The following is a 57,671-nucleotide window of genomic DNA, read 5'->3' as shown; positions in this document are numbered from 1 at the left end:
GAAAGTCAGCAACCGCTCCGGGAAAATTTCCCAGACTTCGCTTAGTATTACCTCGATGATAAAAAGCTTCTGCATTTTTGGGTTGAAGTTGTACTGCACAGTTTAGGTCTTCTAGGGCGCCACGATGTTCTCCAAGATCGAAACGAACTATACCTCGTTTGATATAAGCATCTACATAGTTAGGATTAATTTGTATAACTTGGTTAAAATCTTCTAGGGAGCCATTGTTATCTCGCATCAAACGACGGACTACAGCTCGGTTGTAAATGGCTTCAGGATGTTTAGGATTAAGTTTAATTGCTTCGTTGAAGTCGGCGATCGCTCCTTTTATATCTTTCATGTCAAACTTAACAGCACCTCGTTGGGTATAAGCATCTACAACTTGAGGATTGAGTTTTAATAATGTGGTGAAGTCATCAATTGCACCTTGCCTATCTCCCAGGGAACGACGGGCAATACCTCGATTATAGTAAGCTTCTATTTTTGTGGGATTAAATTTTATTGCTCGATCATAATCTGCGATGGCTCCTTGTGGGTCTCCTGCTTTAAAATGAACTACTCCTAAGTTATGGTAAATTTGAGAGTCTTGAGGATTAAATTTCAGAGCTTGAGAAAAAAGATTTATGGCTTGATTTAATTTGCCTAATTCTGCATAAGTTGCCCCTAAATTATGATAATTTTGGAGGTCTTTTGGTTCAAGTTTTAATGCTTTGTGAAAATTTGCTATTGCTGCCTTTAAGTTTCCCAATTGAGCCATTGCAATACCTTTGTTTTTGTAACATTGATGATTATTTGGGTCTAGTATTATTGCTCGGTTATAGTTTTCTATAGCGCCAGTATTATCTCTTTTTTGTAGTTTAATTAGTCCTTGTTTATGTAGTTCGTTTACTCCTCGAAGGCGGCATTTTTTTGCTTTTTCTTCCATTCCTGCTATTTGATATTGAGTAATAGCTTTTTCCCATTGTTTTTTGTTTTCAAATTCTTTGGCTCTACACAATGCTGCTTTCTGAGGTATTTTGGCTAAGTCATATTCATAAGCAGCTTTAAGCCATTGTTTTTTCTCTTCAAATTCAATAGCTTGATATTCTGCTTTTTTTTCGGGAATATTCATCTTGCAGCGTTTAGAATTAGCAAAATTTTCGAGTTCTTCCCATTTTTTTGCTGCTGCTAACCATTTTAAGTTTACTTCCAAGTTGTAAGCTTCACAAATTTTTTGCCTCTGGTTTTCTCCAATTTTCACCCAACATTTTGCTGCTTCTTGCCATTTTTTTAATTTCTCAAATAGTAGTGCTGCTTCTTGCCATTCTCTTAACTCAACAAAAATTTTTGCTGCTTCATCATAAGCTTGTTTTTGAATTAATAATTTGGCTTGAGCTTGTTTTTCTAAAGTTAGATCGCCGGATTTAGTAAAGCATTCTTTTGCTTGTTGATAGAATCCTGCTTTTAAATAATATTCCCCTTGTTTATGCCATGTTTCTGAACTAGGATTTACGCGGTCGCTTCTTACTAATTCGGGAATTATTGACTGAAATAAACCTTGAAATTCTGGTTCTTGCCAGAGGGCACTAAGCTGTGATTCCCAAATATTTAATATTCTACTAGCGCGGGTAATTGCTACATAAAGTAAGTTTAATTCTAGTTGAAATGCTGGTTTTTCTTTTTCTTTTAGTAAGCCACCTCGTATGACTTTACCCCAAAGTTTTTTTGTGGGCTGAAAAAATTCTACGAGAAAAACGGTATCAAATTCTAATCCTTTTATTTCTTCAATTGTAAAAACAAAACTAGAATTTAGTTCAGCTCTAATTTTTTCTTTTTCTGATTCTTGTCTGACTAAAATAGCATCACCAGGATATAAAGATGTTTCTTTTAATGTTTTTATTAATGTTTGATCGTCTGCTGAAATTATCCTAGCTAATTGACCCTTACTACTGTTTGTAATAGAATAACTTCCTGTAGGTTCTGCTAAGTATCGAGAACGTAATTTTAGTAGTTGATTCGCTAAATTTACTAAGCTTCCTACACTACGAAAATTAAACTTTAAAGTTTGTCTATCTACTTTTCTGTGAGGATAAAATTTATGTTTTAGTTTTTCCCATTGAAAACCACTAGGACTAATCATCTGATAAGAGTCTCCAGCAAAAAATAAATTTCCATTGGGATTAACTAACTTAAATAATAACTCTAATTGTATTTCTGTTAAATCTTGTACCTCATCACAAACAATCAGATCGTATTTTTCACTATAATTATTTTCAATCAATCTCAACACTTTTCTGACTAAATCTATTTCATCATATAATTTTTCTTTTTGAAGTTTTTTTTGATACCATGTTGCAATTTTATAGATTTCTCTACGATGTCTTTCCTCCAGACAAGTCATACTATTTTTACTGATTTCTTCGTAAGCTTTTTCAGACAAAAGATATTCTGTTATAGATAGTTGTTTTCCTTTAATAGCACTTCTAATTTCTTCCCACACTAAAGACGTTGGATATTGTTTTTTTCGAGGATGTGCCTTGTACATTTCCGAAAAAACTTGATAGTTTACTTCATTTTGATGATGATATTCTTGATGATAAGTACTCAGAACTTCCAAACATAGTTTATGGAGATTTTTAAATTCAAAAATTGTTTGATTTATTTGATTACTTTCTGCTTTTTCTAATTCACTATCTGCAACTATTTTATAAAATTGTTCTTCTGCATTATTAACTAGCAAATGATTATAGGCTATATATAAACGTTTCCCTGAATTGTTATACTCTCTTTTTTGCAGCATTCTATATAATGCCACTGTGGTTTTGCCTGTACCAGCACTACCATTTAATAAAAGATTTCCTGAAAGTCTAGCAAGTTCATATTCTTCTGCTGTCAACTTTAAAGGTAAATCTGTATTTTGCTCAATAATTGCTTTTTGCCATTCCGTTTCTGACTCTAATACTCGCCACTGAATATTTCCTAGCAATTCATCATCTGTCAAATCTGAATTAAGTTCTAACTCTAGAGCTTCTACTATGTCAATCTTTGTTTTTTCTGCTGCTGAATATTGATTATTTCCATCTGCGTAATTATCTAAATTTTTAAAGTCGCTAGTTTCTAAAACCACTTCTATTTCTTCTGTTTCTAACCATTCTGAATCAGGACTTTTATTTCTCGCTTTAGCACGTCGTGATACATCATCATGGTCTACACAAATATCTTGAATTACCAGATAAACTTGCATTTTTCCTGTTTCTGGTTGCGATGACTTATTGTAGGTAAAAATTAAGCGACTAGCACTGTTAATTCTAGCTTCCCATACTCTTTTATTGATTCCCTTCAGCTTTTTAACCCGCAATCCACCATCAAATTTTTGCTGCTTCAGTTTTTTAATACATTCCCATACTTTTTTTTGTAAATTACTTTCCACATCTTTTCGGAGAAATTCAACTATATCAGGATGTAAAACAGCAGGCAGTAACATACATTGACTTTATTACTCTTTGATTTTTATAGTAATAAATAGTTTAACACAGTACTATTTTTCATGTAATCTACGAAAGTAGAAGAAGGAAGAAGCAAAAAGGAAGAAGGAAGAAGGAAGAAGCAAAAAGTGGATTGGGACTCAAACCCCAACCAATTGTTAACACCCTCAGACGGTGGGGTATTAAACCCAAAATCAAAAGATCAATTACTATCTCTATTTGTTCATTTTCTACTGAGCGGAGAAGAGTAAAATTCTAATCTTATAGCGATCGACTCAATAGACCTCTTTGGAAAAAAGGGAGTAGGGAGTAGAGAGTAGGGAGTAGGGGGAAAGAATTGATAATTTATACGGGATAATTGATTTGATTTTTTATTATTGGAGATGTTTAATAATCTCACAAATAATTGAACAATAAACAAAAAAAATAATCTGAAGTTCTTATCAGCTCAAGTTTTCAGACAATAAGTATTACTCAATAAATATTAGTTTTGACGATCGGATAAATGTATTAAATAGTACAGTAATATATATTTTTCTATGTTAAAGGCTGAAGAATTAAGAAAATGGTAAATAGCTAATTAGTCAAAGTGTTGGAATTCAATGAGCAAAGATAAGAAATTCAACTCAAAAATATCTTTAACTGGCAATGTTAAAATTATCAACTATAGCAATCCTAAATAAGTTGCGGGTAATCAAAAAGTAGATAAAAAAACTGAAACTCCCATCTGTTCCCTGTTCCCTAAAAGCGGTAAGATTTTTATACACAAATAAAATAGAATTGCTATAGCTAAACTCAAATTCTTAAAAAGTATGACCTTTATTCTCACCAACGATGATGGAATTAATGCTCCTGGCATTAAAGCACTTTGGGAAGCTGTCAATAATGTCAATTTACCTTTAGCATCTTCTAAAAAAAGTATAATTGTCGCTCCTCAAGAACAATTATCTGGCTGTGGACATCAAGTTACGACTCAAGAACCAATTAATATCCAAACTCTGTCTGAGGTTGAGTATGCGATCGCCGGTACACCAGCAGATTGTACTAGAATTGCCCTAACACACATCGACAATAATGTCAAATGGGTACTTTCAGGTATTAACTCAGGGGGTAACATGGGTGTAGATGTCTACATATCTGGTACAGTAGCAGCAGTAAGGGAAGCAGCATTTCACAGAATTCCAGGAATCGCCCTTTCTCAATATCGTCAAGGAAAAAAACCTGTGAATTGGGAAAGAGTAACTCGTTTAGCAGAAATAGTATTAGCAGATTTACTCAACCGCCCCCTTGAACCAGGAGCTTTTTGGAATGTAAACTTTCCTTATTTAGAACCCGAAGCACCAGATCCAAAAATGGTATTTTGCACACCATCAACCCAACCATTACCAGTAGCTTATCAAATGGAAGGAGAAGATTTTTATTATACCGGAAAATATGGAGAACGCGACCGCACTCCTGGTACGGATGTAGATGTTTGCTTTGCTGGTAATATTGCGATTACCAAGATTCAACTTTAATCAACTATTAAGCATTTATATTATGTCCGGTTGAATAGTTATAAATAACTAGAGAGAAGTCAGAAGTCAGTCCTCAGGAGTCAGTAGGGAAAAAGAAGGAAGGAGAAGAAATGAAGGGTAAATAAGAAAGAAGAAGAGGAGAAAATTTTTTCATCACTAATTATCCGGATATAATATTTATGGCTTGCTGATTAATTCTCAAAGGATTGATAGATAAAGGTAAGTGCCTTTTTAGAACAAAAAAAAGTGCAACAATATTTAAGCTGGAGCGACCAAAAAGTTAGCATTTTGAGCAGACAAGGGTAGAAAAATTCAAGGACAAAATATTCGACCACATCCTTTGTAATTTCCGTTTCTCCTGTCTCCTGTCTCCTGTCTCCTGACTCCTACCCTAACCCATAAGACTTCCATAAGCAAACCCTAGTTAGACTATATCTCCCAATTTTTGGAATAGGGAACAGTGGTGCGACCCAAGGGAGTAGGGGAGTAGGGGAGTAGGGGAGATGGAAGCATTTTTCTACCTTTTTGCGATTCTATTTTTGAATCTCCTGACTTCACCAGGACTTAGTTCTGACCGAAAAATCAGGAGGAAATGGAAACCACCAAAAAGAATTTAAGGCGTTGGTAAATTAGGGTATGATATCAGTCTTAATTACTTAGGAGTCAACCCACCCGCGCGCCCCTCCCAAGAGGGGGAAGACCGATTCAGGAGGGAAGAAAGAAAAAGAAATAAGGAATAGAAGGAGAAAGTTTTTTGTTTGCACTCTTATCCGAACAATATATCATACCTCTTTTCACCAACACCGAATTTAATTTTGACTTTGCACAGACCTGATATCAGAAGGAGGAATTTGCTCAATATTAATCAAAGACTTAATGACCGACTTAACAATAGGAGCTGCCACCTTTCCCCCACTACCCTTAATAGGTTCATCAATAACCGCCAAAACCACATAACGGGGAGACTCCATTGGTAAAATACCAACAAAACTCGTAATCTTAGCCTTCTTAGAATAACCCCCAGTCTCAGAAGCTTTTTGAGCCGTACCAGTTTTACCCGCAATTCGATATCCACGAATTTTGGCTCTTTTACCAGTACCACTTTCAACCACCCTTTCCATCATTGCCAATACTTTTGTCGTAGTGTCAGAAGAAAACACCTGTCTAGGACTTGGCAAAGACAACTGCCAATATGGTTGTCCTTTACTATCAAACAAACCACGCATCACATGAGGCGTCACTAACTTACCCCCATTTGCTAAAGCTGCATTAAGCTGTGCTAGTTGTAGAGGAGTAAGAGAAAATCCCTGACCAAAAGCAGTAGTAGCAGCTTCCACTGGTACCATTAAAAACTGGTTGCGCTCCTTTAAAATACTCGGTGCTTCAAAGGGAAGGTCTGCACCAGTAGTATCTCCTAATCCCAAGCGTTTAAGGCCATCATAGAAAACAGCTCGAGGCATTTGTTCAACAATTTTCACCATACCTACATTACTGGAGTGTTGAATAATCTCAGTCACAGTGCGTGCCCCACCGCTACCATCAGAGTTAAATATAGGCCAATTTCCGATAACTATTCTACCTGTATCGTAAAATACACTATCTCCCTCAATTGCTCCTACTTCTAAAGCTAAGGCCACATTTACTGGTTTAAAAGTAGAACCTGGCTCATAAACATCTGTTACAGCCCAATTTTTGAATAGTGTTACGTCATAGTTATAGTATTGATTGGGGTCATAAGAAGGTTCTGATACTAGAGAGAGTATAGAACCATCATTAGCGTCCATCACTATGACAGTACCTCGTTTGGCCTCATACTCTTCTAATTGTTCTTTTAGGATAGTTCGTGTTGCTCGTTGCAAGCGAGAGTCAATAGTTAGATGCAAAGAAAGGTCATCTAATTGTAGAAAACCTGTTGTTAGTCTGTCTGGAACAAGAACACCTTTGATTAAGCGCCGGAATTGGATTTTTGGTACAGAGCGCTCTAAGAGATTTTGTTGGCTATATTCAATCCCAGCTTGACCTATACTTTCTCCATCTACATATCCTACTACTTCAGCAGCTAGTTCTTTTTGAGGATAAACACGTTGTGGATGTTGAATTAATTCTAAGCCATCAACAAATAAATTAGTAATTTTATCCGTAGTTTCTTGAGGTATGAAGTCGGCAACTTTTATACCTGTCTCTCTTTCATTGAACATTTGGAGTAGGTCATTTGAAGTTAGGGTTTTATCCAAATTTGCTCCTTCTAAAATAGTTGATAATTGATAAGCAACTTCTTGTTTTGAACGATTAAAAATTTTGGGGTGAGCATAGAGGGTATAGGCTATTTTATCAATTGCTAAAGTATTGCCATTTCTATCAACTATTGGGCGTCTGGGAACGAAAGGAATTGATTCTTTAGTTTGCTGGTGTTTTGCTTGTTCTTGTAATGCTTTACCTCGCAACACTTGTAAATAGAATAGGTTAATTATTAATCCTAATAAGCCAAGTATTAAAAGTACCCAGACCTGGTAAAGTCTAGATTTTTGACATTTTTCTGGTTTTTGGCGAGAGGGCATTGATAATAATTTTTGATGAGTATTTTTGACAGAATATGTTTCACTTTGAGACTTTTGATTTTTGAGTTTAGAACTAGATTGTTCTGTTTGTTTGTTTTTGAAATACTTACGACGAAGTTGAGTATTTGAAGTATAGTTATAACCAGACATTTGAGTTATTTATTAATAATAATTAATCAGGAAAGAAGAAGCATTAATTTGTGGTTAAATCTCTAATTTAATGTAAGCAACTTTAAGAAGTGGGAGATTTAAACCCTTGCCTTCTTTAATTTTCTTCCTTTGAGTTAAATATTAACTAATTTAGTTGTTTGCTTGTTTGTGAAGCCATCAATGGTCAAAAAAATCTACAGATAGAGCGAAGAAGACTTATCCGTGGAGAAGACAAATGCTTTCAGTCTTCCAAGAATATTGATTAATTAATGGGGTAAAAGTATGGGTTCCACGAAACTTTTGATTTTCAAGTAATATTATGTCCGGTAATACCAATTATTAATACTAATGATCTGTTTAATTAGACTCTCAAACAAATGTCTATCACTAATACTAATACTCCGAAATGATGGATGATGTACTCCTACTTAGGAATAGAGTTATTCTGTATTTTCCAGAGTGCTCTGTATTCAACGGCCATGATACAAGGAAGCATTTATCAGTAAGCAAAGTATTGTTTGATTAAGTGCTTGAAGAAGTAGTAAGTAGTTGATAGTTGGTAGAGCTGAGAATGGGGTCAATGGTAATTCTCACCTCATCAACCCTATTGAAACTGCAGGTGATGGTGGGTTATTAAACCAATAAGGGAAAAGATCGAGCTTAGGTTTAAATCCTCACTGTCTACACAGCTCATAGTTTCAGGCAAGATTCAAATCCCCAAAAAGCATTCCGTAAGAAATGCTATTTAATATCCCACTGGTGTTTTGAGCAGATATTTATGACCAGAAGTAGATTCTAGATAAGGTTTAGGAGCATTAGGAGCAGGACGTGGAGGTGCTGGGTCTAAAAATATCCGCTTTACAGAATTTTGTGAAACTAAACCATTATCAGAATTTGAAGCTTGTTCAGCTATTTGATTTTTCAATAACTCATTAGCCACACTTATCTGTTGTTCTTTTTGTCTAAGTTTTTGTAATTGTTGATATTCTGTCGTCCATTTCGACTGACCATAAATTGTCCAGCCATAAATTGCTACACTGGTACTTGCTAATAATACTGTGACCATGGATGAAGTTAGTTGTGTCGCCATCAAAGATTTTAACCAGAGTGGTTTGGACTTAGGTAAGGATATGACTTGAGCCAAATTCTGTTCTTGAATTATTTGTGAGTCCCTACTATTTTCTGAAGCATAGCTACTATGAGATAAATTTTCTTCATACGTTAGTTTTTGTCGGCGAGCTGATTTTTTTGAGACGACAGACAAATTTGTTTTTGGGGACTTATTGTTTGGGGCCAAAAATGTACTTCTAACTGCAACCATATAATTTACCTATACTGACATCTAATTTATAAGCATACAAAATATAACAGTATCTAATTTTGAGTATATGTTTTAATTTCCCATTCAAATTTTAATTTGAATTTTTATATCTATCAGCTTCTAAGTTATTTGATTGATAGTTTTAGTTGTATTTCCTACATTGACAATTGTTGTAAAAAATTACCTATTATATCAGATTACTTTAATTATATATGAAAAACTTTGAAGCTAAAACTTTTAAATAGCAATGTTAATATACCAGTTTAGTTCTTATTTAATCGATCGTAATTTATTTTGAATAGCTATACAACATTTAGTAGTACAAATTAATATTAATCTTAGTTAATATTTTCCCAATTGTAATTAAACTGCAAAGTATCTATGCTGATTTAGATACGATTTCCCATCAAGTTTAATTTTTTAATAGTCGATCGCATTTGTCATAAAATCCATTTAAATGTCCCAATAGTCACCGATTAAATAGACAAAAATTTAATTTAAAGGAAGAATAGATAAATAAAGACAAAACACATAGAGGTATATAGAAAATAGAATTATATAAGCTTCTTTTAGGGATAATTTTCTCTTTAATGTCGAGAGAATATCTGCACCATAAGGTACATTTTCCTGACACAAAGCTGACGCTTTTTCCTACAGAATGCTGCCTCTTAGATCAAATCTTACGCATTTTTGCTACACCTTATTGAGAACAGGGAGTAGCAGTGCGACCCCGCGACGACGACAGTCGCAAGTAGTCCAAACCCGACGTTCCCCTTCCGGGACCATAGGGAACAGTCTCCTCACCATGGGAATACCGACCAAGAGAGGGAAAGTGCACCAAGATAGGGAGTAAGTGAATAACGAATTTGTATTCATAATTTGTATACTTAACATTAATTGTGTAAAACAAAAAATCCTTTTATAACTATTGAGCGTGTCAGAAGCACTTGTCATGGTAAAAAGGTGAAAGTTGAATTATTGTTTAACCCTTAGACATTAGCTGTGTATGCCCAATATTTGGAGAATCTGTGCTAATCAAGCATCGACTAGCATATCTTTTCCCATTCTGGAGCCTTCCTAATTAATTGTTAACAAAATTATATTGACAAACATGACGATTTCTGCAGACCAAGTTAACCAAATAGTTTGGAACCATCACCATGACCCTTTTCAAGTCCTTGGTGTCCATCAGATAGAACAAGATGGCAAAACTGTGACAGTAATCCGAGCCTACCAACCAAGTGCTGAAGCTGTCTCGGTCATTTCACCGGTAGATCGGAAAGAATACCCAATGCAGTCAGTCCATAATCCACATTTCTTTGAATGTGTAATAGACGTTCCAGAACTGGCCAACTATCAACTCAAAATCAAAGAAGGAGAACACGAACGAGTCATCAACGACCCCTACGCCTTTCGTTCTCCAAAACTCACAGACTTTGACCTTCAACTATTTGGAGAAGGAAATCATCATCGTATCTACGAAAAATTAGGGGCACATCTCACAGAAATTAACGGAGTCAAAGGAGTCTATTTTGCTGTTTGGGCACCCAATGCTCGTAACGTTTCAATTTTAGGAAACTTCAACTATTGGGATGGTCGTAAACATCAAATGCGGAAAGGCCACACAGGTATCTGGGAATTATTCATTCCTGATATTGGCCCTGGAGAACATTATAAATATGAGGTTAAAAACTGGGAAGGACACATCTATGAAAAAAGTGACCCTTATGGATATCAACAGGAAGTAAGGCCCAAAACAGCTTCTATTGTTGTTGACCTAGACTCATATACTTGGAATGACCAAGAATGGATGGAAAAACGTCGCCACACTGACCCCCTCACCAAGCCTATTTCTGTCTATGAATGCCACCTGGGTTCTTGGATTCATGCCTCTGCTGCTGAACCTGCTAAACTGCCTGATGGGAAAACTGAGGCTGTAGTTCAAGTCTCGGAACTCAGACCTGATGCTCGTTTTCTTACCTACCGAGAATTAGCAGATCGTTTGGTTGCCTACGTCAAGGATTTAGGTTACACCCACATTGAAATGTTACCTGTTGCAGAACATCCTTTTGATGGTTCTTGGGGTTATCAGGTTACAGGATTTTTTGCCCCTACATCTCGCTACGGTAATGCTGAAGATTTCATGTACTTTGTGGACAAATGCCATGAAAATGGTATTGGCGTAATTGTAGACTGGGTACCGGGACATTTTCCAAAAGATGGACATGGTTTAGCGTTCTTTGATGGTACTCATCTCTATGAACATCCAGACCCCCGCAAAGGTGAACATAAGCAATGGGGTACTTTAGTATTTGACTATGGTCGTAATGAAGTCCGTAACTTTTTAGTTTCAAATGCCCTTTTCTGGTTTGAAAAGTATCATATTGATGGTTTTAGGGTAGATGCGGTTGCTTCTATGGTCTATCTCAACTATTTGAGACCCGACGGTGAATGGGTTGCGAATCAATATGGAGGCGTAGAATATATCGAAGCTGCTGATTTCCTCCGTCAGGTTAATCATTTGATTTTTGGTTACTATCCTGGTACTCTCTGCATTGCAGAAGAATCTACTGCCTGGCCAATGGTAACTTGGCCTACTTATGTTGGTGGTTTGGGCTTCAACCTCAAGTGGAACATGGGTTGGATGCACGATATGCTGGACTATTTTGAAATGGACCCTTGGTTCCGACAGTTCCACCAGAATAATGTTACTTTCAGTATTTGGTATCACCACAGTGAGAACTATATGTTAGCTCTGTCTCACGATGAGGTGGTACATTGCAAGAGTAATATGTTGGGTAAAATGCCAGGGGATGATTGGCAGAAGTTTGCTAATGTCCGGGCGTTGTTTGCATATATGTTTACTCACCCTGGTAAGAAAACTATGTTTATGGGGATGGAGTTTCCTCAGTGGGGTGAATGGGATGTTTGGGGCGATTTAGAATGGCATTTGCTCCAATTTGATGCTCACCAAGGAATGAAGCGATTTTTCCGGGATGTGAATCAGCTCTATCGTTCTGAACCTGCTTTGTATGAACAAGATTGTACTGAGGAAGGTTTCCAGTGGATAGATTGTAGTGATAATAATCATAGTGTGGTGTCGTTTATTCGTCGCGCTAAAGATGGGAAAGAGTTTGTGGTAGCGGTTTGTAATTTTACTCCTCAACCCCATAGTCATTATCGTATCGGTGTACCTGAACCAGGATTCTATACTGAAATATTTAATAGTGACGCTGGTAATTATGGTGGTAGTAACATGGGTAATTTAGGTGGTAAGTGGACTGATGAGTGGTACTTCCATAACCACCCACAGTCATTGGACTTATGTCTGCCTCCTTTGGGTGTTTTAGTCTTGAAGTTAGACCGGGAGAAAACGTTAGCAGTGATGGACCAGTCTCAGGAGACAGAAACTGAAACTGAAACTGTTTCTGAAAGTTAAATGACTGAGAGCTATTACTGAAGCTGAAACTATTTCTGAAGGTTAAATGACTGAGAGCTATTAAAGCAAAATTGAAAAGATGGCATTGCATAAATGCGGGATGATTTTAATAGTTTTGTAGTCTTGTAATCTTGTAGTCTTGTAATCTTGTGGAATGGGCATCTTGCCCGTTCCTCTCCCCTAACTGAAAATAATATAACAGAGGAGAATATGCTTGGTTTATCACCAGTATTTAAGTGTGAAAATTCTCATCCCAGAGGTGATATTGTTTTTGTTCATGGTTTGGCTGGCCACCCCTGGGGTACATGGCATCCTCAAAGCAAAAGAGATAATCAAGATTTGGACTTTTGGCCGTTTTGGTTGGGGGAGGAATTACAAGCAAATGTCTGGACTTTTGGATATGATACGCCTCGCTTTGGATATGTTGGTCAGGGAATGCCCCGTTTTGACCTAGCAAGTAATTTACTGGAATATCTTGACGTTAATGATATAGGCGATCGCCCCCTGATATTTGTGACTCACAGTATGGGTGGGTTGGTTGTTAAAGATTTAATTCGTACAGCTCAAAATTTTGATGCTAAAAAAGCTATTATCAAACAGACTCAAGGGATTGTATTTTTATCCACTCCCCATCAAGGCTCAAACTTGGCTAATTTAATTGATAATATTAATCTTTTAACGAGAGCGACGGTGAATGTTCAGGAATTAAAAGCGCATTCGCCTCAGTTACGGCAACTTAACGAATGGTATCGACAAAATGTTGATAATTTGGAAATTAAAACTCATGTCCTCTATGAAACTCAACCCATGAGTGGGGTTTTGGTTGTGGATGAGGATAGTGCTAACCCAGGAATTAAGGATGTTAAACCTATTGCTATTCCAGCAGACCACAATTCTATTGCTAAACCTGGAAAAAATGATTTGGTTTATCTTTCCGTAAAAAAGTTTGTGGAAAAATATTTGGTGCCTCCACTGATACGAGAAAAGTTAGAATCAATGTATTCCAGGCGCCACCCCTCCCCAGATACTATGTAGATCGCCCGGAATACAGCGACAATTTAAAGGCTAACCTACTGACAAATTCACCGGATACCCAAGCTATTGTGGTGACTGCTATCCACGGTTTGGGTGCTGTGGGTAAATCTACTTTGGCAACGGCTTTAGCTTATGATGAGGAGGTACAATCTCGTTTTGCTGATGGTATTCTCTGGGTAACTTTGGGTCAAGAGCCTAATATTTTGCCCATGCTGAGTGTTTGGGTGCAGGCGTTGGGTGACTATAATTTCAAACCTACAAGTGTGGAGGCGACTGCTAATCATTTGCGGACTTTACTTTTTGACAAAGCTGTGCTATTGGTGGTGGATGATGCTTGGAGTCCAGACCATGCCCAAATATTTAATTTGGGAGGTCCGCGCTGTCAGGTTTTGGTGACTACTAGGGAAAAAGCGATCGCTGATGTTTTAGATGCTGAAATTTACAATCTGGATGTGATGACTTTATCCCAGTCAATGCAACTTCTCAGTCAAAGGTTAGGGCGTGAAATTAGGGGAGAGGAAGCAAAACAGGCGGAGGCTTTGGTTAAGGAACTGGGATATTTGCCTTTAGCTTTGGAGTTGGCAGCGGCTCAAGTTGCAGATGGTATGTCTTGGGGAGAGCTGTTAGTTGATATTCAAGGGGAAATTGCTCGGTTAAAAACGTTGGATATACTAGGTCCAGAGGATGTTGTTGATGAGGCTAGTTTAAAAAAGTTGAGTTTGACTGCTTCCTTGAATTTGAGTATCAAGCAACTGAAACACAAAAGGCGGGAAGATTTTATTTGGTTGGGAATATTGCCGGATGATGTGAATATTACTCCAGGGATGGCGGCTGTCCTCTGGGGTATGAATGATGAGAGGGATGCGAGGGATAAGTTGAAGGATTTGCGGAGGAAGGCGTTGTTGTTGGATGGTGTGGCTTTGGCAGATGGTAAGCCTACTTATCGTTTACATGATTTGTTTCACGATCTGGCTCGGAATTTGTTGACTGCACCATTACATCCAACAGAAGAAGGTGATTTGCCGGGGTTGGGTATTCGTCTAGCTAAGGCTCACAAAATATTTTTGAAGAAATATAGGAAGTTAACGGATAATCATCTTTGGCATACTTTACCTAATGATGGTTATATTCATCAGCATCTAGTCTGGCATTTGGAAAAGGCAGGGAAGATAGAGGAGATTCATGGGTTATTGGCAGAGGAGTCGCAAAGTGGGGCTAATGGTTGGTATGAAACGTGCGAACGTTTAGGGCAAATGGGGATTTTTATTACTGATGTGGCTCGTGCTTGGGAGTTAGCGGAGATTGACTGGGATGAAGGTAGGTTGCCTCAAGTTGTTGGTTGGCAGTGTCGTTATGCTTTGATAACTGCTTCTATTAATAGTCTGGCAGCAAATTTACCAGGAAATTTGTTGGTGGCTTTGGTTAAACATAATTTCTGGACTCCAGAGCAAGGGTTAGCCTACGTATTACAAAAGCCTGAGCCAAGGGATAAAGGAGACTCTATCAAAAAATTAGTTGATTATTTGCCAGACAACTTAAAAAAACTAGCTCTTTCAGAAGCTCTGGCTACAACTCGACAGATTCAGAATGAGGTATATCGCGCCGAAGTTCTCTGTTCTTTAGTTGATAAATTACCGGAATTATTACCAGAAGCACTGGCTGCTGCTCAACAGATTCAGTCTGAGGGATATCGCGCCGAAGTTCTCAGTGCTTTAGCTGATAAATTACCGGAATTATTACCAGAGGCATTGGCTGCTGCTCAACAGATTCAGTCTGAGAGATATCGCGCCAGAGTTCTCAGTGCTTTAGCTGATAAATTGACACCAGAATTATTACCAGAAGCACTGGCTGCTGCTCAACAGATTCAGTCTGGATATCGCGCTGAAGTTCTCAGTGCTTTGGCTGATAAATTACCAGAAATATTACCAGAAGCACTGGCTACTGCTCGACAGATTTCAGATGAGATACCCCGCGCCGAAGTTCTTAGTGCTTTAGCTGATAAATTACCAGAAATATTACCAGAAGCACTGGCTGCAACTCGACAGATTTCAGATGAAATATCTCGCGCCGGAGTTCTCAATGCTTTGGCTGATAAATTGACACCAGAATTATTACCAGAAGCACTGGATATAACTCGACAGATTCGGGATGATAGATTTCACGTCTCAGCTCTCAGATCTTTGGCTAATAAATTGACACCAGAATTATTACCAGAAGCACTGGATATAACTCGAAAGATTGAGTATGAGGGAGATCGCGCCCAAGTTTTCAGAGCTTTGGTTGATAAATTTCCCGAATTATTACGAGAAGCTCTTGCTACTGCTCGACAGATTCGGGATAAGATATATCGCGCCGAAGTTCTCAGTGCTTTGGCTGATAAATTCCCAGAAATATTACCAGAAATATTACCAGAAGCTCTGGCTGTGGCTCGACAGATTCAGGATGAGAGATATCGTGCCGAAGTTCTCAGTGCTTTGTCTGATAAATTCCCAGAAATATTACCAGAAGCTCTGGCTGTGGCTCGAAAGATTGAGTATGAGAAATATCGTGTCAAAGTTATCGGTGTTTTGGCTGATAAATTGACACCAGAAATATTACCAGAAGCTCTGGCTGTGGCTCGAAAGATTGAGTATGAGAGATATCGCGCCGAAGTTCTCAGTGCTTTGGCTGATAAATTCCCAGAAATATTACCAGAAGCTCTCACTGCTGCTCAACAGATTCCGAATGAGGTACATCGTGCCGAAGTTCTCAGTGCTTTGGCTGATAAATTCCCAGAAATATTACCAGAAGCTCTGGCTGCGGCTCGACAGATTCAGTCTGAGGTACATCGTGCCAAATTTATCGGTGTTTTGGCTGGTAAATTCCCAGAATTATTACCAGAAGCTCTAACTGTGGCTCAACAGATTCAGGACGAGAAATGTCGCACCCAACTTCTCAGTGCTTTGGCTGATAAGTTGACGCCCGAATTATTACCAGAAGCTATGACTGCAGCTCAACAGATTCAGTCTGAGAAATATCGCGCCGAAGTTCTCAGTTCTTTAGCTGGTAAATTACCAGAATTATTACCAGAAATACTGGCTACTGCTAGAAAACTTCAGTCTGAGTATGATCGCGCCCCACTTCTCGTAGCTTTAGCTGGTAAATTGACGCCCGAATTATTACCAGAAGCACTCGCTGCTGCTCGACAAATTCACTTTGAGATATCTCGCGCCGAAGTTTTCAGAGCTTTGGCTGATAAATTTCCCGAATTATTACCAGAAGCACTCGCTGCCGTTCGACAAATTCAGTCTGAGGGATATCGCGCCCCAATGCTCAGTGCTTTAGGTGATAAATTCCCAGAAATATTGCCAGAAGCACTGGCTACTGCTCGACAGATTCAGGATGAGTACCATCGCCCCAAAGTTCTCAGTGCTTTGGCTAATAAACTCTCACAAATGCAAAAAACTCAACTTTATACCCTCTGGCAAAATACCCTTCACACCCTATCCCTTCGCACTCGCCCCGACTTACTCTCAGACATAACAGCATTAACTACCGTCATCTTTTCTTTAGGAGGTGAAGAAGCAATAAAAAATATAGTCATTGCTATTCAAGACGTTTCTCGGTGGTGGCGGTGATTTCAGTTATCAGTTATCAGTTATCAGCTATTAGTTTCTCCAACTAAAGCTAGAGAATTAAAATACTAAAGTTGATTATTTTATGTCATAATCATTTCTAGATTAATATTTGAACAAAAAATAAATTATACCTATGTATCAACTAACTATTAATATACCAGAATAAACAGCCTTAGCTTTAAAATTAACCCCTGAAAAACTTAGTCAAGAAATGAAACTAATTTCTGCGATTAAACTTTATGAATTAGGTCGTCTTTCTTCCGGTGCTGCTGCAAATTTAGCAGGTATTCCCAAAGTCTTATTTTTGACAAAATTAGCTGATTATGGTGTAGATACTTTTCAACTTACTGAAGGTGAATTAGCAGAGGAACTAAAACGTGCCTAATTCAGTTATCAGTTATCAGTTATCAGTTATCAGTTGTTAGTTGTCAGAAGGGAAAAGAGTTAGGTTGAATGGTTATAATTACCCTCGTAGTTAGGCTTTAGTCCACCAATTACCTTTGTTCATAACCTATCACTTTCTTAAAATGTTTGTTAACAGAATAGTATCGGTTTATTTGCGCTTATTTTTTCTAGGTTTTGCTGTTTGGATGCTAGCCTTCTATTTTTTGATTTCAAATCCTAATGTAGAGGTTAATGCCCAAGATTTACCTACTCTAAAAACTCACCTCTTACCACCAACTTTGGCACAATGGAAAGACACCAGTAATAGCGGTGATTATTTCGATCGCATTGAAGTTCAGGATGTAGGTTATTTAATTTGGTCGCAGTTTCCTATTAAAGTTTATGTCGAATCTTCTCAAAACAGTAAGAAATCAGAAAATAACCTATTTTCTAGCTCAGTTAAATCAACTCCTGACTCCTTGCAAAACATATCTCGCTCTCGTCAATGGGCTAATATTGTAATAGATGCTATCTGGGAATGGAATACTTATTTACCCTTGCAAATAGTAGATAACCCAGAAATTGCCGATATCAAAATTTTTAACAAACGACCTCCTTTAACCCCCGGAAATTTAAGAGCGCGTTCTGCGGAGACTCGCTATCAGCTACATGAAGATGAGAACGGAACTTTATCTCAGAGTTTTGTAATTTGGTTGAGTCCGATGCAAGTAGGTAAATATCTTCCTGCTGCTGTTCGTCACGAGTTTGGTCATGCTTTGGGGATTTGGGGTCATAGTTCTGAGAAAACTGATGTTATGTATTATTCTCAGGTGGCAGAACCTCCTCCTATTTCAGCTAGGGATATTAATACTTTGAAGCGGATTTATTTGCAAGCAACTAGATTGGGGGTTCAATAATTAATAATTAATAATTAATAATTAATAATTAACAATTACCTCTTCTTTTCAAGGAGAGGATTTACTAAAAGGAAATTTTTTTCTTCTCTTGGTCGATTGGATATGGCGAGGAAACCCGTTCTTGCAGACCCGCTCCGAATGGCGCCATCCCACCCTTCGGGAAGCTCCGCTAACGACTGCTTTTTTCTCCTTTAAAGCAGAGGCTTTTTACCTTAATTATTCGGTAAGTTTCCTTTGCAATCAGATTTGGAATAGGCACTTAGTTTATTGCATGAAAGTGGCGATATAGGTTCTGCTAGACTCTGCTAAGGTAGCAAAACCTCTAAGTTTTCTCCAATTTTATAGCAGTCTAAGGAAAGGTTAGGATATATCAAAAGATTAAAACTCAGACAACCAAAGATTTTTCCTTCTTCCTTCTTCCTTCTTCCTTCTTCCTTCTTCCTTCTTCCTTCTTCCTTCTTCCTTCTTCCTTCTTCCTTCTTCCTTCTTCCTTCTTCCTTCTTCCTTCTGCTATAAATTCAAAACTTTCCTCGACCGGAAAATACTACTATCAAAAATGTTACTAACTGTACTAAAACAATACTAGGACCAGAAGGTAAATTAAAACTACCAGATACTATCATTCCTAACACCCCACTCATGGCACCAATTGTCGCAGAAACTCCTAAAAATGGTACAAATTGATGACAAATCAACTTAGCTGTTGCTGCTGGAATTACCAAAAAAGCATCCACCAATAGAATACCAACTGCTCTCATAGTCAGAGCGATCGCCAAGGATAAAATAATTATAAATATGTATTTATATCTTTGTACTGGTATCCCCTGAATTTGTGCTAAATCCGAATTTAAAGTTAATAATATTTGTTGTTGTAAAGTCAATCCTAACCAACCCAATGTTACGACTAACAAAATAACTAAAAAAAGTAAATCTAGATTACTAATTGCTAAAATATCACCAAATAATATAGATAATAAATTTCCTCGATACCCAGGTATAAAATTAAACCCAATAGTACCCAATGCAACCGAACCCGCAATTACAATACTTAAAATTGTATCTCCACCTAAATTAGTTTTTTCAATTAAATAATTTATTCCTAATCCAAAGAATACCAAAAAAACAGTTAAAGCGATCGTAAGTGGTAACTGTAATAAAGCAGCTAATACTACAGCTAAAAAAGCCGTATGGCCCAAGACATTTCCAAATAAAGATAATTGGCGCAAAATCACGAAACCACCAATAATTCCTCCTAAAATTCCTAATAGAATACCCCCTATAATTGCTCGCTGCATAAATGGTAGACTAAATAAATTAATCCATTCTGAAAAATCCATATTTATTAAATACAAGTCAAGTAAATTTATTTATAGAGAAGCTAAGGTTAATAATTATAAATACACAACAAAATATATACAGCATATTCCAAATATATGAAGTACAGATATTAATAATTAAATGTGTGTAGTGCAGGCATCTTGCCAGCAATAAGAATTTTATTACTTCGGTTCCCCATTCCCTATTTCCTATTACCGAATAATTAATAATTAATAATTAAATAATTCTGGTTTAAAGCCTCCCCTTTTAAGGGGAAAATAAAGAAATAATATTTCCTTATTTTCAATCAAGGACTGTTTTAACCAGAGGTAATTATCAATTATCCATTATCAATTATCCATTATCAATTATCAATTATCAATTATTGAACTATTCCCTATTACGGAATAATTAAAGCTTAAAGCCTCTCCTTTAAAGGAGAAACAAGAAAAAATTTTCCTTTGAGTTAATCCTCTTCTTTTCAAGGATAGGTAATTATTAATTAGGGTTTGCTGAAAAAGTCTAATAGTTATGGCAGGGAACACTTAACTGGGAACAGGGAACAGTTTAGACTATCTGTAATGACCACATTTTCTGATAGTTAGTGTCAAAACTTTACTATTTTGAGACGACAACAGCCAAAAACTAGGTATTTTTTCCAGACCTAAAAAGGCTCAAACCTTTATTTGTTAATACTTTTATATTTAATCAGCAAGCCCTAATTATTAATTATTAATTATTAATTATTCATTATTCATTATTTAACTATTCCCTATTAATGCTGATGAACATATCTAGTTAAACTATCCCCATAAACTTTACTCAAGTTATTTTCATCCAAAGCAACACTAGGTTTACCCTGACAACATAAACGACGATTCATACAAATAACTTGGTCACAATAACGACTCACCATATCTAAATCATGGGAAACTTGCAGAATAGAAAAACCCTCTTCTCGATGTAAATTTGCCAGTAATTCAGCAAACTGTATTTCTCCAGTTGGGTCTATACCAGCCATAACTTCATCTAATATTAATAATTGTCTATTTTGCACCAAACAATATCCCAATAAAACCCGTTTTAACTCCCCACCACTTAAACTTCCTATTCGCTGTTTTGCCTGATTTTCTAACTTAACTTGTACCAAAGCTTTTTCTATTGCTATATGCTTTTCCCGCGACCTCATCAAACCTTGCTCAGGGTAACCTAAACTGATTAATTCAGCTACACTTAAAGGGAAACTCCGGTCAAAGGGTAACTTTTGAGGAATATAAGCAATTTTTTGCCAATGTTTTCCTAAATCTTTTATTTGTTTACCTAGAACTTCTATATAGCCTGATTCATAAGGAATTAAACCTAATATTGCCTCAATTAATGTACTTTTTCCTGCACCATTCGGACCAATAATTGCTGTATTACTACCAGGAAATATTTGAAATGACACAGATTCTACTGCTTGATATTTTCCTCTAATTACTGTTAGATTTTGTACTTCTACTACTGGCAGATTTTTGTCAATTTCTGCTAATCTCACTGGCAAATTTCCTCTAAAGTTTTTATATTATTTCTCATAGCAGTAAAATAATATTCTGGGTCTAACGAACCGCTGATTACTGGGTCTAATTTTTTGACTGGTAATCTAATATCTTTAGCAATTTGTTGCATCCGATTATCATTAAATCCAGTTTCAGCAAGTAAACCTTTAACTTGATATTCTTGGGCTGCTTTTATTACTCTTTGAACATCTCTAGGCGTGATATTATCTTCTGGCAATTCCACCACTGCCATTTGTTGTAAATTGTACCGTTGAGCTAAGTAAGGATAAGCATCGTGAAAAGCAATAAATTTACATCCTTGAAAGGGTGATAAACGACTTTGAAATTCTTGGTGAAGCTCCTGTAATTTACGAATATAAATATCAGCATTGGCTCTATAAGTAGCTTCATTATTAGAGTCAGCTTGAATTAAACCATCGCGAATATTCTTAACTTGTTGTTGCGCTAAAACAGGGTCTAACCAAACATGAGGGTTTCCTTCTTCATGGTGATGACCGTGGTGATGACCGTGGTGGTGGTCGTGGTCGTCGTGGTGGTCGTGGTCCTTATCTTCTTCTTCTAGGGGTTCTATATTTTGACTAGCATCAATTTCTTGAAGTTGAGAATTACCTGTAGCATCAACTAATTTCTCTAAAAATTCTTCCAACCCCAACCCATTTTTTACTAATACATCTGCCTCTGCAATACTTCGTGCATTCTCTGGCGTTGCCTGATAATCGTGGGGGTCTGCTCCCGCAGGAATTAATAGTTCTACTTTTGCACTTTCTCCGGTAACTCCTTTGGTAAACATATATATAGGTAAGAAAGTTGCTACTATTTTAGTTTCATTTTGATTTTGGGCCACACTACTAACACTTCCGAGAGAAACAGCCGTGGCCAGTGCTGCTGTTCCTAAGAATAAACAGTGAATTCGTCTAATTGTCTTGAGCATTAGTATACAGGTTATTTTTGGGAATGATTATCATTTTCAAATTTATCATACCACAATGGGTAGTATCAAATCCGGTAGCATTGGTGTAATTAGATAAAAAGGATGGGGAGGTGTGGGGAGTGTGGCAATGGCGTTCAGATGGAACATTATCATTTTCTTTGTGGGTTTAATACCCCACCGTCAACGGGGGTGTTCACGCATTACTTGGGGGAGCGAATCCCCATGTAATTTTCCTCCTGTCTCCTGTCTCCTGTCTCCTGTCTCCTTCTTCAATAAGGGAATTTGATATGATATAATGTTAACTGGTATATTTGGTATAAAAGTTAGCGTACATATCTACAGGAAATTTACAGCAGATTCCTCCCATAAGGAGTATAGAGATTAACAACTAAATTTTTGTAGTGCGGGCATCTTGCCCGCGATGGGTGTATTTCACGCTTAGTGGAATCCGCTATAAGTTTTGTCCAGGTTTTAAGCCTTTTCCCTTTTGACTTATAACTTAGGACTTCTGACTTCTAATACTATTTAACTTAAAAAATGTCACAAATAGTTGGTAAGTGATGAAGTCAAATAATAAGCTGAAATTACTGTAGAGTAGAGTTTTTAAGTAATTAAAATATCACTTTCAACTTCTGACTTCCTTTCTCTCCCCAAGTCTGCAATAGCCATTTGTGCCCTAGCACTAACCGCTAAAGTTGTATCTGTATCAACAATCTCCTCAAACCTGGCCAAAATATCCTCAAGCCATTTTGGATAAGTAACTTCTACAGTTTTGGCCAAACCATACAAACCAACTACAGCAGCATAACGCACTATCCATTCTTGGTCTTGGGATACTTGCAAAAGAGTCTTCATCGTAGATAGTTGAGAATCAAAAATCTGCGATTCTGGCAACTTTTTCCAATCAATAAAACCTAAGCCTTTTGCAGCACCACGTCTCACACTAAATGAAAAGTCATTTATTGCAGCGTCTAATAATAAATCTAACCCACGCGGATCGCCAATACCTGCTAATGCTCTAATTGCCCAAGCTCTAGCACCATAGTTATAACCGTCAAGTTTTTCTAGTAGTGGAAGTACTGCCCTTACCCCAAGTAAAACTAACCCATCAACTGCTGCCACTGCTGCGCCAGGATTGTTGTACCCTAAAACTTTAATTAATATCGGGATAGCATCTTCTATCTGAGCTGCTGCTAAATCTTTAACTGCATCAATTAAACCTTGAGAAGAATCTGCTTCTTCAACTGCTTGGATGATTTGATTATTGATTGTCGAGGGTTGGTTATTCATTCTTAGAGATTAGGGAAATAGGGAAGTAGGAGAATAGTAAAAATATGAATAGTATAAACTAATTAATATTGGCGTTGGTTAAAAGAGGTATTATATCTTGTCCGGATAAGAGTGCAAACAAAAAACTTTTTTCCTCTACTACTCTTTCTTCTTCTTTCCTGACTCCTGACTCCTGACTCCTGACTCCTAGATAATTAAGATTAATATCATACATTAATTCACCAACGCCTTAATATTTTATAAAAGTGAGTCCATTAGAGTCATTACCTTAATAGCCTCATCTGATAATAATAGTTGAGATTCTACCTTTGACTTTTGACTCTCTTGGTGCGCATTCCCTCTCTTGGTCAGCATTCCCTCTCTTGGTCGGCATTCCCTTGCGTCTGACGCCGACGCGGGTTCCGACCGCTTGCGACTGGCGTCGTCGCGGGGTCTGACCGCTTGCGTCTGACGCCGACCCGGGGTCGCACCGCTTTTAACTTTTGAATTTATTGTGAGGTGATGTTCCAAAAGTCCTTTGAGGGCAATTAATTTCATACTATTTTCGGCTAAGGTTTCTGATATTGCCTTAGCTGCAGGTAAATAGCCGATCGCTCCTAAATCCATCAGTGCAGAACGTCGTAATTGTAGATTATCACCATCTAATGCTTGAGTCAGATATTCTCCATAAACTGCTTCTCCGGTTAGTTGATATAGAGCGCGAGCAGCAGCATATTGCACTTTCTCTACAGGATGTTCGATAAAAGGTTTAATTAAAGGAATTGCTGATTGAGCTTGAAGTGTTCCTAAAGCTTCAATAATGTCTTCGTAGGGTTGAACAAGATGAGGCTTACCTGGAACTAATACTGCAGCTTCAACCCCTCCATCTAAAAGTTTAATTAATGCGGAAATGCAGCTAGGGTTTCCTAGCATTTCTAATGCTTCTGCTGCTGCTTCTCGCACATAGTAGTCTGAGCTTTCCAAACATTTAATCAAAGCTGGTACAGCTTTTTTGTCTTCTAACTTACCCAAAGCTCTAGCTGCATTGCGTCTGAGAGGATACCCACCGTCTTCTGTTCGGTCAGAGTCATCTTCTAGAGCTGCAATTAAGCCTTCTATAGCAGCAGGTATATTTACTCGGAATCTACCCAACCACCAAGCAGCATAATATCGTTTACCTAATTCTTCATGCCGGAGATTGGTGATCGCTTCTTCTACCGTTAGAGATTCCCCATTGTCGGATGTTTGTTCTGATAGTGAATCCCAATGCTGCTGTGCCATAACTTCATTTAATTCAACTCTGACAAAAAACGATGCCTGGAAAGATAAACAGATACTAACGACAGGCCAGCACCTGTATACCTCTCCAGGCTACGTTAAATATTAGCTTAGGGTAGTTAATTTAGTGAACATTAATTTCACATTCACCACCTAGTTACTATGAAAACTACTAGCTAAGAGCATTAATAGCATAGTCAAGATAGTTGTTAGCTTCAGTTGCAGGATCGCCAGTGATACCGTGGTTAGCCTTGATATACTTCAGCGCTTCGATGTACCAGCTAGGAGATAACTCGAAGGTTTTATTAATTTCATCAATTCCTGCAATGAGTATCTCATCCATAGGACCTGTACCACCTGCAATCAGACAGTATGTTACCATCCGGAGATAGTAGCCGATGTCACGAGCACACTTTGACTTTCCTGTAGGAGTCGAAGCATAGTTAGGTCCCTGGGTTGTAGTAGTATAAGGGAACTTGTTGTATACTGCTTGAGCAGCTCCATCAATCAAACTTTTGGATTTCTCAGTTAGCTTTTTAGCAGCTTCTAAACTTGCTGGAGCATATTTAAAACGACCAAGTGCTGAGAATAATTCTGTGCTAGTCAGAAAGCGACCTTGAGAATCTGCCGCTGTTACTGCTTCAGTAAGAGGAGTTTTCATTGTTGAGATACTTTCCTAAATCTTGTGAGTACAAATTTTGCTACAAATTTAAAGTCTTTAGAGATGCCTAGATGAAGCATCTTTAAAAAAAAGTTTTTTACAGTGTTATTAACTAACTGCTGCCGCAGCGCGGTCGAAGTAGCCACCAATCTCAGACATTAAAGAGGAGCAATCTCCAGGAGTAATGCCGTTAGGATCGTTAGCAATTGCAATAGCTGCTTCTTTCATTTTTTGAACACCTACTGCTACAGAAGCACCAGGAGTTCCTAGAGCTAAGTAGGTTTCACGCAATCCATTGAGACAACGGTCATCTAGCACACTTGCATCACCGGCAAAAGTAGCATAAGTTACATAACGTAGGATGATTTCCATGTCACGTAAACAAGCTGCCATACGACGACTTGTATAAGCATTTCCACCAGGAGCAATCAACTGAGGCTGATCTGCAAATAAAGAACGAGCTGCATTAGCGACTATAGTAGAAGCGTTACCAGTAATACGGTTAACTGCATCTATACGCTTGTTGCTCTCTGCAACCATTGCTGCCAGAGCGTCGATCTGGCTAGTAGAAACAAATTCACCCCTGGCATCTGCCTGGGAAACTACTTTTGTAAAAGCATCAAACATCGATTAATTCTCCTAATTTGATTTTTTTTTAGTTGCTTTTCGATGCTATGGGTATTTTTTGAGTTTTTTCAGGCTAGCTGCCCATGGCTGGAAAAGTAAAATTGGACTGTTTGAAAATCCTGAGAAAATCTTACACTGTTTATGAGAAGCTTTTCAAGCTTATCAATCAATGTTTTTGTTGATTTTCTCTTATCTTTATAACCCTTCAGATATTCTTTATACAATGCTGTTGTGTTTTTATTTATTACAAATTATTAACAAAATTTTCTACAGTACAGTATAGTAAAGTTAAACAGGATTCAAGGCCAACTGTCTTTCTAGGTCAAATAGAAAGCCATGAATATATTCTTCTGTCCATTCAGGGCCATAAAATCTAGTAAACATTCCTCTAGCTGGATCTTTTTCGGCTCGATATCTGAGATAACGCAGTTGTGCCTGCTTGATTTCTGCTAATTTCTCTACATCAGTAATAGGTTGTGCTTGCTTTACAAAAATTAAATAAGCTTGCAGGTAATCTTTGAAGGCTTCAAACACTCTTGTCTCGACTAATTCATTTTTTTGAGGACGAGTCCAAAGAAAAGCTGGAGAAAAGAAAGGGGTTGCTTCTTCAGGAAAATCTCCTCCCCAAGGCAAATGCTGCTGATGTGTTTGGAAGGTATCCCATATTGGCTGAGTATACTTTTCTTGATATTGAGGGTCATCCCGAAATAAGGGCTGCATATCTAAGGCAATGAGATGTCCCCCTGGCAAGGTAACTAGGTCTGCCCCAAAAAATGGCAAATCATAATTAAGGTGGGGAAATATTACAAAATTTAACACTTGGAGGGCACTGCCACCTTGAACATGAGCTGCTCTAATTTGTCGGAGCTTGGGACTACAGTGGGCGTAACTGGTTGTATCTACTTCTTGTTCTTTTTTGCCCTTGCCAGTTATAGCAACTTTATGTTCAAATCCAGAGGGTATAGGGTAAGGTTTTAGTTCTAGTTCTTGCTTGAGCTGAGTTAGAGCATAATCTAGAAAAGGTTGATACAAATTCACTATATTTTCAGTTGGTGTCATTACCTATGTATTTCAGCAATTTATCTACAAAAATTTAGCTCACACCCCCCTGGATGTGTTAGAAGGGTGCGAGTATCAATTTTTAACTGAATAGTTAACAAAATTATTGGAATTATCGGGTTGCATTGGGAACAGCTAATGGTACAGCATCTTCAAACAAGAATTCGTAGAGAAATTTTTCTGACCATTCATGGCCAAAATAACTGCTAAATAATCCTGACGCTGGGTCGCGGTCTGCACTATATTGATCGTAATCTTTTTGGGCTTTAATTATCTTCTGAATATCTTCTGTTCGATCAAGAATTTCTGCTTTATCTAACATTTCCCAATACAAGTTAATGTATTCTTGATAAGCTTCAAAAAATGTAGTTTTCACTGTCTCTGCATCTGTTTTAGCAAACAGTAAATACTTGGAAAAATATTGGTTGGCATCATAAAATTTCATTTCTAATTTTTGAGCCAAGTCATTATATTTTTCTCGCAACGGTCGCATTGGTTCTATATACTTTTCTAAATAAGATTCTTCTTGAAATAAAGGTTGAAAATCTAATACTATTAAGATTTTACTTTTACCAAAAGATAATAGGTCAATTCCTAAAAGTGGAATGTCATAGTAGTAACTAGGATAAATAACACTATTAAATACCTGCGCTGAAGCCCCTGCATCAATATAGGTATAACGTATTTTTCTTAGTTGAGGACACTCATAACACCAACTTTGGATAGTAGCTTGATTCTTGCCTCGATTACTAACATTTGCTTCTAAACCAGCAGGAATTGGTTTACTGCTTAAGTCAAATCTACTGAATAGCTCTTTTTCTAAGTATTCTAAGAATGGCTTGTACATTGATACTTATGGTCACATATTAAATCATCTTATCAGAGTAATTGATGGCGATCGCCTGAGTCTCATTTCTCATAAACAAAGCAATAATCCTTCATAAAGCCAAAAGGCAAAAATTAAATATCAAAAGTCTCAATTAACTAGACAAGGGAAAAATTTACTCCATATTTAGTGTTATGCGCCAGTAATACTAATTTGATCAATGTTTGCTACATTTTCGCATTGCGGGGGAGTAGGGGAGTGAGGGAGTAGGGGAGAGGTAAAAATAAGAATAATTAACAATAACTAGCTAATAATTATCAAAAAAAATATTCAGTCTTTGTTAATTACTTAATAATTGAAGTGTCACTTAAATATAGCATTCTTTTTTCAAATTGGTATTATACGATTTCTCAAAAAGAATGCTATGTATGATTGGGTGGGGAAGTGTGGGAGGTGGGGGAGGGGATAAAAGCAGGAAAAATCTATACTAACAGACTAATAATTGTCAAAAAAATACTTTTAATCTTAGTAAATATTTGACTGTTGAAGTCTGGCTGAAGTATAGCATTAATGCATGGGAATTGGTATATAGTAATTCCCATATTGGTGAGGTACAAAATTCCTTAGTTTTAGGGAGTAGGGAGTAGGGAGTAGTAATTCTGGTTCCCTAAGAATCAATAAATAAGAAAAACAACTGTACCTAATGACTTTCGTAAACGCTATAAAACGAAGGGATTAAACACATTTATTATGAATACTAAACAGTGAAAAGTTCTTGGAGTAACTATTGCTAGCTAAGGTTTTCAGCCCTCTAAAGATTAAAAACTATTTATTCATATCTATAAGTACTGTAAGCATTTTCAGGTAATACTTTAAAGTCTTCAAAATAAATCGTTTTTTGGCATAATTTTGTACTCTCCAGTTCCAAAATAAAACCTATTTAGGGCTTGCTGAAAAAGTCTTATGGATGAGGGTAGGAGACAGGAGACAGGAGACAGGAGAAATGGGAATAATGAGGAGATAGGAGTAAGAATTGTACCTTAATTTTTCTGCCCAACTATCTGCCTAAAATACGCTACTTTTTGAGCATGAAGAGCTGAAAACTAGGCACTTTTTAAAGGCCACAAGAAGGCTAAAACCTTATCTGTAAATACTTTTAGATTTAATCAGCAAACCCTATTTAATAGTAATTTTTAACCAAGTTATGATGGTACTTGTTGCCAAAGTAAACGATATAGTTGTATGGGTTTGTCCTTTCCTTTAACCATCACTGGTGGAATTTTTTCTAAGGGAAAATTATGTTCTTTAAGTTTTTCTTTTGTAGTTTGACTAATCATAATTTCGTCAGATTTTGCTTCACTACATATTCGGCTAGTAACATTAGTCGTATCGCCAATAGTCGCGTATTGAATTAATTTTTCTGAACCAATATTTCCAGCTGCTACTTTACCAGAATTAATTCCTATATGGATAGCAATTGGTTCTTGATGACGTTTTTCTCTCTGCTTATTAAAACTACGAACAGCCCACTGCATATCAATTGCTGCTTTTATAGCTTTTTCTACATCATTAGCAGTTTGATAAGGAGCACCCCAAATAGCAAATAAAGCATCTCCAATATATTTTTCTAAAGTTCCTTCATACCTAAAAACAATATCTTCTACCATGATTTTAAAATATTCATTCAACATAGATATTATTTGACGTGGCTCCATTGTTGAAGACATTTTTGTAAAGCCACTAATATCAGAAAATAAAGCAGTTACTTCTGTATCAATTATTTCTAATTTTTCTGTTTCTTTAAGTTTTCTAGCTACAGTTATGGGAAAGAAGCGCTCTAATTTATTTCGGATAATTGCTTCTACTTGTATCTTATTATAAAGTTGAGTATTCTCTATAGCGATCGCTGCTTGATTAGCTAAACCTGTCATAAATTCGACATCTTCATCAGAATAAACATTTGATAATGATAAATTATCGGCATATAATACTCCGATAATTTTATCTCTAGGTTTGAGGGGTATACAAACTGCTCCATGAATTGATTGAGAAACAATTGATTCTGGATTGTTGAAGCGCTGATCGAGACAAGCATTTGTGGTCAAAAAAGTTGTCCATTTTTCTAGAGCAAAATTAGTAATATTTTTGCTATAAAATCGACCTTCAGTCGTAATGCCTTCTTTTCCTTTTACTGCTTTTTGTTCAAGTTCTCCAGTTGTTTCATTCACTAAAAGAATGACGACTCGGTCTACTTTGATAATCTGAAATAGAAGTTCAAGAATTTTTTCTAGTAATATTTCCAGTTCAGTGGGAGAAGAAAGCTGTTTGCTTACTTCCAACAAAATTTTTAATTTGTCTACTGCTTGGAGATTACTATCTTTTTCCTTCAGTTTAAGCACTGATAATGAATCATCTTGTTGCTGGTCTAATAGTTCGTTCAACTCAGTTTGATTAGACTCTTGTGAGTATTGTTTAACAATATTTGTTCGACCTATATCTTGTGCTTGACTAGAATTAGTAACAAATTTAAAAATTGCATTTCCACAATGAATTAAATCTCCTTCTTTGAGTATGCAGCTATCAATTTTAATTCCATTAACAAAAGTACCATTACTACTATTTTGATCGACAATATTAACGCTATCTTGAGAAATTACAATTTGTGCATGATGACGGGAAACACTTGTTTCGTGAGTAATAGCAATAATATTATCTCTTTCTCTACCAATAGTAATTTCACCTGTGAGTAATTCATATACTTTTTCATTGCCAGTATCTGGAGCATAGATGAAATAAGGCATTTACTGTACCTCCTAAAAAGTATGATTAATTAGGGCTTGCTGATTAAATCTAAAAGTATTTACAGATAAAGGTTTTAGCCTTTTTGGGGGCTTTAAAAAGTGCCTGGTTTTCAGTTCTTCACGCTCAAAAAGTTAGTATTTTAGGCCAGAGTTGGGCATAAAAATCATTCTTAAAATTCTTACTCCTACCTCCTCGTTCATTCCCATTTCTCCTGTCTCCTGTCTTCCCCTCCTGGGAGGGGTTGGGGGTGGGTTGTCTCCTGTTTCCTACCCTCACTCATAAGACTTTTTCAGCAAACCTTAATTAAATATATAGCAGTCCTCGACACAGTTATGCAGAAAATATCTGGGAATTAGGGAATAGTTTAACTGGGGTAAGAGTTTCAAACTTTTTATTGATATTAAGTAAGTTTTACAAATCTTGTATATATAAGGACTCTAAATATTCTTTGAACAAATATTAATTTGAGAAAGTACATCTAAAACTTAGTCGAACTTTCCTCTATATACTTTGATTTTTTATAACCTATAGAGGATGTCTATAGTAAAATATAGATAAATAAGTAATATCATGTCTGCACTTTATCGTTTGTGTAAACCCAAGGGTAAATATCTACAGGAAATTTAAGTTTTTTTCAGACTTTTAAGCCTTTTTCTTTCTTTCTTCTTCCTTACCCGACAATACTGATGCTACTGAACTTGATATAAGTCAAATTAAATCTAAAATATTTGCGAGAAGGAATATGGAATAGAGTAAAAGGATTAAACAATTTTTTTTGACCTCATCTTAATTTCGATTTGAGCATAAAATTGGAATTAGGAACATAGAGAAAATACAGCGTACTTCCGTCAAATATGAAGGTCTATAATTGGTACAAATACATAACATATTTTCAATACCATCACTAAAACTTGATGCAGTTTTACCAAAATTAATTTGCCACTCAATATTATTTAATTAAAATATATATCTGAAAATTTTCAGATATGCAATTCAAAATATTTAGATTTCATATTACAAACCCCTATTCTATTCTCTATCCTCTATTTCCTTGTCTCATAAATAATATTAAATTAGTATCCTTTTATCTAGATAGGGTGTAGAGCAGATGGGGAGATAGGGAGAGTATTTAATGCAAATTACTAAAAATAATGTCATAGTTATTGAACACTTCAGTTATTAAGTAATAAGTCAGGATAAGTGATTTTTTGAGCAATTATTTGTATGAAGTAAAGATATCTTATTCGTTATTTACCTACTCCCTACTTCCAAGAATATGTAGCAAAAATACATTAACTAGTTGTCCGTTATAAACTACTAGCAGTCAGCGGGAATAGTTCACAGAAAAAAGACATCTAAAAGCTTGGGTTGAAACCCCAGACTTCTAGCTTATCGTTTAATTTCAGGGGGGATTGAAATCCCCTTCTTAAAAGCTGAATGCTAAACGCTCTCTCCCTGTTTGCGGAGCATTCCGGACCGAAGCGCTTTTTAAATTTGGTATAATTACACCCTATAAAGTATTTTTGATAACCGGATTTAGTATAATTTACGGAAATCGGATGAATATTAAAATCCTATTGAAAAAAAACCAGTATTTTAGCTTCTAACAAATACTGGTTTTTTTAATTTGATAATAATTTATTTTAAAATTGAGTAAGCATAGCAGTCGAAGCAAAGGTTAGGACAGATCAAAAGCTTAAAACTCAGACAACGCAAGATTTTTCCTTCTTCCTTCTACTATATGGCTAAACTTATTTCAGAAATGAACCTACTACACCATTCATATCACTATCTAAAGGATCACCCAAAGCAGTAAATTTCCACACTGTGTTATCTCGATAAATAGCTCCCATTAACATTGATATTTTGCCCTGATAAGTACCATTACCAGATAAAGTATATTTTGCTATTTCAATTCCTTTATGATCAACAGCTCTAACAAAAGCATTTTCTACCATCCCAAATTGTTGCTTCCTTTCTTTCGCTTGATAAATGCTTACCGCTAGGATGATTTTTTGGTATTTTTCAGGAATAGAATTAAGTTTCAAAATTATTTGTTCATCATCTCCATCTCCTTCTCCAGTCAGATTATCTCCTGAATGAATTACTGTCTTATCCTGAGATTCTAAATGACCATAATAAATTACATCTTCTTTGTAATTTTTGAGTTGATCATTTTCTTGTAATAAAATGGCATAACCATCAAGGTCAAAATCCGATCTATTACCAAATAAACCAGCTAAACCACTTGCAGATTTAGCAACATCCCATCCTAGACCCATTGTCAGTCGTGATAGATCGTATTCACTTTTATTAAGTACAATTTTTTGTCCTTTTTCGAGCTTAATAGTCATGTATTTAGTACCCTTTATAAAGTCTGAAAATTTTTCAATTTAGTTAATCTGGTTTTTGGGTTATAGCAATGAACCGTTAAAAGTCAGCTTTCTAATGTTTATTTTGCTATCTGGATTTGAGGATTTATTGTATCTCAAACACTATAATATAGTTAAATCAAATTGTTTAAGCTGCTACACAAAAACTACAATTATTGTTTAGATTATTCAATTCTAGATAGACTTCTTTATCATTACTGATTTTCAAGAACATTCTTCCGCGTACTGACTTAAAATCTGCCATTGCACAATCAGGAATGATGAAATCCGAAAGTAGATATTTTTGGATTATTCTTTCCTAAATATATGTACAGTTTAAAATCTATTATCATTCTTTAATGTGCAACCCCTAAACTTTAATTTTCCAAGTTTTGGGTTTTACCTATAGCAAAACCAAAATTGAAAGTACTATTTATAGTTATTAGTAAACATATTTCTCTACAAAAGTTTGTAAACCTGCGTTATATCCTGTTCCCACAGCTTGAAATCTCCATTCATCATTTTTTTTATAGAGACGACCAAATTCTATTGCAGTTTCTCTCGAAAATTCTTCTTCTAATTCATACTTAGTTATTTCTTCTTGAGTCTCCAAATTGTAAACTCTAATAAACGAATTTTTAACTTGCCCAAAGTTTTGTCTTCTTTTTTCTGCATCATGGATAGTCACAACAAAAAGTAGTTCTTGAATACTAGAATTAACATTAGTTAAATCTACTTCTATTGTTTCATCATCTCCTTCTCCTTCTCCAGTTCTATTATCCCCCCAATGCTTTACTGCACTATCTGGTGATTTTAAATTATTGTAGAAAATAAAGTATTCATCTTCAGGGATTTTACCATTATCTCCTAACATAAATACAGAAGCATCTAAGTCAAATTCTACACCTGTATCAGTAGGATTAACATCCCAACCTAAACCAATACCTACTTTTGCTAGACCTGGTGCATCTTTAGAAAGATTAATTCTGTGACCTTTGCTAAGTTTAACAGACATTTATTGCCCTCTTTTATGACTAAACAGTTTCAAAAATTTTTTAAGATGATAGTTGATATTTTTCAGTATCTGAATAATTTATGGATGTACAGTTGAGAAAACAAGATGAAAATTAGGAAGGCAGAATAAATCAATTTAAATCTTTGAATAAGACACCTTTTTTATGGCAGTTTATGTCTTATAGCCGTCAGGATGATCAAATAGTAAAATAGTAAAAAGATATTCTGACCTTGATTCATAAATTAATTTAGTTGCTCTAAACTCTGTGACAGAATGTCAAGATAGATCATTTATTTCTTCTCCCTGCTGACTCCTAGTATCTGTCTTTAATTTGATGATTTTTTGAGCTAACTTAGAGAAATATTTATTGATTTGCCTCTCAATTTTTTGAGCAGATTTTACCTACTTATATTGGAGCGGAATATTTTTTGACTCATACAGATTGGATCTTTGGGATTACATCAAAATTACTCTCTTATCCAAAATACTAATTCAACATTCATTTTGACTGAATAATTCAGTTTAAAAGCCTCTCCTTATAAAGGATAAAAAAAAGAAAAAATATTTTTAATCAATCCTTTTAATGTTAAGGAGAGGTAATTATTAATTGTTAAACAGTTTGTTACTTAATCAATTAAGTATATTTCTGTACAAAATTTTCTAAGCCAGAATTATAACCTTCTCCTACTGCTTGAAATTTCCATTCACCATTTTTTTTATACAATTTCCCAAACTCTATAGCTGTTTCCCTAGAAAAATCTTCTTCTAGTTCATACTTAGTTATCTCTTCTTGAGTTTCCCCATCATAAATTCTGATGTAAGAATTTCTCACTTGCCCAAAGTTTTGCCTTCTTTTGTCTGCTTCATATATAGTAACAACAAAAATAATTTCTTCAATTGTCGAATCAACCTTTGATAAATCTACAGTGACAGTCTCATCATCTCCCTCTCCTTTTCCTGTGCGACTATCTCCCATAGACTCTACTGAACCATCAGCAGATTTAAGATTATTATAGAAAACAAAATATTTCTCTTGAGGAATTTTGCCAGTTGCTCCTAACATAAACACAGAAACATCAAGGTCAAAATCTGAACCTGTATCTGAGACATTTACATCCCATCCTAAACCTGCAGCAGCTTTTTTCATTCCAGGTGCTTCTTTAGACAGACTAACTCTTTCACCTTTACTAAGATTAATACTCATAAATATTTCCTCGATTTATTTACTATTTTTAACTACAACTAGCACAACTATAGATTACGGAAAACGATTACAACCAAATTTTAATTAAGATTTATAATTATGACAAAAATATGATTCCAGCCAACTTTTACTATTTAGTAATGAGATGAAAACCTAAATAGTATCTACCAAAAAATTTCTCTGATTAGGATTGGGAACAGAGAAAAGTTTTATCGTAACCATTAAGCTATTAGCTGTCAGCTATTAGTAATAATATCCCAACCTTAAGGAGGGGGTTTAATGAATATAGACTTTAAAGCATATTTTTGTAGTTAAGATTTAATTTTGACTCAATTAATAAACCTTTTATCTAAAACTAAAGGCAATAGCTAATAGCTGACGGCTGAATGCTTAAGTTTTATCCTTAGTTTAAACCTATTACTAGACTGTTTAATCTTCAAAAATTGTATTGTTTTTGCTAGTATGAAATGCCTCAAGTTTCACTTAATCATATTCTTAAGATTGATCAATCATATTGAGACTAAAATATCTCAATTTTTTGAGCAAATCCTAAATAAACTATACTATTTTCAAGAAAGATTTCTACATTAATTTTTTTATATTAAAAGCCTACTATAAGCGGAAAAATTGGTTTGACCATCAAGGAAAATTTGGATTATTTATTGAACTAATGATAATTTATTTGCAAATATAATATAGATAGCTATCTTATTTTATAGCATTTCTCAAGTTACTAAGGTACAGTTGTTTTTCTTCTTTTCTATGTAAGTATTCAGTCGTCAGCATTCAGCTATCAGCTATTGCTTCTGAGCTTTATTAAACCCTATATTAAGGGGTATTATTAAGCCAGAATACGGTGATAATTAAATCTTACAAAAGCAGGTTCCTTTGAGGTTAAAGTCTATATTTATTTAGTAAGGATTCAGGTGAGAGTTTTATTGCGCTCGAACTGACAGCTAATAGCTGTTTGCGCAGCATTCCGTAGGAAATGCTTACTTTTCTATTCCCAGCGAAACCGAATTACTAATCCCTACTCCTTAAAACAAGCTAATTTTTTATCTAATCAGTAATTGTGAGAAATTATAGATTTTTAGGGAACAGAAAACAGGAAATAGGAAAGAAAAAAAACTGTATCCGATCAAAATAAAAAGCGCTACACACTAGAATTTTAAGGAATAGTCAAATTCTCACATATGATTCCTGATTGCTATATAAATTTTGTCATTCTTGTTAGAGATTAGGTATTTACAGTGTATTCCTTCTTTTCGCTGATAAATATTTTCCTGAACACTCCGGAAATCTCCCCTTAATTCCTACCTCCTAATTCCTTGATTGAATAATTTGTTTCTGATATTCATCTTCTGTCATTAAATCTGTGGTACTTTCCACACGATCTAAAAATACTAGACCTTCTAGATGATCGTATTCATGCTGAAAAATTCTAGCAACAAAATCTGTTAATTCTTGTCTTTGAAGTTTTCCCTCTCGATTAGTATATTCTACGTTTATTACTCTATATCTTGGTACTAAACCTCTAATTCCTGGCACACTTAAACAACCTTCCCACCCCTTGACTCTATCTTCTGAATGAGATATTAATCTAGGATTAATCATAGCTGTTGGCTCCATTTTGGGTGCATTTGGATATCTGAGATTGGGTCGAGATGCAACAATGAATAAGCGATCGCTAATTGAAACTTGTGGAGCAGCAATTCCCACACCATTTGTTTCGATTACTGTGGCAATTAAATTATCAATTATTTGCTGTAAATTTTTATCCCAAATATTATTAATAGGTTGAGCTTGACATCGCAATATTTCATTGCCTAACTGAGCTACTTGTAATACTTCCATAATTTTTTCCTCTACTAATTTTCATCAAAAAAAAGGGAATAAATATTTTTTATTGATTCCTCTACTCCCTACTTTGTCACAACTTACAGATTTGTGAGTATTTCAAACTACTTATCTAAGAGGTTATAGTTTGAAAATTTATTCAAGTCTATGTTTATTATATAAGCTTCTATAGGGTTTAAATCCTAAATAAATTCAAGGGCAACTTTTTCTGTTTGAGGTAAGTATTCAGCCGTCAGGTATTAAAAAGTTGGTAATGGTGCATTGTCATGATGATCTATTGTAATTATTTTGGTCAATGGGAAGGGAAATGGAAGCATCTTGCTCCCTTGCTAGGCGTCGTTCATCCACATTTACCATTACTATGTAGGACTACCAAAAAATTATCTTTGAAGGAAGAATCAGAGTTGAAAAATTGAGCAAAAATTAAAAGTTACTTTCAAAGCAAATTAGCTAATCTTCCTTATTAATTACTTGGTGCTTTTTTACCAACCGAAAAGCTTTTTGTGTAGTATTCCGCAGGAAAAGCTGACCAGCTAATACCTGAATGATTACTGTTTGAGCAATCACTCTAATTACTTAAAAGTCTCCGAAAATAATTTCCTTCGCTTCAGAAGAAGTCTCACAATTGGCAATAGTATTACCATACTAAAAGTAAGTATCCAAAGACTTTGAGAAATTTGATTCTGAAACAGAATTCCGATTTATACCAATTTGATCAACGTTTGTTACAAATAGTAGAAGTAAGAAAGAAGGAAGAAGCAAGAATGAAGAAGAAATAAATATTGAAAAAAAAGGAAAAACGATAGATATAACCATCTAAAATGAACTGGAGAAGCTGTTTTTAAACAGATATGATCGAGATGCACTTTTTATAGCATTCTTTTTTCAAACTGGTATTAGCGACCGCTAATAGCAAGTGCCCAACGCAAATTTTATTCCATTAATTCACCTAGGACAAAACTTAAGAGAAAAGGTGTCAAAGAATATTGTAATTTGCGCAAGAAATAACCAAAGACTCCGATGGCTAACATTAACAAAATAGACAGAATACTACCGTGGATAGAGAAAACCTCAATAAATGCCATTACTCCTAGTACCTGGAATAGCAGCCAATTAGGCAAGAGCAAAATACGAGCAAACAAACCTACCAAAGAAAGATTTAGGAACAACAACATTAAGTTCCCTATATACATTGAAGCAATTAGTCCTCCAGCAATTTCCGGCTGTTGGGTAAATAACATTAGGCTGAGCTGAATACTATAGAGTAATAATGCACCCAGTAAAATAGCAGTAGTACCACTACCTGGAATTCCTAAAGTCAGTATGGGGACAAAAGCTCCCCCTGCCGCTGCATTATTAGCTGCTTCTGGGGCAGCTAAACCCCAAAAATCTCCTTTACCAAAAGTTTGTTCCTTTCATTTCACAAAAATATTTCTGGTGTCAATTTTCTTTTGGGTGAGTAAAGATTACCAAATAATTAAGTAGAGCAAGCTAAAAAAAAGACATTGCATACTTAATCCAAAAACCCCTAAAGCCATTGAATATAAACTTTTGAGCTAATTTACAATTTGATACATAGCGCCCAAAATTTACCATGTTTTACTTAGTAGATGGATGAGAACTAGCAATTCCTAGAACGGGAGCAAAATGCTCCCACTGCCTTGCCCTATTACAAAAATAATTACAATGGACTACTAACATTAGACATCTAGGAAAATCAATCTCAAACCTTTGCAATTACTAGACTAAAATTTAGTTTCTGGAGATGTCTATTAAAATGTACCACTACCCCGCAACAAAGCCCAAATAACCTCTAAACTATCCTCTTAATCGAGATGGTAAGTTACCAGTACGCAACTGAAAACTTAAGTTCTGACCATTACGATTAACTTCCAAATCCAACAAACTACCCACAGTTTTATTCTGAACAATTTGTTGTACATTTTCAGATTCAGTAATAGTTTGATTGTCAATTCTTTGAATTATATCTCCTGGTTGTAAACCACTTCTATCCGCAGGAGATCCAGGCACAACTTGCATAATTAATACCCCTTGGTCGCTGAATAACCGAACATTTGTACTTAAGTTTCGGTTGAGTTCTTGCCTAAGTTCCGGTGTCAGAGTTTGCATCGCAATACCCAAATAAGCGTGTTCTGCTTTACCCCCCTTAATTAATTGTTGAGCAATTTGTTGAGCATTATTAATAGGAATTGCAAATCCTAAGCCTTGAGCACCATCAATAATAGCTGTATTAATGCCAACCACCTCACCATTTTGATTAAGTAGAGGGCCACCAGAATTACCAGGATTAATCGCAGCATCTGTCTGAATAAATCCTACTCGCTTATCTGGAACACCCACATCACTACTAGAACGACCCGTAGCACTAATAATACCAACTGTTACAGAATTATCTAGACCTAGAGGGTTGCCAATAGCGATCGCCCATTCTCCAGGTTGCAGGTTATTTGAATCTCCCACAGTTACGCTAGGAAGGTTATTAGCATCAATTTTAATCACAGCTACATCAGTTATAGAGTCTGTGCCCAAAACTCTACCTTGTAAGCGACGGCCATCTTTAAGGACAACTTCCACAGTCGTTGAACCTTCTACAACATGAGCATTAGTGAGGATATTACCATCAGAGCTAATGATAAAACCAGAGCCAGTACCTCGCTCAACTGGTCCAGAACGTGAGGGAGGTTCATAACCATAGAAATCTTCTGGTATTCCTCGACCAAACATATTAGGTCGTTGACTGAATGTTCGAGAAGCATTAATCCTAACTACTGCCGGACCAACTTTTTGGACTGCATCTACAATAAAGTTACCATTGGAAATAGGTGCTCTAACTGGTAACCAATTAGAGTTTTCTGAGTTAGGAATACCATAATTATTAGAAGATGATTGAACGATCTGTGTTGAATTTTCCGAAGAGCTAGTTGTCTGTGGGAATATAATACGTTGGCCCAACAATGCTCCTCCAGCTCCTGCCAGTATTAATAGATAGGTTAAAGGTTGTTGCCAAAATACTTTGTCTGTGGTTCTTTTCATTGTTATTTGTTTATGTTTGTAATTGGTTCGTCTGTTAAGAATGAATAATTAGGGTTTAGCTTCCTGATGAATAATTTTTCTTTAATTTTTACTACAATACCTCTGGGGTTTATTACTTATTTTTTACTGCTGAATGTTTACATGAGATAGCGATATGTTAAATTTAACACTGATCGAAAATGATGTCCGGTTATTTAGAGTTAGTGATTCCACACCTATACTTAAGTTTTTTATACCATTTTCATAAAATATTCCTACATAGACCGAAGAAGTAGTACCGGAGCAGCAGTGCGACCCCCTAAATTTCATTAGTTGATCTACTTGTGGAGACCTGAAGACCTCACTAACTCACCGTGTAGCACACCAAGAGAGGGAAAAATAAGTGTATAGAAAAAGATAAAAAAAGGGTGTTGCTGATTTTTGCTATGATCTTTCTTGAATAGCGATTTCGGTACGGAACGCGCACGGGAATCGCCTAACTATTAACTCAAAATAACTCAAAAGGATTTTAGACTTTGCCCAATTTAATTTTCATAGCTTGATTCAGCAACGCCTATGGAAAAATATAAGAAAAAGGTTAAATACTTACAATTACCTCTCTATTAACCTTTACTATATTTACTATCCCTAAAAAAAATATCCGGTTGTTTTTACAGAAATCAGTTTCATATCATTTCTGCATACACCTCTGATTTATTTAATGGCTGCTTATTAATAAAAAAAATGATGACAAGATATAAATCTAACGCTAAAAAAATTTTTATTCAAAATTACTTTTGTTATTGACTTCTGAATTATGAACAAGCTAAATGATGATCAAGTATTCCTATAGAAGCATTAATATTAGTCTATCTAACCCTTTTAATCTCAAGAGATAAAATGTCAAAATAACTACTTGTTTACCACTATAGAATTTCTATTAATTTAATTTTAAATCACCAATAAAAAACCCTTTTATCAATCTAAATATTTCGGGTTTCCACATATAAATAAAGTCTTTTTGGCAAAACACATGAGAAACCCGACAACTAAAATTTGACAGTATAGCTGAGGATAAACTAAGTCAATAATTTAGTGAATTAATCTTCAGCAAAAATGTAGCGATAGAGTTCATCTGCTCCTGGTTCTGGACTACCTGTAGCAAACTCAACTGCTTCAGCAATCAATTTTTCAATCTTTTGATCGATTGCTTCCAACTCTGCAACATCCGCCAAATTATTTTCTGTCAGATAAGCTGTAAATTTTTTGATAGGGTCACGAGAAAACCAATATTCTTTTTCTTCCTTATCCCTTAATTCATCAGGGTCAGCCAAAGAATGTCCTCGGAATCGATAAGTTAAAGCCTCAATTAAAGTAGGTCCTTCACCAGCACGAGCTCTCGCAACAGCCTCTTGAGCAGCAGAATGTACTGCCAATACATCCATACCATCAACCTCCACACCTACCATACCAAAGGCATGAGCTTTCTTATAAATCTCAGGTTCAGAAGTAGCCCGTTCGTGAGCCATACCAATTGCCCACTTATTATTCTCCACTACATAAATAATTGGTAGTTTCCACAACGTGGCCATATTAAGGCATTCAAAAAATTGGCCGTTATTACAAGCTCCATCTCCAAAGAAACAGGCTGTCACTTGGTCTGCAGCTTCATTCCCCATGCTTTCCCGACGATATTTACTCTGAAAAGCAGCCCCAGTTGCTACAGGAATACCTTCAGCAACAAAAGCATAACCTCCCAATAAATTATGTTCAGCCGAGAACATATGCATCGACCCACCACGACCTTTAGAACAACCTGTAGCTTTACCAAATAATTCAGCCATAACTTCCCGTGCTGGTACACCAGCGCTTAAGGCATGAACATGGTCTCTATAAGTACTGCAAACAAAATCTTCATCTTGGCGCATAGCTTTAATCACACCAGAAGAAACTGCTTCTTGTCCATTATAAAGATGAACAAAGCCAAACATTTTACCTCGATAATACATTTCAGCACACTTATCTTCAAACAAGCGCCCTAAAACCATATCTTCGTATAGTATTAATCCTTCTTCTTGAGAAATTTTTATACTATTGGTATCAAAAGTAGGTAATGTACGTTCTTGGATCATTTTATCTATCCTAAGTTAGTATTATTAGTAATAAATCTTATATTACAAGTTAAAGGTTTAGTAAAAGGCTCCAATGAATTTATATTTAGTAGTCTATAGGAGAATTGCGTATTACAGCAAACAAATATAACTAGCTTTTTACCGATAAAGTGCCATAAAGTTTGAAATACCCTTTGTTTTAGAGAAGAGATAAAAAATAATATGTTTGTCTTAACAATAGCGCTATATGATATGATTAAGAATTGATAAAACCTAAATATAGGGGTAGGATTTGGCTCCTTAAGTAATTAAGATGCTAGAATTAAAAATGAAGTAGTGAAGATACTATAAAAAACTCATGTATTCTAGCCGAATCCAAACTACGGGGCGCACTTAAACATTACAATCAAAACTTATGTGAGATTGTGGCTCTGGGGTCTAAGTTTTTGAACCTACATAATTATATAGTTTTTCTGTATTACAGATAAAGATGATCGGGAATTGTGAATATTTCTGTTTGAATATTTTCAAAATGGTTATTGTTCCAACTATTCCTCGTGCTTTAGCTAAGAGGTGGTCGAAAACATTGGTAAAGTGACAAAAATCTTTCTAAATTTAGTTAGCAATATCGGATATTATCGGCTAACATAATAAGCTAATTATAGTAAATTATATTAACTCGCCTTTGAGGAAGTGCACTGTGCGGATTCCATTAGATTATTACCGAATTTTGGGTTTACCAATTCAGGCTACTGTCGAACAGTTACGACAGGCACATCGTGATCGCACTCAGCAGTTTCCGAGAAGAGAGTATTCGGAGGCGACAATAGTTGCCCGCAAACAACTTGTAGACGAAGCTTATGCTATTCTGTCTGACCTAGAACAACGGCAAACGTACGATGGCAGTTTTCTGAGTAAAACCTACGGTCCGGAATTAGAACAAGTAAGTCCAAGTTCTGAGATAAATCTTGAAAAAGTACAACAAGAAGAAGAAAAAGAAACAAAACTTCAACAAACAGAAGAAATCCTTCCAAAAGTAGCTTCTAGGCGTTTAACAAGAGGTATCAGCTCTCACGGTAGCGAAACTCCAGTTACCCATGAGTTTGACCCTAACACTCCCAGTATAGAAATAGAAGATAGACAGTTTGTGGGTGCTCTCTTAATTTTACAGGAATTAGGAGAATATGAGTTGATCTTAAAGCTGACTCGTCCCTACCTAATCAATAATAGTATTGCTGTCAAAGATGGGCGTTTTGGAGATCCAGTATTAGTTCTACCAGATATTGCCCTAACGGTTGCTTTAGCAAATTTAGAATTAGGTAGAGAGCAATGGCAACAAGGACAATATGAAAGTGCGGCAACAGCTTTAGAAGCAGGGCAGGGATTATTGCTAAGAGAAAACCTATTTGTCCAAATTAGAGGAGAGATACAAGCTGACCTCTATAAGCTACGTCCTTATAGAATAATGGAATTAGTCGAACTACCAGAAGAAAAAGCATTAGACCGTCGCCGTGGGTTAGAAATTCTTCAAGATATGTTGAATGAAAGAGGAGGAATTGATGGTCAAGGTAATGATCAATCTGGATTAGGGGTTGAAGATTTTCTGAAGTTTGTTCAGCAGCTACGTCACTATTTAAGCATGGCAGAACAAAAGAAATTATTTGAGTCTGAAGCTCATCGTCCTTCTGCCGTTGGTACATATTTGGCAGTTTATACTTTTTTAGCTCAAGGGTTTGCCCAAAAACAACCAGCCTTAATTCGTAAGGCTAAGTTTATGCTGATGCAATTGGGTAGAAGTCAAGATGTCAATTTAGAGAAAGCTGTATGTTCATTACTTTTAGGACAAACTGAAGAGGCTAATAGATCGTTAGAACTAAGCCAGGAACACGAACCTTTATCCTTTATTAAAGAAAATTCTCAAGAATCTCCAGATTTACTACCAGGTTTGTGTCTCTATGCTGAACATTGGTTGACGGAGGAAGTCTTTCCACATTTCCGCGACTTATCTGACAAGTCAGCTTCTTTGAAAGACTATTTTGCCGATCAGCACGTTCAAGCTTATCTAGAAGCTTTGCCTGCCGAAGCAGAAGCAACTAATCAATGGGTAGTTGTTCAACCCCGTCGTGGTCATGATACAGAAGAGACATTCTATCAAAAAGAAACAGACCAATCTTCAGCCTTAGATTTGGAAAAAAAACGTATCTCTAGTGTGGGTAACGCTGCTACTGCCACTATGGCCTCAACTAGCACAGGAACTTCGAATCAACTAGAAGCTAGTTCTTATCAGTCACCTCAAGAAACATATAAATCATCTTCTATAGATATACAAAAACAAGGAAATTCCTTGAGCTATAGTCGCTATTCAGAGAGAGTTAGAGAAAAGAGTAGAAGTAGTTTACCTCAGTTAAATGAAAATATGTCAGTGGGTAGTAAAGAATTACCCCAATCGATGCTTGAGCAAAGTCCACGGAGAACATCAACCAGAAGAGAACCTGTTAAGATTGGTCGTTTAATATTAATAGCAGTTTTGGGATTATTAGCAATAGGATTGATTGGGTTTGTGGCAATTAAAACTATTAGTTGGTTAGCAAATGCTTTGGGTTTAGGTAGGGAAAAACCCATGGTACAATTGGATAGACCTCCATTGGAAATTCCAGAAATTAATCAGGACAGTCTCACAGCATCAGGTCCAATTACAGAAGAAATCGCACGCATAGCTATTCAAAGTTGGTTAGATACTAAGGCTACAGCTCTAGGTCCTAATCATCAAACTGAGCAATTACAAAATATTCTCGTAGATCCAGCACTGGAACGTTGGTTACCTACAGCTAATGCTCTCAAGCGAGAGAACTCTTATCGAAAGTATGAGCATAGTTTAGACATAAAAAGTTTAAATATGAGTAACACAAATGCCAATCAAGCTCAAGTGGATGCTCAAGTGAGAGAAAAGGTAGAGTTTTATGATAATGACAGATTAAGCAATTCTCAGAATGATAACTTGCTTGTTCGTTACGACTTGGTTCGTCAAGATGGAAAATGGAAAATTCGTAATTGGAATGTACTCCAATAACTTTTAAGTCTTAACTACTCCCCGGACTCAAGTCACGGAGATTCTAAGTAGATACTACGCAAAGGATAAATCCGTGTTGCTCCGTCTATTCGAGCTCTGACCAAAGATATATTCTTTGGGGAGAATTTCCGCGATGCCTCTACACAGTTGGCTTAAATCTAAACTTAGCTTTCTACTTACATTTGGTGATGATATTTGTAGCCCCATTAGACATTTCCAAAATAGAAAATAAGGTAAAATCATCAAAACCATTTATGTATGGGTTCACTAAAATGAATCCAAATGCTCGAATATATTTATAATCATCCACTCATAAACAAAAAGAATTATTGGTATTACAGCAGAACAGCTAATGAAATTAATAGAAAATGCCCAAATAATAGAATCAGAAAAAAAAGAGGTGATTCCCTACGGGATGCTACGCGATCGCCAAAACAGAAAAAAGATTAATTAAAGCAGTAGGAGTCAGAAAAAAGACCATTACCAGGGAAGAATAAATCATTTTAACGTGATTTTATTTACATCATGTACCAACTTTTCAAACACTAGGAATAAACTTTAAGATAAGTGAATAAGCGTGCTAATAATATTTTTTATGACTGGATAGATATCCTCAGAGAATTACTGCCAGCAAGTTGATTAGAGCAAGTCAAAAAAAAGTTTTAGGTATTGGAATGGGTCTAGGAAATATTAACAGAATTATAATTAATTGTAGACAGTACAGCAACATGGTAGAGAAAGACCAAATGAATATAAAAAACAAGAAAAATATTACTCAGGGAAAAAGAAAAATCATACTTTTAAAAATCAAATAATCACCACACCAAAAGGAAAAGAAATAGTAGATGTAATAGTAGGAGAAAAAGGTCTATTCATTAATGGATAATTGATAATGGATAATTGATAATTACAAGAAGGTTAAAACCCACATTGCGCACTTCAAAATGTAGTACAAAAATACCGTAAGAAAGCGATGTAGCTGCCATCACCATCCTCCGCCAACGCAATTAATTAAGTATTAATACTGAAAGTCAAGAAAAATTGGCGCGATTAGGATACATTAGAAAAAACAGTTGGCAAATAGCTAATAAAAATCCCTCGAAGCCAAAATTTTATGTAAAATTTGACTCTTGGAAAAAAAGACCTATCTATTAAAAATTTTAAAGTGCGAGAAAAACTAAATTTGCCCTTAAATAAGGAGATAATAATCCTGACAAGATTGGGGAAAAAACTTAAGTAAATGTAATCGTTCATTAGTTAAATTAGATATTTGTTTAACCTCCTGAAGATAGAAGACGTGAACCGATTGAAAACACTGAAATATCCATCGTAGAGTTGGTCTATCTGTGAGGCGACCTAACTGATTTTTAACTCCAGTTTTCATCCTTTTTAAAGTTTGGCGAAGTTCTCTTTGTCCCAAGGTATAAACTAATAAACACACTCTCCAAATTAATCCCAAAGCTTCAATGGGTTTTGGAGATTTAAGAAAGACACTATCAGTTAAAAACATCGGGTATGCATAGGAAACGAAAACCCCGTTATACTGACTGCTGATCTTTGTATTTAGAAAGCATTTCTTCCCCAGTTAATTCTTCGTAATTTAAAACATTAGTTGCCAAAATAAATCCTCCGGCACTTCGTTTTTCAAGACTTACTTTTTCTGCACAAATAGCTACTGTAGCTTCTACTTTATAGGTAAGCATTTCCTGCGGACTGCTGCGCAAACAGCTATTAGCGGTCAGCTATCAGCTTTTTAATAGATATCTCCTCCATTCATAGGGAGTAGGTATGGAGGGGGAAAGAATTGATAATTGCTGTGATTCGATTAATTGGATTTTTGATTATTGGAGATGTCTAATGAATAAAGCAAGCATTCATTTAATTTCTACTACATTCTCCACCACATATTCGTACTCTGAAGCTTTGATAAAATTGCTTTTTTATGCTTTAAAAGTAATCAAGCTGATAGTTGATAGCTGACTGCTGTTTGCGCAGCATTCCGCAGGAAATGCTTACCTTTATAGTCCTGGGAATTAGGAGTTTTAGACTTGTTAACCTTGATGATTTTCAAGTCGGTAAGTTCATGGTATTTAGACACCTTTAAAAGGCGTTAGGCTGCTTTTTTTGCATCCGCAACACAGCCAAATTCCTGAGATTTTAATTCTCGGAGTTTTTTTTGAGAAGCTTCCCCATCATGGGTGAATTCTTTTCTCTAGATTTTTTAAATCTGACTCTCTTCTTTTTTGACTTTCAACTAATAACCATCTTTGTTCTACTGCTGCATAATTTTTTTTTATTTCAACATAATTATATCCCGGTATTTTACTCATAATTAAATCGTTGCTTTCCACAGACTTAACTAAAACAGTAGCTGCTTTTACTGTTAATGGTACTCGAGGAGACCACTTCAATTTATTGACTATTTGTAGATTTTCTTGGGTGTAAAAGGAGCTATATGCTACCATTAAGCTGTCAAATTGCAGTTGTTTTTTAAGCTCTATCATCGCCCCACCAAATTGCTTTTGATCTGATTCATTGCCGTCACAAATATTCATCCATAAAGGCACATCTCCATCATTCGTACAGATTAATTCCATCAGAAATTGTTTTAAATCTGGCCGATGGTAAGAGTGAATACCCATAAGTAATTTTTATGGTTTGATGTTCTCCTGAATTGTTATATTCGACCCGATGATGAAAACTGCTTGAGTCTAAGTGAACTGTTTCTAGATTTAATTGATATTTTTTAATAATTTCTAGTACGATAAAAACAAATATTTGATTTAACCCAATCTCATGGATTTTGTCTAAAACTCAACAATAATTTGTCGTCATTCAAATACTCTACTTTTACTTCAATTCCAGCGTAAATGTTCCACCGCCTTTCCTTCAAAGAAATCCTTGAATATATATAGGGGGGACGATACTAATCCCATACCATTTAAAATCATGGCTTTTACTACATTAAGATGCACTGATTTTCTCCGTCTTTTTCTCTTCTATTAATTCATTAATTTTATCAACTATTCCTATTTCATCAATTATTCCAGCTACTAGCCCCAAGTGGTCTAAATTTTTGATTTCCACGCTCCATTTTTCTTGTTTTTACCTTTTCCAACTTTCGGAGTAATTTTTACATAAAAACTCTCATGCATTGTTCTTGATGTACCTCAGTATTTTTACTAAAAATATTTTTCAATTTTCTGGTGATGCCAGTATTAATACTTAATTAATTGCGTTGGCGGAGCAAGTGCGGCAGCTACATCGCTTTCTTACGGTATTTTTGTACTACATTTTGAAGTGCGGAATCTGGGTTAAAACCGTTACGGAATTGAATATAAGGAAGATTGTCTTTTTTTCCCCCTTAAAAGAGTCGGCTTCAAGGCGCGAATTATTTAATTATTAATTATTAATGATTCGGTAAGTGATGTAAATATATTAAGAGAACAACAGCATAATTTTGATAAAAAACAAAAATATCAAGGAGATAAAGCTGATGAAGGAGTAGAGAGAACAACTACACCAAAAAAGAAGCCAATAAAAAAAGAAATGTCACCATAAATCAAAGAAGAAAATCAATAAAAAGCCAAAAATAGAAGATTTGTAGACCATGTAATAAGATTAATTAAAATATTTGGAGTTCCTAGAGAAAGATTGAGATTAAAAGATAATAATTATCAAAAAGTAATCTTGAAAATATGTGGTATTATCCGATTAATAATAGGTTCATTTATATTAGTAAAAATCATAAAAAATTGAGATAAAAATAAGAAATCAAAGTGCAATTATTTAGATTAGTAACACAAAGTATTTCTGATAACCATAAAACCGTACAAGTTAACTATTTTAATGAGTAGCGGTCGCCTCCGGTTAAGCCTACGCTATCGCTCCACTAAAGATAGTTAAGATAGGCGTTTGAGTATTTTTGGAGATGTCTATTACAGTCTGCATTCACAAAACAATTATTACCACTCCTATACAAACGACGCTTTATTCTTTTTCCTGATGGTTTCCAATCATTGGGTTTTTCAGCATAATTAGATAGACAGTCACCATCTAAAAATGAAGCCATACTTGTATAACTCTCTTAGTGTTTCTATAAATATTATTCCATATCCATAGCACAACTGAGCTATTCTTTCTTGACAAGGCAATAAGCTGATAACTGACATCTAAATACCTACATTACATCGGCATTAATTAGGGAACAGCTTTACCTCCTACAAGGCAATAAGCTGATAGCTGACAGCTAAATATTTAGGGCTTGCTGATTAAATATTAAAGCATTAACTGATATTGTTTTTAGCATTTTTTGTTCTAAAAAAGTACCAGCTTTTCGGTGGATACCAACTGCATAAAGCTAGTATTTTGGGATGATTATGGCAGAACAATCTTGCTTGGGAAAATTCTTACTCCTACCTCCTCGCTCATTCCCTGTTCCTCCAGTATAGCTGTCTCCAGTATAGCTGTCTCCTACCCCTACTACTCATACTTTTTGCTGCAAACCCTATTTACATTACATCGGCATTGCTGAGGGACGAATGGAAATATAAGTGGGGTGGGTATCCTGCCAAGGAGTGAAAATATAGCAATGTGCGCTGGCATATTTACACATTATTTTTTGTAAACCTTTTCCAGGCTGTACTGTGAGCTGAACATTGTAAATACCTGAGCGCTCATTGCCATATCAGGAACGGTTCAACAATTAATAAATAATAATTAATAATTAGGGATTACCGATCTAATATCAAAGTACTGAAATATAAAAGTTTTAGCCTTTTTTGAGCGAAAAAAAGTGCCTACTTTTGAGCTGGAGTTACCAAAAATTTGGCGTTGCTTAAATGTAATGATAATTAGACATCTCCACCACGCATAAGGAGTAGGCAGTAGGCAGCTTTGCTGTAGGGGTAAAAAATTGATAATTTCTTTGGGATATAGATATTGATTTTTTATTCTTGGAGATGTCTATTAGCTGAAGGTAAAATTGAAAAACTTATGTTTTGCGTTGATACTTAATCTAAAAATCATTACCACTCAGCAACGCCAAAAATTTAACACAAAAGACAGACAAGCACAGAACAGATACAGATACAATTATTCCTCCCAAATTTCCCACTCTCCCCACACTCTGCTTTTGTAAATATCAGGAACGGGAACGGGCAAGATACCCATTCCACTTCCACAAAACTATTAATATCATGTGCGGATAATTAGTGATAAAAAACTTTCTCCTTCTTCTCCTGTTGTTCTTCTTCCTTCTTCTGTCTTCCCTCCTGAGGACTGAGAACTGAGGACTGAGGACTGACTCCTCCGTCGTTATTTATTTATAACTGTTCAACCGGACATCATATAAAATCCCAAGCACATTTATGCAACGCCTACATTAAATCTATGGATTGCTTCAAACTTCTGCCACTTTTAATCAGAATATTTATTAGTAATTTTTAGTATAATTATAAGATATATTTATTAATTGATAATATTATGATTTATTATAACATCAGTAATGTTAAGAAACCGTAACATTAGAACTCCAGAATTGCCTATAAACCCGTATGTATACTCATAATCTTTAAGTAAGCACTCTTGACCAAATCTAAAATATTCTGCAAGATATACATTTAAAGGCGATCCCGGCGATCCCAAAAAAATGCTGTTCTGATCGTTTCTATATATCTCGAAACTCTTAAGAGCCTTCAAGTATTTGTTGGATCGGGAAAAAGAGTCCTTCAAAAAAACAAGAAAATTAGATGTAATTTCCTGTTAAGTTTTGGGAAATGAAATACTAAACACTGTCAAAAAAAAGGAGAACATACAGAATGGTTCAAGAACGTCCACCCTTAGAAGAGATGACTTTGAGACAACTACGCAAAGTCGCTAGTGAGCTAGGTATATCTCGTTACAGCAGAATGCGTAAAGCACAACTACTGGCATCAGTGATGGAAGCTCAAGGTATTAGCCATACCTCATCCGCTCCACCTTCAGCATTAGAAACACAAGAAGAGGTGGAAGCAAAAAAATTTGAGTTAGGGCAAGAAAACAAAAATGATGATTTTCTTTCATCCATTGATGAAGGTTTAACAGATTTACCCAATGGGTATACTAAAAGCCGAATAGTTTTAATGCCACGAGATCCAGAGTGGGCCTACGCCTATTGGGATATTCCTAATGGACAGAAAGAAAAGTTACGTCGTCAGGGGGGACAGCAGTTAGCGCTGCGTATCTATGATGTAACTGACATCAAATTAAGCTACCAAAGTCCCCACAGCATTCAGGAATATCCTTGTGATGAATTAGCTCGTGAATGGTACATACCAATTCCAGTAAGCGATCGCGACTATGTTGTGGAAATAGGGTATCGATGTGCTGATGGTCGGTGGTTAGTTTTAGCTAGTTCTGAGCGAGTGCATATTCCACCAGTTTATCCCTCAGATTGGATTGATGACCAATTCATTACAGTAAGTTGGGATGAAGATTTACGTGGGAAAACCTTTATGGAACTGGTTCCTGCTAGTCGCAAAATTACTTTTCACGATCGTCCCGATGATATTTATGAAGAGATGTTCGGCATAGCTGAAGTCGAGAATCAAAGGATTGCTGGTTCTATGTTTGGCTCTATTCAAATGGTTCCTGGTTCAGGCCAAATGATTGAAGAAGGAGTCAGTTCCTATACTATGGCATCAGGTGTAGGGATGTGGTCATCTGGTGGCAATATCTCTGGAGCTACTCAAACCATGTCTGGTGTAGGTTTAACTGCTTCGGGGGTAGGTCAAACCATGTCTGGTGTAGGTTTAACTGCTTCGGGGGTAGGTCAAACTATGTCTGGTGTGGGTTTAACTGCTTCGGGGGTAGGTCAAACTATGTCTGGTGTGAGTTTAACTGCTTCGGGGGTAGGTCAAACTATGTCTGGTGTGGGCATCAATATGTCTGGTGTAGGTTTAACAACTTCAGGAGTAGGTTTAACTGCTTCGGGGGTAGGTCAAACCATGTCTGGTGTCGGTTTAACTGCTTCGGGCATGGGCATGAATATGTCTGGTGTAGGTCAAACCATGTCTGGTGTTGGTCTAACTGCTTCGGGCATGGGCATGAATATGTCTGGTGTAGGTCAAACCATGTCTGGTGTTGGTCTAACTGCTTCGGGGGTAGGTCAAACCATGTCTGGTGTTGGTCTAACTGCTTCGGGCATGGGCATGAATATGTCTGGTGTCGGTTTAACTGCTTCGGGGGTAGGTCAAACCATGTCTGGTGTCGGTTTAACTGCTTCTGGCATGGGGATGAATATGTCTGGTGTAGGTTTAACCGCTTCTGGCATGGCCATAAATATGTCTGGTGTAGGTCAAACCATGTCAGGGGTAGGTTTAACTGCTTCCGGGTTAGGTCAAACTATGTCTGGTGTCGGTTTAACTGCTTCGGGGGTAGGTCAAACTATGTCCGGTGTCGGTTTAACTGCTTCCGGTATGGGCATGAATATGTCAGGGTTAGGTCAAACTATGTCTGGTGTCGGTTTAACTGCTTCGGGGGTAGGTCAAACTATGTCCGGTGTCGGTTTAACTGCTTCCGGTATGGGCATGAATATGTCAGGGTTAGGTCAAACTATGTCTGGTGTCGGTTTAACTGCTTCGGGGGTAGGTCAAACTATGTCCGGTGTCGGTTTAACTGCTTCCGGTATGGGCATGAATATGTCAGGTCTAGGTCAAACTATGTCTGGTGTCGGTTTAACTGCTTCGGGGGTAGGTCAAACTATGTCCGGTGTCGGTTTAACTGCTTCCGGTATGGGCATGAATATGTCAGGTCTAGGTTTAACAACTTCAGGGGTAGGCTTAACTGCTTCTGGTATGGGCATGAATATGTCAGGGTTAGGTCAAACTATGTCTGGTGTAGGTTTAACTGCTTCCGGTATGGGCATGAATATGTCAGGGTTAGGTTTAACAACTTCAGGGGTAGGCTTAACTGCTTCCGGTATGGGCATGAATATGTCGGGGTTAGGTAAAACTATGTCTGGTGTAGGTTTAACTGCTTCGGGCATGGGTTTAACTGCTTCAGGGGTAGGTTTAACTGCTTCGGGCATGGGTATGAGTATGTCAGGTCTAGGTTTAACTGCTTCAGGGGTAGGTTTAACTGCTTCGGGCATGGGTATGAGTATGTCAGGGGTAGGTTTAACTGCTTCTGGTATGGGCATGAATATGTCAGGGGTAGGTTTAACTGCTTCTGGTATGGGCATGAATATGTCAGGGGTAGGTTTAACTGCTTCTGGTATGGGCATGAATATGTCAGGGGTAGGTTTAACTGCTTCGGGCATGGGTATGAATATGTCAGGGGTAGGTTTAACTGCTTCGGGCATGGGTATGAGTATGTCAGGGGTAGGTTTAACTGCTTCTGGTATGGGCATGAATATGTCAGGGGTAGGTTTAACTGCTTCTGGTATGGGCATGAATATGTCAGGGGTAGGTTTAACTGCTTCTGGTATGGGCATGAATATGTCTGGTGTTGCTGCTTCTATGCCACCAGTTCGTCCCCGCAAGTTCTGGTTAGTTGCTGATGCCGAACTTATTATTCACGGTGCAACGGAACCAGATGCTACTGTCACTATTGGTGGACGACCTATTAAACTCAATTCTGATGGTACTTTCCGTTTCCAGATGGCCTTCCCTGATGGTTTAATTGATTATCCTATCATGGCAGTGGCAGTGGATGGCGAACAAAACCGTTCTATACACATGAAGTTCGCTCGTGAAACCCCCGAACGTCGCACTAATACAAAGCAAGAAGCTGTTTTGGAATGGGTAAGATGAAAAATCAGCAGTTTAACTATTGATAGCTAAGGTATAAGTAGCGATCGCTCATTTATACCTTGCTAAAAAAGTGTTTGTAAAGTTTTGTAAGGTAAAGCGATCGCCCTTATAACTGGTTAGTGCAGAGCGCAAAGTGTGGGATAGGTATCAGCTCATTCCACTTCCAAGGAGCGATACTGCTGACGGTATCCTCCGCGAATCCTAACCCAGCTCTTTGGGCAGCAGTATTGTGATTGGGACTATGAACCCAAATCCAATTAAAGTAGGCGATACGCCTGATGCCACGCTCCGCAAACGCCAACCTAACTGTGATCTTTATCTGTTCCCAGACCTGACCAAATTTATTCTGGGGTGCGATGTCACCGACCTATCTGCTGTCTGACAATCCCATTAGTTCCCTCTAATTGTTGAGTCTGGCTCAGGGGGTGACAAGCACCTCAAACCTATTGTGGGGCAATAGTTTCAATGATTATACCTCTGTATAAAATCTGGATTTTTCCTCAATAATAATGATCATCATTTTTAGAGAAGGGGTTGGCACGTGAAGCCTACCAATCCCTTCTCCCCCAATTCAAGTTGATTTTTATCTCAATTGTTGATGGTAGTCATCACTCACATTTTATGGTAGAAAAAGTCGATCCACTTACATAAATAGACCAACCAAATGCAATTTTCATTATTGTATGAGTCATATTTTCAACAATCCTGGAGTGATACTCAAGTCCAAACTTTAAAAATTTTAGTTTGGTGATTAACGGTACAGAAAACTGTCAAAATATAAAGGCATTTCTGGTTGTTTTCCTTTACCAATCACATATGAAAGTAGTCGAAAACATATACAAAGATTTTTAACATTATTTTCTTTGAGCCTTCCATTGTTTTGGTTTCCAATGATCATGATGATTATGAGTCGAGAATTTGTTGATGGTAGTCAATTAATTTTAACTATAGATAGAAGACAATGGAAAAATCATCATATCTTCGTGATAGCCACTATCTACAAAAAAAGAGCATTACCTATTTACTTGCAAGTTTTGCTCCAAAAAGGCTCTACTAATTTAGCGGAGCAAAAGGCACTTATTAAATCAGTTTTACGGTGATTAAAAAAATATAAACTGGTGGTTATTGGACAGGGGGAATTTTGCTAACGCAAAGCTCCGCTAACACGATGTAGAGTTATGTCACTGGCTAAAAGTTAGAGATAGAACTCCAAAAATTAATTTGATCTTCCGACAAAAACAAGATACTACCTATAGAAAAACTCGTCAAAAATACCAGCCCCAATCGGAATTTACCTGTATCTCCAGGAACCAAAATATTTTTGAGTCACATTAATCTCACTGATTACAAAGGATTTGGAGGTTTTAATTTAGTTGCTTATTGGAAAAGAAAATATAAAAATAAGATGGAAAAAGAACTTTGGTATTTATTGACAAATATTGATAATTTAGATGAAGTTCTCAGAATTTATCCCTCTCGAATGAGCATTGAGGCTATGTTTAAAGATTGTCAAACAGGGGGATATAATCTAGAAGGTAGTCGAGCTAATACACAACGTCTGACCAATTTAACTTTACTTATCGAAGAGTGCTGATACAGCTTCATTTGATCAAGGTAAACTCATCAAAAAATCTGGGGATCAAAATTATATTTGTAGATTAACACAGCTGGGACGAAAAGATAGAAGACATAGCAATTTTTGGGTAGGAATGCAATTGTGAATTGTGGGTCATAGCTGGGGAATATTTAGTTGAACTTGTCACAGATATGATCAATTTTAATCGGATGAAAAAGTTGAATTATCAAAGGGGATGAAAAGCTCTGTCAATGTTAAATAATATTTAATAGACTTGTCGCTTTATAACTTAAAAATTCCCCAAAAACCTTGTTCTGTAAGGATTGTAGCTATTGGATGGCAAAAATGCTGGGAATTATTGCTCTGTCTAGGTTAGAGTGATTTTTTCCCTTTATTTAGCGACAACTCTAATTATTTACCCTAAACCTCTTACCATTCATCCCATTATTAAAAAAAAATTTTTTAATTGGCTTACATTAGTGTTTTGAGCAAAATTTAGTTGAAAAATAAATCAACTAGATGTAATGGTGTGGGTTCGCGATCGCGAACCCATCACCTTCGCCAATAATGATGATTATCATCACAAATTATCTCACATTTTAACACTCACCTATAGCCTTTAAACCCCTATCTAACAATGTTTTTGAAGTGCTTGTCACCCCGTGAGCAAATTTTCCTCTGAATAGCGATTGCTATCTGAAGTATTCGGGTACTTCAGTTTAATGGGACTTACACAAAATAGAGTGATCAAATAAAATAGCTTCAAATATATACAGGTAGAGAGTTTTATTTCAAAAAGGTATAAATCCTTAACTAACAAGGGTTCCAGCTCTTTTTAGGGGGTTGACGTAATTCCCTTGCCTAGACTGACTCTTAGCCATTTTTCGACCATAAAATGTCTAAGTACCATTAACAAATTCATAGCTCAATTCAGCAACGCCAGATTTTTTTATTAAGTCTAAATACTTACTCAAACTTTCTGGCTTTTACATACTACAAAATGTAGTGAAAATGTGGGTTCAAAGATTGCTTGATTTAAAAGAACAAGGTATCTATAGCTATTTTAATGAAGTAATAGAAAATCGGATTGTCGAAGTAATTAAGCAGCAAAATTTAAAGGACAAACTTTAGAAGTAACCATGCAAACTTTAGAACGCTTTTATGCAGAAGGTTTAATGGGAAAAATAGATATGAATTCAGAAGGTCGTGAAAAAACTTTGGCAGTTTGGCGTTATCAATTAGAGCGTTTATAGCCGGAAGTGGAACCATAAGTAAGAAGATGTTATACCATTTTCAAAAAATACTGTTACAGTGCTTTATTCTGTTGGTAGGAGTTTTGAGATTAATACTGTAGCGACCTTTTTTGAATTTGGTATTAAGTGTTAGGTTTTAGGTTGAATTGAGTCAAGTACTAAGTTTTATTATGTTATATCAAATCTATTTGTATACTTATCGAAAAACCTCCTGTGACAACTTGCTTCTAGCTTCTGATAGAGGAGCTAATGTGCTTCGCCGACGCGTGGTTGTACCGCTGTTCTCCGCGACAGTCTTCCCTTAGTGGCTCATTGGGAAATAAAGTCTAAATGCTGAAGCACTTACTGATAAGTTATAACTAATTCAATAACTCTAGTAAAAAACAAATCAAAAACTGAGAAAAAGTGTCTAATTTTACAGTAAAAAATTCAACTAAAAAAATGGATATTATTTCAATACTTAAACAAGATTATCAAAAATTTCCTGCCGATCAAACCTACATTATCTATGCAGAAAATGTTTACTTTAAAGACCCATTGAATAAATTTAGAGGGATTGAGCGTTATCAAAAAATGATCGGTTTTATGAAAAGTTGGTTTAACGATATTGAACTTGAATTACACGATATTAGTCAGTTAGGAGATTTAATTAAAACC

General features: G+C 36.1%; 36 protein-coding genes and 6 pseudogenes (2 of these 42 cut by a window edge). 12 read left to right on the top strand and 30 right to left on the bottom strand.

The genetic code is table 11. The features are described 5' to 3' along the window. Positions 1 to 3,463: the 5' portion of a tetratricopeptide repeat protein gene (locus tag F6K06_RS08240; RefSeq protein WP_287241223.1), read on the bottom strand. The gene continues 812 nt to the left of window position 1, outside the view; only the first 3,463 of its 4,275 coding nucleotides appear in the window; it begins with the start codon at positions 3,461 to 3,463; the stop codon falls past the left edge of the window. Between the two features lie 813 nt (positions 3,464 to 4,276). On the opposite strand from F6K06_RS08240, the gene surE reads away from it, so the two are divergent. Then, entirely contained in the window at positions 4,277 to 4,981 is a 705-nt protein-coding gene (gene surE / locus F6K06_RS08235; protein WP_124147069.1) for a 5'/3'-nucleotidase SurE, read from the top strand. Positions 4,982 to 5,790: 809 nt separating this feature from the next. Here the strand turns inward: surE and F6K06_RS08230 are convergent. Both F6K06_RS08230 and F6K06_RS08225 read right to left on the bottom strand, forming a co-directional pair. After that, entirely contained in the window at positions 5,791 to 7,689 is a 1,899-nt protein-coding gene (locus tag F6K06_RS08230; RefSeq protein WP_287241221.1) for a penicillin-binding protein 2, read from the bottom strand. A 745-nt stretch (positions 7,690 to 8,434) separates the two neighbouring features. Beyond that, the gene (locus F6K06_RS08225) at positions 8,435 to 9,010 is read right to left on the bottom strand and encodes a hypothetical protein (protein WP_124147067.1); all 576 of its coding nucleotides are present in this window, start codon (positions 9,008 to 9,010) and stop codon (positions 8,435 to 8,437) included. A 1,111-nt stretch (positions 9,011 to 10,121) separates the two neighbouring features. Here F6K06_RS08225 and glgB point away from each other — a divergent pair. From glgB to F6K06_RS08200, 5 genes and pseudogenes are all read left to right on the top strand, one after another. Further along, entirely contained in the window at positions 10,122 to 12,449 is a 2,328-nt protein-coding gene (glgB, locus tag F6K06_RS08220; protein WP_124147066.1) for a 1,4-alpha-glucan branching enzyme, read from the top strand. Between the two features lie 210 nt (positions 12,450 to 12,659). Continuing rightward, a complete protein-coding gene (locus F6K06_RS08215) occupies positions 12,660 to 13,484 on the top strand; it encodes a triacylglycerol lipase (RefSeq protein ID WP_240039158.1) in 825 nt (274 codons plus the stop codon). Further along, on the top strand, positions 13,406 to 17,101 hold the full coding sequence (locus F6K06_RS08210; protein ID WP_353734829.1) for an NB-ARC domain-containing protein: 3,696 nt from the start codon (positions 13,406 to 13,408) through the stop codon (positions 17,099 to 17,101). The genes F6K06_RS08215 and F6K06_RS08210 overlap by 79 nt, the downstream gene beginning before the upstream one ends. A 181-nt stretch (positions 17,102 to 17,282) precedes the next feature. Further along, a pseudogene (locus F6K06_RS08205) lies at positions 17,283 to 17,486 on the top strand (UPF0175 family protein); the annotation flags it as partial. A 142-nt stretch (positions 17,487 to 17,628) separates the two neighbouring features. Next, the gene (locus tag F6K06_RS08200) at positions 17,629 to 18,402 is read left to right on the top strand and encodes a matrixin family metalloprotease (protein ID WP_124147064.1); all 774 of its coding nucleotides are present in this window, start codon (positions 17,629 to 17,631) and stop codon (positions 18,400 to 18,402) included. A 518-nt stretch (positions 18,403 to 18,920) separates the two neighbouring features. Here the strand turns inward: F6K06_RS08200 and F6K06_RS08195 are convergent. From F6K06_RS08195 to pdhA, 19 genes and pseudogenes are all read right to left on the bottom strand, one after another. Next, positions 18,921 to 19,739 (bottom strand): metal ABC transporter permease, encoded by an 819-nt coding sequence (locus F6K06_RS08195; RefSeq protein ID WP_124146654.1) that lies wholly within the window; start codon positions 19,737 to 19,739, stop codon positions 18,921 to 18,923. A gap of 755 nt (positions 19,740 to 20,494) precedes the next feature. Continuing rightward, the gene (locus tag F6K06_RS08190; protein ID WP_192901180.1) at positions 20,495 to 21,256 is read right to left on the bottom strand and encodes a metal ABC transporter ATP-binding protein; all 762 of its coding nucleotides are present in this window, start codon (positions 21,254 to 21,256) and stop codon (positions 20,495 to 20,497) included. Next, positions 21,253 to 22,209: a metal ABC transporter solute-binding protein, Zn/Mn family gene (locus F6K06_RS08185; RefSeq protein WP_287241217.1), complete on the bottom strand. Its 957-nt coding sequence runs from the start codon at positions 22,207 to 22,209 to the stop codon at positions 21,253 to 21,255. The genes F6K06_RS08190 and F6K06_RS08185 overlap by 4 nt, the downstream gene beginning before the upstream one ends. A gap of 603 nt (positions 22,210 to 22,812) precedes the next feature. Further along, the gene (locus F6K06_RS08180) at positions 22,813 to 23,499 is read right to left on the bottom strand and encodes a HEAT repeat domain-containing protein (protein ID WP_287241216.1); all 687 of its coding nucleotides are present in this window, start codon (positions 23,497 to 23,499) and stop codon (positions 22,813 to 22,815) included. Between the two features lie 58 nt (positions 23,500 to 23,557). After that, complete coding sequence (locus F6K06_RS08175) at positions 23,558 to 23,713, bottom strand: hypothetical protein (protein WP_161564661.1); 156 nt, start codon at positions 23,711 to 23,713, stop codon at positions 23,558 to 23,560. A gap of 278 nt (positions 23,714 to 23,991) precedes the next feature. Next, positions 23,992 to 24,759, bottom strand: a pseudogene (locus F6K06_RS08170) (HEAT repeat domain-containing protein); the annotation flags it as partial. 169 nt (positions 24,760 to 24,928) lie between these two features. After that, complete coding sequence (gene cpcA, locus F6K06_RS08165) at positions 24,929 to 25,417, bottom strand: phycocyanin subunit alpha (RefSeq protein WP_124146652.1); 489 nt, start codon at positions 25,415 to 25,417, stop codon at positions 24,929 to 24,931. Positions 25,418 to 25,525: 108 nt separating this feature from the next. Continuing rightward, the gene (locus F6K06_RS08160; protein WP_124146651.1) at positions 25,526 to 26,044 is read right to left on the bottom strand and encodes a phycocyanin subunit beta; all 519 of its coding nucleotides are present in this window, start codon (positions 26,042 to 26,044) and stop codon (positions 25,526 to 25,528) included. A gap of 288 nt (positions 26,045 to 26,332) precedes the next feature. After that, positions 26,333 to 27,103, bottom strand: a complete 771-nt coding sequence (locus F6K06_RS08155) for a phycoerythrobilin:ferredoxin oxidoreductase (protein ID WP_124146650.1) — start codon at positions 27,101 to 27,103, stop codon at positions 26,333 to 26,335. 112 nt (positions 27,104 to 27,215) lie between these two features. Beyond that, positions 27,216 to 27,950: a 15,16-dihydrobiliverdin:ferredoxin oxidoreductase gene (locus F6K06_RS08150; RefSeq protein WP_124146649.1), complete on the bottom strand. Its 735-nt coding sequence runs from the start codon at positions 27,948 to 27,950 to the stop codon at positions 27,216 to 27,218. 1,181 nt (positions 27,951 to 29,131) lie between these two features. Further along, on the bottom strand, positions 29,132 to 30,730 hold the full coding sequence (locus tag F6K06_RS08145; RefSeq protein ID WP_287241214.1) for an adenylate/guanylate cyclase domain-containing protein: 1,599 nt from the start codon (positions 30,728 to 30,730) through the stop codon (positions 29,132 to 29,134). A gap of 124 nt (positions 30,731 to 30,854) precedes the next feature. After that, positions 30,855 to 31,007, bottom strand: coding sequence for a hypothetical protein (locus F6K06_RS08140; RefSeq protein ID WP_161564660.1), 153 nt, complete (start codon positions 31,005 to 31,007; stop codon positions 30,855 to 30,857). 1,475 nt (positions 31,008 to 32,482) lie between these two features. Then, positions 32,483 to 33,085: a TerD family protein gene (locus F6K06_RS08135; RefSeq protein ID WP_124146647.1), complete on the bottom strand. Its 603-nt coding sequence runs from the start codon at positions 33,083 to 33,085 to the stop codon at positions 32,483 to 32,485. Between the two features lie 460 nt (positions 33,086 to 33,545). After that, complete coding sequence (locus F6K06_RS08130; RefSeq protein ID WP_124146646.1) at positions 33,546 to 34,118, bottom strand: TerD family protein; 573 nt, start codon at positions 34,116 to 34,118, stop codon at positions 33,546 to 33,548. Positions 34,119 to 34,752: 634 nt separating this feature from the next. Further along, complete coding sequence (locus F6K06_RS08125; protein ID WP_124146645.1) at positions 34,753 to 35,322, bottom strand: TerD family protein; 570 nt, start codon at positions 35,320 to 35,322, stop codon at positions 34,753 to 34,755. A gap of 1,320 nt (positions 35,323 to 36,642) precedes the next feature. Beyond that, positions 36,643 to 37,176 carry a peptide deformylase gene (gene def / locus F6K06_RS08120; protein ID WP_375339382.1) on the bottom strand — a complete coding sequence of 178 codons (534 nt, stop codon included), beginning with the start codon at positions 37,174 to 37,176 and terminating at the stop codon, positions 36,643 to 36,645. A 935-nt stretch (positions 37,177 to 38,111) separates the two neighbouring features. Continuing rightward, positions 38,112 to 38,579: pseudogene (locus F6K06_RS08115) on the bottom strand (tripartite tricarboxylate transporter permease); the annotation flags it as partial. Positions 38,580 to 38,997: 418 nt separating this feature from the next. Beyond that, positions 38,998 to 40,233: an HhoA/HhoB/HtrA family serine endopeptidase gene (locus F6K06_RS08110; RefSeq protein ID WP_124146643.1), complete on the bottom strand. Its 1,236-nt coding sequence runs from the start codon at positions 40,231 to 40,233 to the stop codon at positions 38,998 to 39,000. A gap of 1,079 nt (positions 40,234 to 41,312) precedes the next feature. After that, complete coding sequence (pdhA, locus tag F6K06_RS08105; protein WP_287241210.1) at positions 41,313 to 42,344, bottom strand: pyruvate dehydrogenase (acetyl-transferring) E1 component subunit alpha; 1,032 nt, start codon at positions 42,342 to 42,344, stop codon at positions 41,313 to 41,315. A 679-nt stretch (positions 42,345 to 43,023) separates the two neighbouring features. Between pdhA and F6K06_RS08100 the strand changes: the two genes are divergently transcribed. Both F6K06_RS08100 and F6K06_RS08095 read left to right on the top strand, forming a co-directional pair. Continuing rightward, on the top strand, positions 43,024 to 45,393 hold the full coding sequence (locus tag F6K06_RS08100) for an IMS domain-containing protein (RefSeq protein WP_124146641.1): 2,370 nt from the start codon (positions 43,024 to 43,026) through the stop codon (positions 45,391 to 45,393). Positions 45,394 to 46,189: 796 nt separating this feature from the next. Beyond that, positions 46,190 to 46,279: pseudogene (locus F6K06_RS08095) on the top strand (hypothetical protein); the annotation flags it as partial. 303 nt (positions 46,280 to 46,582) lie between these two features. Here the strand turns inward: F6K06_RS08095 and F6K06_RS08090 are convergent. From F6K06_RS08090 to F6K06_RS08070, 6 genes are all read right to left on the bottom strand, one after another. After that, the gene (locus tag F6K06_RS08090) at positions 46,583 to 46,777 is read right to left on the bottom strand and encodes a hypothetical protein (RefSeq protein ID WP_287323211.1); all 195 of its coding nucleotides are present in this window, start codon (positions 46,775 to 46,777) and stop codon (positions 46,583 to 46,585) included. 154 nt (positions 46,778 to 46,931) lie between these two features. After that, on the bottom strand, positions 46,932 to 47,096 hold the full coding sequence (locus F6K06_RS08085; RefSeq protein ID WP_161564659.1) for a hypothetical protein: 165 nt from the start codon (positions 47,094 to 47,096) through the stop codon (positions 46,932 to 46,934). 489 nt (positions 47,097 to 47,585) lie between these two features. After that, complete coding sequence (locus F6K06_RS08080; protein WP_124146639.1) at positions 47,586 to 48,035, bottom strand: IS1634 family transposase; 450 nt, start codon at positions 48,033 to 48,035, stop codon at positions 47,586 to 47,588. A 213-nt stretch (positions 48,036 to 48,248) separates the two neighbouring features. Further along, positions 48,249 to 48,329 carry a hypothetical protein gene (locus F6K06_RS33840; protein ID WP_353734828.1) on the bottom strand — a complete coding sequence of 27 codons (81 nt, stop codon included), beginning with the start codon at positions 48,327 to 48,329 and terminating at the stop codon, positions 48,249 to 48,251. Between the two features lie 28 nt (positions 48,330 to 48,357). After that, positions 48,358 to 48,480, bottom strand: a complete 123-nt coding sequence (locus F6K06_RS08075; protein WP_124146637.1) for a DUF4277 domain-containing protein — start codon at positions 48,478 to 48,480, stop codon at positions 48,358 to 48,360. 805 nt (positions 48,481 to 49,285) lie between these two features. Continuing rightward, positions 49,286 to 49,465 (bottom strand): hypothetical protein, encoded by a 180-nt coding sequence (locus F6K06_RS08070; protein ID WP_192901178.1) that lies wholly within the window; start codon positions 49,463 to 49,465, stop codon positions 49,286 to 49,288. Positions 49,466 to 51,212: 1,747 nt separating this feature from the next. Between F6K06_RS08070 and F6K06_RS33835 the strand changes: the two are divergent. Then, positions 51,213 to 51,827 (top strand): annotated as a pseudogene (locus tag F6K06_RS33835) (DUF4912 domain-containing protein); the annotation flags it as partial. Between the two features lie 1,427 nt (positions 51,828 to 53,254). Here F6K06_RS33835 and F6K06_RS33830 read toward each other — a convergent pair. Together F6K06_RS33830 and F6K06_RS08055 are read right to left on the bottom strand one after the other, a co-directional pair. Then, positions 53,255 to 53,914 (bottom strand): hypothetical protein, encoded by a 660-nt coding sequence (locus tag F6K06_RS33830; protein ID WP_353734827.1) that lies wholly within the window; start codon positions 53,912 to 53,914, stop codon positions 53,255 to 53,257. Positions 53,915 to 54,301: 387 nt separating this feature from the next. Next, positions 54,302 to 54,598, bottom strand: a pseudogene (locus tag F6K06_RS08055) (hypothetical protein); the annotation flags it as partial. 492 nt (positions 54,599 to 55,090) lie between these two features. On the opposite strand from F6K06_RS08055, the gene F6K06_RS08050 reads away from it, so the two are divergent. From F6K06_RS08050 to F6K06_RS08040, 3 genes are all read left to right on the top strand, one after another. Further along, positions 55,091 to 55,285, top strand: coding sequence for a hypothetical protein (locus F6K06_RS08050; protein ID WP_205127493.1), 195 nt, complete (start codon positions 55,091 to 55,093; stop codon positions 55,283 to 55,285). Between the two features lie 305 nt (positions 55,286 to 55,590). Continuing rightward, entirely contained in the window at positions 55,591 to 55,779 is a 189-nt protein-coding gene (locus F6K06_RS08045) for a hypothetical protein (protein ID WP_287323209.1), read from the top strand. Between the two features lie 1,676 nt (positions 55,780 to 57,455). Then, positions 57,456 to 57,671 carry the 5' portion of a DUF2358 domain-containing protein gene (locus F6K06_RS08040; RefSeq protein WP_124146679.1) on the top strand. Its footprint extends 165 nt past the window's final position, so only the first 216 of its 381 coding nucleotides appear in the window; its start codon is at positions 57,456 to 57,458; its stop codon lies beyond the right edge, outside the window.

The organism is Okeania sp. SIO1H4 (assembly GCF_010672695.1).
GTDB classification, from domain to species: domain Bacteria; phylum Cyanobacteriota; class Cyanobacteriia; order Cyanobacteriales; family Microcoleaceae; genus Okeania; species Okeania hirsuta.
This window is presented reverse-complemented; position numbering and strand designations above follow the sequence as displayed.

Bases quoted from the DNA above. Each gene is read 5' to 3' on its own strand.
- F6K06_RS08155 (WP_124146650.1), bottom strand. From the start codon at position 27,103: ATGACACCAACTGAAAATATAGTGAATTTGTATCAACCTTTTCTAGAT.
- F6K06_RS08070 (WP_192901178.1), bottom strand. From the start codon at position 49,465: ATGGCTTCATTTTTAGATGGTGACTGTCTATCTAATTATGCTGAAAAA.
- surE (WP_124147069.1), top strand. From the start codon at position 4,277: ATGACCTTTATTCTCACCAACGATGATGGAATTAATGCTCCTGGCATT.
- F6K06_RS08125 (WP_124146645.1), bottom strand. From the start codon at position 35,322: ATGAGTATTAATCTTAGTAAAGGTGAAAGAGTTAGTCTGTCTAAAGAA.
- F6K06_RS08200 (WP_124147064.1), top strand. From the start codon at position 17,629: ATGTTTGTTAACAGAATAGTATCGGTTTATTTGCGCTTATTTTTTCTA.
- F6K06_RS08150 (WP_124146649.1), bottom strand. From the start codon at position 27,950: ATGTACAAGCCATTCTTAGAATACTTAGAAAAAGAGCTATTCAGTAGA.
- F6K06_RS08135 (WP_124146647.1), bottom strand. From the start codon at position 33,085: ATGACTATTAAGCTCGAAAAAGGACAAAAAATTGTACTTAATAAAAGT.
- F6K06_RS08160 (WP_124146651.1), bottom strand. From the start codon at position 26,044: ATGTTTGATGCTTTTACAAAAGTAGTTTCCCAGGCAGATGCCAGGGGT.
- cpcA (WP_124146652.1), bottom strand. From the start codon at position 25,417: ATGAAAACTCCTCTTACTGAAGCAGTAACAGCGGCAGATTCTCAAGGT.
- F6K06_RS08180 (WP_287241216.1), bottom strand. From the start codon at position 23,499: ATGAATAACCAACCCTCGACAATCAATAATCAAATCATCCAAGCAGTT.
- F6K06_RS08145 (WP_287241214.1), bottom strand. From the start codon at position 30,730: ATGCCTTATTTCATCTATGCTCCAGATACTGGCAATGAAAAAGTATAT.
- F6K06_RS08175 (WP_161564661.1), bottom strand. From the start codon at position 23,713: ATGTATGATATTAATCTTAATTATCTAGGAGTCAGGAGTCAGGAGTCA.
- def (WP_375339382.1), bottom strand. From the start codon at position 37,176: ATGGAAGTATTACAAGTAGCTCAGTTAGGCAATGAAATATTGCGATGT.
- pdhA (WP_287241210.1), bottom strand. From the start codon at position 42,344: ATGATCCAAGAACGTACATTACCTACTTTTGATACCAATAGTATAAAA.
- F6K06_RS08185 (WP_287241217.1), bottom strand. From the start codon at position 22,209: ATGCTCAAGACAATTAGACGAATTCACTGTTTATTCTTAGGAACAGCA.
- F6K06_RS08090 (WP_287323211.1), bottom strand. From the start codon at position 46,777: ATGAAAACTGGAGTTAAAAATCAGTTAGGTCGCCTCACAGATAGACCA.
- F6K06_RS08045 (WP_287323209.1), top strand. From the start codon at position 55,591: ATGGAAAAAGAACTTTGGTATTTATTGACAAATATTGATAATTTAGAT.
- F6K06_RS08130 (WP_124146646.1), bottom strand. From the start codon at position 34,118: ATGTCTGTTAAACTTAGCAAAGGTCACAGAATTAATCTTTCTAAAGAT.
- F6K06_RS08080 (WP_124146639.1), bottom strand. From the start codon at position 48,035: ATGGGTATTCACTCTTACCATCGGCCAGATTTAAAACAATTTCTGATG.
- F6K06_RS08195 (WP_124146654.1), bottom strand. From the start codon at position 19,739: ATGGATTTTTCAGAATGGATTAATTTATTTAGTCTACCATTTATGCAG.
- F6K06_RS08230 (WP_287241221.1), bottom strand. From the start codon at position 7,689: ATGTCTGGTTATAACTATACTTCAAATACTCAACTTCGTCGTAAGTAT.
- glgB (WP_124147066.1), top strand. From the start codon at position 10,122: ATGACGATTTCTGCAGACCAAGTTAACCAAATAGTTTGGAACCATCAC.
- F6K06_RS08225 (WP_124147067.1), bottom strand. From the start codon at position 9,010: ATGGTTGCAGTTAGAAGTACATTTTTGGCCCCAAACAATAAGTCCCCA.
- F6K06_RS08050 (WP_205127493.1), top strand. From the start codon at position 55,091: ATGAGTCGAGAATTTGTTGATGGTAGTCAATTAATTTTAACTATAGAT.
- F6K06_RS08215 (WP_240039158.1), top strand. From the start codon at position 12,660: ATGCTTGGTTTATCACCAGTATTTAAGTGTGAAAATTCTCATCCCAGA.
- F6K06_RS08085 (WP_161564659.1), bottom strand. From the start codon at position 47,096: ATGCTTACCTATAAAGTAGAAGCTACAGTAGCTATTTGTGCAGAAAAA.
- F6K06_RS33840 (WP_353734828.1), bottom strand. From the start codon at position 48,329: ATGGGATTAGTATCGTCCCCCCTATATATATTCAAGGATTTCTTTGAA.
- F6K06_RS08110 (WP_124146643.1), bottom strand. From the start codon at position 40,233: ATGAAAAGAACCACAGACAAAGTATTTTGGCAACAACCTTTAACCTAT.